The organism is Devosia sp., from assembly GCF_036406155.1.
Lineage (GTDB): Bacteria > Pseudomonadota > Alphaproteobacteria > Rhizobiales > Devosiaceae > Devosia_A.
Window position 1 is genome coordinate 1 of sequence record NZ_DASWVV010000074.1, and the last position, 56,023, is coordinate 56,023.

Consider the following 56,023-nt stretch of genomic DNA (forward strand, 5'->3'; position numbering starts at 1 on the left):
CTAGAGCGGTTCGGCTCTTTTTTGAATCGCAGGGGATTCCGGTTTTGGGGTGTTTGTGATTCAAGATGCTGACTGGTGAGGAGGCCAGCATCTGATGAGACCTCTTTCCAATGATCTTCGGGAGCGGGTTGTAGCGGCGGTTGCGGGCGGGGAGAGCTGCCGGGCGGTGGCAGCGCGGTTTGGGGTTGCGGTGTCCTCGGTGGTGAAGTGGCACCAGCGCTGGCGGGCGACGGGATCGGTGGCGCCGGCGAAGATGGGCGGCTACCGCAAGCGGATCCTGTTGCCGCACCGGGCCTTCATCATCGAGCGGATCGAGCAGGTTCCGCACCTGACGCTGTTCAAGCTGAGGGACGAACTGGCGGCGCGGGGGGTGCGGGTGTCGCACGACACGGTCTGGCAGTTCCTGCGGGCCGAGGGGCTGCGCTTCAAAAAAAACGCTGTTCGCCCTTGAGCAGGCGCGGGCGGATATCGCCCGCAGGCGAGAGCGCTGGAAGAGCTGGCAGGGACGGCTCGACCCGTCCCGCCTGGTGTTCATCGACGAGACCTGGATCAAGACCAACATGGCGCCGCTGCGCGGCTGGGGCCGGAAGGGCCGGCGACTGCGCGGCTACGCCCCGCACGGCCACTGGCGCACCATGACCTTCGTCGCCGCGCTGCGCCAGGACGGCATCAGCGCCCCCTGCGTCTTCGACGGCCCCATCAACGGCCGCGCCTTCCGCGCCTGGCTCGACCAGCAGTTGCTCGACACCCTCAGGCCCGGCGACATCGTCGTCATGGACAATCTGGGCAGCCACAAGGCTGCCGACATCCGCACCGCCATCCAAGCCCGCGGCGCAAGGCTCTGGTACCTGCCGCCCTACTCCCCTGACCTCAACCCCATCGAGCAGGCCTTCGCCAAGATCAAGCACTGCATGCGCATGGCCCAGCGCCGAACCGTCCCCGATACATGGCGCCACATCGGCGCCCTCGTCCAATCCATCGAGCCAGAAGAATGCGCAAACTACTTCGCAAATGCAGGATATGCTTCAAACTAAGCCAGAACCGCTCTAGGGCACGATCGGATCACACTCCACCGGAGGACACCCTCCCCCTTGTGGGGAGGGTTGGGGAGGGGGTCACACCCGGGTGCCCGCTGCCGGCCCTGGGGCACGATCGCGCCAAGTGCACCGGGGCGCACCCTCCCCCTTGTGGGGAGGGTCGGGGAGGGGGTCACACCCGCCTCCGCGCGGGAGAAAGAGTCCCGACTGCAGGACACGGCCCCAGCCACCGAACCTCATCCTCGTCGGCCCGCTGCACCACCCCCTCCCCGACCCTCCCCGCGCTTCGCGGGGGAGGGTGAAGGGTGCGTTGCGGCTGGCTCTGGTGACGGGTGCCCGCTGCCGGCCCTGGGGCACGATCGCGTCACACCCACCGGGGCGCACCCTCCCCCTTGCGGGGAGGGTCGGGGAGGGGGTCACTCCCCGCCTCCGCGCGGGAGAAGAGTTCCGACTGCAGGACACGGCCCCGACCACCAAACGTCATCCTCGTCGGCCCGCTGCGCCACCCCCTCCCCGACCCTCCCCGCGCTTCGCGGGGGAGGGTGAAGGGTGCGTTGCTGCCGGGTCCGGCGGATGACGGGTGCCCGCTGCCGGCCCTGGGGCACGATCGCGTCACACCCACCGGGGCGCACCCTCCCCCTTGTGGGGAGGGTCGGGGAGGGGGTCACTCCCGGGTGCCCGCTGCCGGCCCTGGGGCACGATCGCGCCACACCCACCGGAGGACACCCTCCCCCTTGTGGGGAGGGTTGGGGAGGGGGTCACACGGCCTCCGCGCGGGAACACTGCGGGCGCCGATGGACCCCCGGAAACTCCCGCTCCGGCTCAGAAGCGCAGTGCCTTGGCCTGCTTCACCCCTTCGAGGCCGGCGATCTGCTGGAGCTGTTCGTCGGTCAGGGTGCCGTCGATGGAGAGCAGCGCGATGGCATCGCCGCCCACCTCGGCACGGCCCAGGTTGAAGTTGGCGATGTTGATGTCGAGCTTGCCGAGCAGCGTGCCCAGCCGGCCGATATGGCCGGGCTTGTCCTCGTTGGTCACGTACAGCATGGACGGCGTCAGTTCGGCATCCATGTTGATGCCCTTGACCTGGATGACGCGCGGCTTGCCGTTGGCGAAGACGGTGCCGGCGACGCCGCGCTCCTGCCGCTCGGTGACCACGGTGAGGCGGATATAGTTCTCATAGGCACCCTGCTGGTCGCGCGTGGTGGTTTCGACCTGGATGCCGCGATCCTTGGCGATCTGCGGGGCCGAGACCATGTTGATCTCGTGCAGCGTCGGCTTGAGCACGCCGTAGAGCGCCGCCGCCGTCATCGGCCTTGTGTTGAGCGAGGCGACGTCGCCCTCGTATTCGATGCGCACGCCGCGGATCGCGGTCTCGGTCAATTGCCCGGCAAACGAGCCGAGCGCCTCGGCCAGCTGCACCCACGGGGTCAGCCGCGGCGCCTCCTCGGCGGTGATCGAGGGGAAGTTGAGCGCGTTGGAGATCTCGCCGTGCATCAGATAGGCCGAAATCTGCTCGGCCACCTGCAGCGCCACGTTCTCCTGCGCCTCGGTGGTCGAGGCGCCCAAATGCGGGGTGCAGATGACGTTGGGCAGCTCGAACAGCGGGTTGTTCTGGGCCGGCTCCTCGAGGAAGACGTCGAGCGCGGCGCCGGCGACCTTGCCCGATTCGAGCGCCGCGTAGAGCGCCTTCTCGTCGATCAGTCCGCCGCGGGCGCAATTGATGATGCGCACGCCGTCCTTCATCTTGGCGAACGCGTCCGCCGACAGGATGTTGCGCGTCTGCTCGGTCAACGGGGTGTGCAGCGTGATGAAGTCGGCACGCCGGAGCAGTTCGTCGAGGTCGACCTTCTCGACGCCGATCTCCATGGCGCGGTCGGGCGCGAGGAACGGGTCGAAGGCGATGACCTTCATCTTCAGCCCCTGCGCCCGATCAGCGACGATCGAGCCGATATTGCCCGCCCCGATGATGCCGAGCGTCTTGTTGGTGACCTCGACGCCCATGAAGCGGTTCTTCTCCCATTTGGAGGCGCGGGTCGAGGCATCGGCTTCGGGGATCTGGCGCGCCAGCGACAGCATCAGCGAAATGGCGTGTTCGGCGGTGGTGATGGAGTTGCCGAAGGGCGTGTTCATGACGATGATGCCCTGCTTGGTCGCCGCCGGGATGTCGACATTGTCGACCCCGATGCCGGCCCGGCCGATCACCTTCAACTTCTTGGCAGCACTCAGGATTTTCTCGGTGACCTTGGTCGCCGAGCGGATGGCGAGGCCGTCGTATTCGCCGATGACTTCGTAGAGCTTGTCCTTGTCCTTGCCCAGATCGGGCAGGTAGTCGACCTCGACGCCGTAATCCTTGAAGATCTGGACGGCGGTCTTCGACAGCTTGTCGGAAACGAGAACCTTGGGCATGGGTGCCTCCTGATTGCTTGCCGGAACAGTCGCCGGCGGAAACTTATGAACCCCCACCCCGGCACCCCGGCCCCCTCAAGGGGTGGAGTCGAACCCGGGCTCCCGGGCCCCGGTTCGTTCGCTTCCCTCCCCCTTGCGGGGAGAAACCGAGGGTGGGGGTCGTGAAGTCGGAACTACGCAGCCGCCTTGAGCGCGGCTTTCTCGGCGGCGAAGGCCCAGTCGAGCCACGGCGTCAGCTTTTCGAGGTCGGACGCCTCGATGGTCGAGCCGGCCCAGATCCTGAGGCCCGGGGGGGCGTCCTTGTAGGCGCCGATGTCGTAGGCGGCGCCGGCCTTGTCGAGGCGGGCGACGATGGCCTTGGCGAAGGCCGCCTGCGCCTCGGCGCCGAGCGCCGTGACCGCCGGGTCGACGATCGACAGGCACACCGAGGTGTTGGAGCGGCTCGCCGGCGCCTGGGCGAGGAAATCGACCCAGGGGGTACGCGCCACCCACGCATCCAGCACCTTGAAGTTCGCGTCGGCGCGGGCCTGCAACGCCTTGCGGCCGCCGAGCGAGCGGGCCCATTCCATGGCGTCGATGGCGTCCTCGATGACCAGCATCGAGGGGGTGTTGATGGTGGCCGCCTCGAACACCTCGCGCAGCAGCTTGCCGCCCTTGGTGAGCCGGAAGATCTTGGGCAGCGGGCGGTCGGGCTTGAACGTCTCGAGCCGCTCGACGGCGCGCGGGCTGAGGATGAGGATGCCGTGCGCCGCCTCCCCGCCCAGCGCCTTCTGCCAGGAGAAGGTGACGACGTCGAGCTTCGAAAAGTCGAGGTTCTGGGCGAAGGCCGCCGAAGTGGCGTCGCAGATGGTCAGCCCCTGCCGGTCGGCCGGGATCCAGTCGCCGTCGGGGACGCGCACGCCCGAGGTGGTGCCGTTCCAGGTGAACACCACGTCGCGGCCGAAATCGACCTGGGCCAGGTCGGGCAGCTCACCGTAGGGGGCGCGGATGACGCGCACGTCCTCGAGCTTGAGCTGCTTGGTGACGTCGGTGACCCAGCCTTCGCCGAACGATTCCCAGGCCAGCATGTCGACGCCGCGGGCGCCGAGCAGGCCCCACAGCGCCATCTCGACGGCGCCGGTATCGGAGGCGGGGACGATGCCGATCAGGTAGTCGGCGGGGACCTCGAGCAGTTCGCGGGTGAGGTCGATGGCGCGCTGGATGCGGGCCTTGCCCGGCTTGGACCGGTGCGAGCGGCCGAGCAGCGCATTGGCCAGTACGTCCACCGTCCAGCCAGGACGCTTGGCGCAGGGGCCCGATGAAAAATTGGGATTGGCCGGTTTCACCGCCGGCGCGGTCAGGGCTTCTGTCATGTGCGACCCTCCCAGGTCGAAAGTCTTGCGTTAGGGCAAGATGTCCTGAGGCCGCTCATATGCCTCGCGGCGGGGCCGAGTCAATGGGGCGGAACGGCGAATTTTCCGGGTCGCCCCGCCGCGCTGTTTGCGCCGGCGCAAGGAAGGCGTGCCGCCTCTGTGGTCAGCATCGAGCATGTCGATCCCTGTCCTGAATCTGGCGGCCCGTCCGCTCACCATCCTGTTCGCCACCGAAACCGGCCATGCCGCGGACCTTGCCGAGGCCGCCGCGACGCTGGCGCTGTCCATGGGCGCCGCGGTGCGGCTCAGGGACCTCGCCACCTACAACACCGCCAAGCTCGCAGGCGAACGCGACATCCTCGCCATCACCAGCACGCATGGCGAGGGCGACCCGCCCGAATCGGCGATCGACTTCTTCGACTTCCTCGACGAATCCGAGCTCGACCTGCACGAGGTGCGCTTCGCCGTCATGGCGCTCGGCGATTCCGGCTACGACGAGTTCTGCGGCGCCGGCAAGCGCCTCGACCGGCGGCTGGCGGCTATGGGCGCCGCCCGCCTCGCGCCGCGGCGTGACGTCGACGTGGGCGAGATGAAGCCGGCACGCGAATGGCTCGCCACCATCGTGCGCCGCTTCGTCGAGGACCAGGGCAGCCCGCGCGGCCTCGCCGCCGGGATCGAAGCAGGTGGGCTCGCCCACGCCGCGGGCGAGCCGTAGGTCTTCCCGCCTATCCCATCTCGGGATTGTCGCGCCACACGCCGCCCGCCTCGTCCCACAGGATGCGGCCGGTATGCACCAGCACCTCGAGGACGGCGGAGGCGAGCGCGTTGCGCCGGTTCGGCGGCAGCCCTTCGCTCAGGCCGAGGTCGCGGGCGATGTCGTCGATGGCGAGGCCGTCCGGGGCGCGCGACAGCAGCATGACGACAGCGTCCTCGATCTTCTTGAGACCGAGTTGCGCCTGCTCGCGGGCGTCGAGGCCGGCCATCACGCCCGCTCCCGCTTGCGCCGGGCGAGGCGGGCCTCGGCAGCCGCGACCCGCTGCTTCACGGCAATGAAGCTGTCCGGGCTCACCGAAATCGAATCGATGCCGCACTCGACCAGGAACTCGGCGAATTCGGGGTGGTCGCTCGGCGCCTGCCCGCACAGCCCGATCTTGGCGCCGGCCTTGCCCGCCTCGGCGATCACCCGCGCGATCATCCAGCGCACCGCCTCGTCCTGCTCGTCGAACAATTCGGCCAGCTCGCCCGAATCGCGATCGACCCCCAGCGTCAGCTGCGTCAGGTCGTTCGAGCCGATGGAAAAGCCGTCGAAGCGGTCGGCGAACTGCTTCGCGAGAATGACGTTGGAGGGGATCTCGCACATGACATAGACCTCGAGCCCGTCCTTGCCGCGCTTGAGGCCGCTCCCTTCCATCTCCCGCAGCACCCGGTCCGCCTCCCCCACCGAGCGGCAGAAGGGGATCATGACGACGACGTTGCGGAAGCCCATGTCCTCGCGCAGCCGCCGGATCGCCCGGCATTCGAGGGCAAAGCCGTCGCGGTACTGCGCCGAATAGTAGCGCGAGGCACCGCGAAAGCCGAGCATCGGGTTCTCCTCCCTCGGCTCGAATTCGCGCCCCCCGACCAGGCCGGCATATTCGTTGGTCTTGAAGTCGCTCATCCTGACGATGACCGGCCGCGGATAGAGGGCAGCGGCGATGCGGGCGAGGCCACGCGACAGCCGGTCGACGAAATATTCGGCCTTGTCCTCGTAACCGGCTGTCAGGGCGGCGATTTCATCCTTGGCCGCCTCGTCCCGCAGCCGGTCGAAATGCAGCAGCGCCAGCGGGTGCACGCGGATGGAATTGGTGACCACGAATTCCATGCGCGCCAGCCCCACTCCGTCGGCCGGCAGGCGCCACCAGCGGAAAGCGGCCCCGGGGTTGGCGAGATTGAGCATGACCGCGGTGCGGGTCTGCGGCAGCCCGGCGACGTCGACGGTCCGGACGCTGAACTCGGCCCGTCCCTCGTAGACGAAGCCCTCGTCGCCCTCGGCGCAGGAAACGGTGACCTCCTCGCCGCTGTGCAGCACCTCGGTGGCGTTGCCGGTGCCGACGACGGCGGGCAGGCCCAGCTCGCGGCTGACGATTGCGGCGTGCGACGTGCGGCCGCCGTGGTCGGTGACGATGGCGGCGGCGCGCTTCATCACCGGCACCCAGTCGGGATCGGTGGTGGCGGTGACGAGGATCGAGCCGTCGATGAACTGGTCGATGTCCCGGGCGCTTTCGATCAGGCAGACATGGCCGCTCACCACCTGGTCGCCGATCGACAGGCCGCGCGCCGCCACCGGGCCCTTGGCGCCGATGCTGTAGGCCTTGAACACGCCGGCCTCGCGGCGCGCCTGCACGGTCTCGGGGCGGGCCTGCAGGATGAAGATCTCGCCGGTTTCCCCGTCCCGCCCCCATTCCATGTCCATCGGCCGGCCATAGTGCTCCTCGATGATTACGGCCCAGCGCGCCAGGGCGAGGATCTCGTCGTCGCCCAGCACGTAGGCGGCCCGCTCGGCCTTCGAGGTCGGCACGTTGCGGGTCGGGCTGTCGCCGGCCCCGTAGATCAGCTTCTGCGCCTTGTTGCCGAGCTTCTTCTCGACGATCGGGACCAGCGTCCTGTCCGTGAGCAGGGGCTTGAACACCTGGTACTCGTCGGGATCGACGGTGCCCTGCACGACGTTCTCGCCCAGCCCCCAGGCGGCGTTGATGAGCACCACCCGGTCGAAGCCGGTATCGGTGTCGAGCGAGAACATGACGCCCGAGCCGCCCTGGTCGGCGCGCACCATCTGCTGCACGCCGATGGAGAGCGCAACCTGCATGTGGTCGAAGCCCTTGGCCTGGCGGTAGCTGATGGCGCGGTCGGTGAACAGCGACGCGTAGCAGCGCCGGCAGGCCCTGAGCAGGGCCTCCTCGCCCGTAATGTTGAGGAAGGTCTCCTGCTGGCCGGCAAAGCTCGCGTCCGGCAGGTCCTCAGCGGTCGCGCTCGAACGCACGGCGACGGCGACCTCGTTCTTGCCGGTGCGTTTGCACAGCTTGCGATAGGCCTCGACGATGGCGGTCGCGACGTCGGCCGGCCAATCGCCCTTGAGCAGCAGGGCGCGGATGGCCTGCCCGGTTTCGGCGAGGCTGGCCTTGCCGGCGTCCCACTCGGCGAGGAGCGCGCCGACACGCTGGCGCAAATCGTTGGCGTCGAGATACTGCCAATAGGCGGCGGCGGTCGTGGCAAAGCCCGGCGGCACCTTGATGCCCTTGCCGGCCAGGGCCCGCACCATCTCGCCCAGCGAGGCGTTCTTGCCCCCGACCAGCGCAACGTCGGCGCGCCCGATGTCCTCGAACCATGCAATGGGCGACCGCTGCTTCGCCATTCCCGCACTCCCGCTCTGAGGCCGGGGGTGCGCCGGCGCGCTCCCCCGAGGCTTGCAGCGTGGGCGCCTTCGCCCGCCCGCGTCTTGATTTCAGTCAATTGTCGGCGCCGCCCGGGGCCGCCCCATGATCCAGATCAACCTGCAGCCGCGCCGGATTGCGTACGGGTGTCACACACCCGGGCCGATCGAGAGGACGCGATGAAAAGATATTCCCGCAGGGCGCTGGTGGGCGATATTGGCGGCACCAACATGCGCTTCGCCATCGCCGACATCGACGAATTGACGATCAGCGATTTCGCGCTGCTGGCGAGCGCCGATTTCGACGACCCGCGGCAGGCGATCGAGCGCTACCTCAAGAGCGTCCCCGAGCGGCCGGACATGGTGGGACTCGCCATCGCCGGCCCCGTCGCCGACGGCGCCGCCACCATGACCAACCGCCCCTGGCGGTTCGAGCGCGACCAAATCCGCATGATCACGCAGGCCACACACGTGCACTTCGTCAACGATTTTGGAGCCTTGGCACTGGCCCTGCCCCGCCTCACCGCGCACGATCTGCACCGCATCGGCGGCGGCACCGCGGTCGGCGGCGCACCGATGGCGGTCCTGGGCCCCGGCACCGGGCTGGGCGTCGCGGCGCTGCTCAACGCCCCGACGGGCCAGGTGGCCGTCGCCACCGAGGGCGGTCACGTCACCTTCGGGGCGACCGAAGCCGCCGAACTCGCCCTGCTGCGCCAGGTGGTGGCCGATCCCGGCTATCTCGGCGCCGAGGAACTGCTCTCCGGCCGCGGCCTCGTGGCCCTCTACCGCGCGCTTTCGGGCCGTGGCGAGGACGCGCTGCGCGCCCCCGACGTCGTGGCGCGGGTCCGCACCCACAAGGATCCCGCGGCGAACCGGACGCTCGAACAGTTCGTGACCTGGCTCGGGCGCTTCGCCGCCGACGTCGCCCTCGCCTTCGGCGCCCGCGGCGGCGTCTATATCGGCGGCGGCATCGCCCCCAACATCGTCGATGCCATGTCGACGGGCGCTTTCCGCGCCGCATTCGACTATAAGGGGTCGCATGCGGCCTACGTCGCCTCGATTCCCGTGCACGTCATCAAGACCGGCGCGGATGCGGGGTTGCGCGGCGCCGCCATCGCCCTTTCACAACGGATCGAGGCCTGAAGCGGCCTCGCCCGACCGCCACGACCGGAGCCAGACATGCAGATCAGCGACCACGTCCGCCACATCCTCGCCCAGTATGACGGGGAGCGTCCCGGCGTGAAGGCCAACCTCGCGCGGCTGCTGCTGCACGGGCGTACCGGCGGTTCCGGCAAGCTGGTCATCCTGCCCGTCGACCAGGGCTTCGAGCACGGCCCGGCGCGCAGCTTCGCCCCCAACCCGGCGGGCTACGATCCGCATTACGTCTTCGAACTGGCGGTGGAGGCCGGGCTGAGCGCCCTCGCCGCGCCGCTCGGCCTGCTCGCCGCGGGCGCCGACCGGTTCGCCGGCGCGGTGCCGCTGATCCTCAAGGCCAACAGCGCCAACAGCCTCGCCGGCCATGCCGACCAGGCCATCACCGGTACGGTGGGCGATGCACTCGAACTCGGCTGCTCGGCCATCGGCTTCACCATCTATCCGGGCGCCGACAGCCAGTACGAGATGTTCGAGGAGGTGCGCGAGGCCGCCGCCGAGGCGCGCGCCTGCGGCCTCGCCGTCGTCGTCTGGGCCTACCCGCGCGGCGGCAAGCTGAGCAAGGACGGCGAGACGGCGCTCGACGTCGTCGCCTACTCCGCCCACATGGCGGCCCTGCTGGGAGCCCATATCATCAAGGTGAAGCTGCCCTCGGCGCATATCGAGCAGCCCGAGGCCAAGTCCGCCTATGCCGGCATGGGCATCGACTTCTCGGTGCTCTCCAACCGCGTCGCCCATGTCGTCAAGGCGGCCTTCGACGGCCGCCGCATCGTGGTGTTTTCCGGCGGCCCGGCCAAGGACAGCCAGGCGCTGTACGACGAAGTGCGCGCCATCCGGGCGGGCGGGGGGCACGGCTCCATCGTGGGCCGCAACAGCTTCCAGCGCCCGCGCGAGGACGCACTGGCCATGCTCGACACGGTCATCCGCCTCTATCTCGGCGAGACAGCCGGAGCCTGAGGCATGTCGACGCCGCCGATCCTCACCATCTCGCTCAACCCGGCGCTCGACATCACCACCTCGACCGAGGCGCTGCGGCCGGCGCGCAAGCTGAGGTGCACGCCGCCGCATTACGACGCCGGGGGCGGCGGCACCAACGTCGCGCGCGCCATCAAGATCCTGGGCGGCGAGAGCCGGGCTTTCGTCGTCCTCGGCGGCGCCACCGGCGCACAGTACCGCGCCATCCTCGAGGGCTATGGCCTTGACTGCGAGGTCTGGGAGGCGCGGGGCGAGACGCGCTTCTCGCTCACCGTGATGGAGCAGTCCTCGGGCCAGCACTACCGCTTCGTGCTGCCCGGGCCGCCCCGCGAAGACCTCGAGATCGACCTGCTGCTGGCGGCGCTGGAGCGCAAGATCGGCGACGGCTACCGCTTCGTCGTCGCCACCGGCAGCCTGCCGCCGGGCATGCCGACCGACATCTACGCGCGCCTGGCGCGGATCGCGCGCGACAGCGGCGCCCGCTTCGTGCTCGACACCTCCGGGCCGGCGCTCACCGCCGCCCTGGCCGAAAAGCCGTACATCGTCCGGTTCAACCATCTCGAGGCGCAGGAACTGGTGGGCGGCGACGACCCAAGGGCGGCGGCCGTCACGCTCGCCAACGACGTGATCGGGCGGGGCGCCGCCGAGGTCGCCATCGCCACCCTGGTCGAACAGGGCGCCTATGTCGCCACTGCCGGGGGGAGCTTCTACGTCCGCCCGCCCGCCGTCACGGTGCGCAGCGCCGTCGGCGCCGGCGACAGCTTCGTCGGCGCCATGGTGCTGCGCCTCGCCCAGGGCTGGCGGCTCGAGGACGCCTGCCGCTATGGTGCCGCCGCCGCAGCCTCGGCCGTCACCACCGAGGCCACCGAATTGTGCACGCGCGCCGACACCGAGCGCTACTTCGCGCAGATCGCCCCGGAGCGGGCCGCCTGAGCCGCACGGGAACCGCTACAGGCGGACGCCGCTTGCCGGGTCGAACAGCTTGGCCTTGTCCATGTTGACCTGGAAGCGGTAGGGCCGGCCGGCTGCGACCGCCTCGTCCGGCCGCACCCGGCCGATCGCCTCGCTGCCGCCGAGGGTGAAGACCAGCAGCGTATCGGGGCCGGTGGGTTCGACGACGTCGATGCTGCGCGCGAACTCGAAGACGCTGGCGCCGGGCGCGTGGGCGCCGGGATGGGTGATGATCTCGGGCCTGAGGCCGAGCACCACCTCCTCGCCCGGCCGGTCCGCCACCTTGGCAGCGAGGGCGGCGGGCAGCGGGAAGGAGATGCTGCCCTCGGCGTCGGCGACCTCGACGCGGGCGCCGCCCTCCCCGGCGATGCGGCCACGCACGATGTTCATCGAGGGCGAGCCCATGAAGCCGGCGACGAACAGGTCCATCGGGTCTTCGTAGATCTCCGCCGGCGGGCCGAACTGCCGGATGTGGCCGTTGTCCATGACGGCGATGCGGGACGCCAGCGTCATCGCCTCGACCTGGTCGTGGGTGACGTAGATGGTGGTCTTGCCCAGCCGTTGGTGCAGCTTCTTCATCTCGGTGCGCATCTCGATCCGGAGCTTGGCATCGAGGTTGGAGAGCGGCTCGTCGAACAGGAACACGTCGGGGTCGCGCACCAGCGCCCGCCCCATGGCGACGCGCTGGCGCTGCCCGCCGGAGAGCTGCCCGGGCTTGCGCTCGAGCAGGCCCTCGATATGCAGCTGCTGGGAGACGTCGGCCACCGCCCGCGCCTGCTCGGCGCGGGGGATGTTGCGCGTCTCCATGCCGAAGGTGATGTTGCCGTGCACGGTCTTGGTCGGATAGAGCGCGTAGGACTGGAACACCATGGCGATGTCGCGGTCCTTGGGGGGGACGTCGTTGACGCGCTGCGCGCCGATATGGATGTCGCCCCCGCTCAGCGTCTCCAGCCCCGCGATGAGGTTGAGCAGCGTGGACTTGCCGCAACCGGAGGGGCCGACCAGCACCACGAATTCGCCCGAGGCGATGACGAGGTCGATGCCCTTGATGACGTCGTTGCTGCCGAACCGCTTCCACACCTTGTCGAGCCGCACTTCCACCATCGCTTCACCCCTTCACGGCGCCGGCGGCGAGCCCGCGCACGAAATAGTTGCCGGCCAGCACGTAGACGAGCAGCGTCGGCAGGCCGGCGATGATGGCGGCAGCCATGTCGACATTGTATTCCTTCACGCCCGTGCTCGAGGCGACGATGTTGTTGAGCGCCACCGTCGCCGGGTTGCTGTCGCCGACCGTGAAGGCGATGCCGAACAGGAAGTCATTCCAGATCTGGGTGAACTGCCAGATCACGGTGACGACGATGGTGGGCACCGCCATGGGCAGCATGAGCTTGAAGAAGATGGCGAAGAACCCGGCGCCGTCGATCTTGGCCGCCTGCACGATGCCGTCCGAGACCGAGACGAAGAAATTGCGGAAGAACAGCGTGGTGAAGGCCAGCCCGTACACGGTATGCACCAGGATCAGCCCGTAGGTGCTGCCGGCCAACCCGAAATAGCCGAGCGTCCTCGCCATCGGCAGCAATACCACCTGGAACGGGATGAAGGCGCCGAACAGCATCAGCGCGAAGATGGTGTCGGCGCCGCGGAAGCGCCATTTGGTAAGGGCGTAGCCGTTGACGGCGCCGAGGAAGGTGGAGATGACCACCGCCGGCACCACCATCGCCACCGAATTCCACATATAGGGCGCAAGCCCATTGCAGCGCACCCCGACGCAGGCCGAGTTCCAGGCCTTGGCCCAGGCGTCGAAGGTCACCTCGCGCGGCAGGGCGATGAATGAGCCGGTGCGGATCTCGGCCAGCGACTTGAGCGAGGTGGAGATCATCACCACCAGCGGCATGAGATAGACGAGGCAGAACAGGCCCAGCACCGTGAACAGCAGGGCGCGCAGGACCGCCTGGCGCGCGCCCTTGCGGCGGACGATGCCTTCCCCGTTCATTTCCGCCCTCCCCTGAGCTCGGAATAGAGGTAGGGCACGATGATGGCCATGATCGTCACCAGCATCATCACCGCGCTGGCCGCGGCGACGCCCAGTTCGCTGCGCTGGAAGGCGAAGGAATACATGAAGGTTGCCGGCAGGTCGGTGGCGTAGCCCGGCCCGCCATTGGTCAGAGCCACCACGAGGTCGTAGCTCTTGATGGCGATGTGGGCGAGGACGATGATCGAACTGAGGAACACCGGGCGGATGATCGGCAGGATGATCGTCGCATAGGTGCGAACCGGCCCGGCCCCGTCGATGGCGGCGGCGCGGATGATCTCGTCGTCGACGGACCTGAGCCCGGCAAGGAACAGGGCCATGACGTAGCCCGACGACTGCCACACGCCGGCGATGACCACGGTGTAGATGGCCATGTGCGGGTCGATCAGCCAGTCGAAGCTGAACCCGGGAAAGCCCAGCTCCTGGACGAATTTCTCGATGCCGAGCGTGGGGTTGAGGATCCACTTCCACGCCGTGCCGGTGACGATGAAGGAGAGCGCCATCGGGTAGAGGTAGATGGTGCGGATCACCCCTTCGATACGGATGCGCTGGTCGAGCAGGATGGCCAGGAGGATGCCGATCGCCATGCAGCCGGCGATGAACAGCCCGCTGAAGACGAACAGGTTCTGCAGCGCCACGTACCAGCGCGGCGTGCTCCACAGGCGCTCGTATTGCAGCAGCCCGGCGAGGTTGTAACTGGGCAGCACGCCCGACCGGGTGAAAGAGATGTAGACGGTCCAGACGATGAAGCCGTAGACGAAGATGAGGCTCGCGGCGAACAGCGGCGAAACCACGATCTGCGGCAGCCAGCGCTCGAGAAAGCGGTCGATGCCGAGGGTGCGGGCCGATTTCGCTCTGGCAGGCGGCGGCATGGCCTGGCTGTCTCCGTGACGCTGCGGCGGTCGACGCCGCCCGGCGCGACGACCGGGGCAGGCACCGCCCGCCCCGGCTTCCGCCAGGTCTACTGTGCCCTGGCCCGCTCGATGCCCGCGGCCAGCGCCTTGACGGCGTCGGCGGAGGACATGTCGGTGTTGTAGAACTGGGTCACCAGATCGAGGAATTCCCCGCGATAGCTGCGCGGAATGGCCATCTCCTGGCTGAGGCTCGGCACCAGCGTGTTGTTGCCGATGGAGGCAAGCAGATCCTCATGCGACTTGACGGCGCAGGAATCGAACTTGTCGAGCGCCACGTCCGTGCGTGCCGGGATCGACCCCTTGGCGAGGTTGAACGTCTCCTGGAAGCTCGGCGACATGACGAGGCTCGCCAGCACCTTCTGGCCCTTGACCTTGTCTTCGCCGCTGACCTTGAAGAACACGAAGCTGTCGGAGTTGAGGATATAGCCGCCCTGGTCGGGAGCGGGCGCGCACCAATAGTCGGTGCCCGGCACCTTGCCGGCCGCCGCGAACTCGCCCTTGGCCCAGTCGCCCATGATCTGGAACGCCGCCTCGCCGTTCATGACCATGCGGGTCGCGAGATCCCAGGAGCGGCCGGCGAAGCCCTCGTCCACATAGCCGCGCATCTTGCGCATCTGGTCGAAGACCTTGACCATGGTGTCGCTGGTGAGCGCCGCCGGATCGAGCTGCACGATGGCCTTCTGGTAGAACTCGGCACCGCCGACCCCGAGTGCGACCACGTCCCACAGGGTCAGGTCCTGCCACGGATCGCTGCCATTGGCCAAGGGCGTGATCCCCGCCTCCTTGAGCTTGTCGGCGATTGCGTTGAACTCGTCCCAGGTGGTCGGCATGGTGGTGACGCCGACCTTGGCCAGCACGGCCGGGTTGGCCCAGATCCAGTCGACGCGATGGATGTTGACCGGGGCGGCGACGTATTTGTTCTCGTATTTCATGATGGCGGCGAGTACGGGCGGCAGCACCGCATCCCAGTTCTCCGCCTTGGCGACATCGTCGACATCGGCGAGCGCCCCCTGCTCCGCCCATTCCTGGATGCCCGGTCCCTTGAGCTGGACGGCCGAAGGCGGATTGCCGGCAACGACGCGGGCGCGCAGCGCGGTCATCGCCGCATCGCCGCCGCCCCCGGCGATGGGAGAGTCGATCCAGGTGCCGCCCTGCGCCTCGAAGGCGGCCTTCAGCTCGCCGACCGCCCTGGCTTCACCGCCGGACGTCCACCAGTGCAGTACTTCGACGCTTCCGTCGGCAAGGGCGGCAGTGGGCAGCGCCAGGGCCGAAACGGGAGGTCGCCCCGCCCTCAGCGCTCCTCGTCGCCGTAGTCCTCGTCGGCGATGAGGATGTCGTATACCGCGGCCGCGCCGCCGACGAGCGGCCGGCGCGCCCCGCCCATGACGTCGTCTTCGCCCGCCTCCCAGGCGATGGCAGCGTTGATCTCGTCCAGCGTGGCGCCGGTGGCGAGAATGGCGCTGATCTTCCAGTCGGCGACGTCGCCGCACAGATGGCGCACGTCTTCGTAGCTCGGGCCGGGGCCTCCAAGTCCGTGGGGATCGCTGCTCATCTCATGCTCCTTGCCGGTTGGGCCGTGGGTAAACGCTGCCGATTGCGTGCCGTTGCAGCGGCGATCATTCCACCGCCCGCCCGCTGCGCCGCTTGATCGGGATCAATGGCGCGCCGGGCGCCGTTTCTAGAGTCGGCGCAAATGCGCGACCGACCCGTCCAGCCCAGCAACGCCGCACTCGCCGCGAGGCTGCGCGAACTCGCCGACCTGCTGACGCAGCAGGGCGCCGACGGTTTCCGCGTCGCCGCCTGGCGCCGGGGCGCCGAGATCGTCGACGGGCTCGACCGCCCGGTTGCCGAAATTCTCGCGCAACAGGGCCGCGACGGCCTCGTCATCCTGCCCGGCATCGGCTACGGCATCGCCGCGGCGCTGGCCGAAATGGTGACGACCGGGCACTGGGCCCAGCTCGACCGGCTACGCGGCACGGGCGAGCCGGGACGCCTGTTCCGCACCATCCCCGGCATCGGCCCTGAACTCGCCCGGCGCCTGTGCGAGGGGCTGCCCATCGAGTCCCTCGAAGCGCTGGAGATCGCCGCCAGCGACGGCAGCCTCGACCGGGTCGCCGGCATCGGCCCGCGTCGGGCGCAGATGATCCGCGCCGTGCTGGCCGAGCGGCTGGGCCGGCCGCGGCTGCGACAGCGGCGAGACGGCCAGGAGCACCCATCGGTCGGGCTGCTGCTCGACGTCGACCGCGAGTATCGGCAGAAGGCCGCGGCCGGTGCGCTGCGGACCATCGCACCGCGTCGCTTCAACCCCGCGGGCAGGGCTTGGCTGCCGATCCTGCACACGGGCCGCGGCCCGTGGCAGTTCACGGCGCTGTTCTCCAACACCGCGCTGGCGCACGAACTGCAGCGCACCGGCGACTGGGTGGTGATCTACTATCATTGCGACGGCCTGCCCGAGGGGCAGTGCACCGTGGTCACCGAGACGCGCGGTGCCCTCGCCGGCAGGCGCGTCGTGCGCGGCCGCGAGGCCGAGGGCGACACCCTGGCGCAGAGTGCGTGACGGCGATGGCGCTGACCGCGATGCTGCTGGCGGGCGACGTGATGACGGGACGGGGCATCGACCAAATCCTGCCCCACCCGTCCGACCCGGTGCTGTATGAAGGCTATCTCACCTCGGCGGCGGACTATGTGCGCATTGCCGAGCGGGCCAACGGCCCGATCCCGCGCGGGGCGGGCTTCGACTATGTCTGGGGCGACGCGCTGGACCTGCTGGCCGGCCCCGCGCCGGTGCTCGTCAATCTCGAGACGGCGGTGACGCGCTCCGACCTGCACTGGCCCAAGGGCATCAACTACCGCATGCATCCGGACAATCTGCCGGTGCTGGCGGCGGCGGGGATCGACTGCTGCACGCTCGCCAACAACCACGTGCTGGACTGGGGCGAGCGCGGGCTGCTCGAGACCCTCGACGTGCTGGCAGCGGCCGGGATCGCAACGGCCGGCGCCGGGCGCGACGCCACCGAGGCGGCGGCGCCGGCGGTGCTGGAACTGGCGGGGGGCGGGCGCCTGCTGGTGCATGCCGCCAGCCGCCCCAGCAGCGGCGTGCCGGCCGAATGGGCTGCAGGCGAGGAGCGGCCCGGCGTCGCCTTCCTGCCCGACGGGCGGCCGGCGGAAACGGCGCGCCTCGCGGCGCGCATCGCCGCCGGCAAGCGGCCCGGCGACATCGTCGTCTGCTCGCTCCACTGGGGGCCGAACTGGGGCTACGGCATCGACCCGACCGACCGCCGCCTCGCCCATCAGCTGATCGAGGCCGGCGCCGACGTGGTCTGCGGCCATTCCTCGCACCACCCCAAGGCGGCCGAAGTGCATCGCGGCAAACTCGTCGTCTACGGCTGCGGCGACTTTCTCAACGACTACGAGGGCATCGGCACGGAGCGCGGCCTGCGCAGCGATTTGTCCCTGCTCTGGATGCCGGTGGTCGACAGCGCCGACGGCAGCCTCGCCGGCCTCGAAATGGTGCCCTTCCGCATCCGCAATTTCCGCCTCGCTGCTGCGGACAGCACGGAGGCGGCAGCGCTGCACCAGGTCATGGATCGTGAGTGCCGGCGCTTCGGCCGAGGCGTCGCGCTCACGGACGGGCGCCTGCGCCTCGAACTCGCGTAGGCGCCGCCGTCAGTGGCGGGCGAATATTTCCGTGGCGCCGTCGCGGCGGATGAGCAGCACGTCGTAGCTCTCGGCCCCGGCGCCCTCCATCCCGGGCGAACCCAGCGGCATCCCCGGCGCCGACAGCCCCACCGCGTCGGGGCGCTCGGCCAGGAGGCGGACGACGTCGCCGGCCGGCACGTGGCCCTCGACGACATAGCCTTCGACCAGCGCGGTGTGGCAGGATTCGAGACCCGGTCCGATGCCGGCCGCGGCCTTGAGCGCACCCATGTGCTCGGGCGCGACGTCCGTTGCCGCGACCGTGAAGCCGTGCTGGCGCATATGCGCGATCCAGCCTTCGCAGCAGCCGCAGCCGGCATCCTTGAACACCTCAAGCGTGGCGGCGGCGGCGCCGGCCCCGGTGACGGGCAGCAGCAGCGCGGCAGCCGAAAGCAGCAAAGTCCTGCGTCGCATCAATCGCTCCTTCTCGTGCCAGCCCCCTCTAGCACACCGGCGGCGCCGGTGCTCATCACCTCGGCGTGCGTCTCGTTGCGACCGCTGCTTCCGTGGCATATGGGGTGGACTCGGCCCCTGCGCAGTGTATAGGCGGTGGAACACCTGCTCCCCGCCTCCGGCGCCCCCAGAGCGAGAATGCCAGACCATGTCGACGCCGGTCATCGAAACCACGGACACCAATCTGCACCTGATGTCCGGCAAGGTGCCGCTGCACATCCTCAAGGACATCAACCTGCGGGTCGAGGCCGGCGAGGTGGTGGCCACCGTCGGGCCGTCCGGCAGTGGCAAGACCTCGCTGCTGATGGTGCTGAGCGGCCTCGAGCGGGCAACGAGCGGCAAGGTGGTGGTGGCGGGCCAGGACATCACCGGGCTCGATGAGGACCAGCTCGCCATCTTCCGGCGCCGCAACCTCGGCATCCTGTTCCAGAACTTCCACCTGATCCCGTCCCTGACGGCGCTCGAGAACGTCACGCTGGCGCTCGAGATCGCCGAAACCGGCCAGCCCTTCAAACAGATGCAGGCCGCCGCCGCCGCCGCGCTCGAGGAAGTTGGACTGGCCGACCGGCTGACCCACCTGCCCAGCGCGCTGTCGGGCGGCGAGCAGCAGCGGGTCGGGCTGGCGCGCGCCATGGTGACGCGGCCGCGGCTGCTGCTGGCCGACGAGCCGACCGGCAACCTCGACCAGGACACCGGGGCGCGCGTCATCGCGCTGATGTTCGACCTGGCGCGCAAACAGCACACGGCCGTGATGCTGATCACCCATGACCGCGCCCTGGCCGCACGGGCCGACCGCAGGCTCCTGATGAACCACGGCCAACTGTCGGAGGAAGCCGGGGTCGCGCAGCCGTGAGGCGGCTCCTCGACTGGATGCGCGTGGGGCTCGTCGACCTGCGCGGGGATCTGCGCCGCTTCGGCGTGCTCATCGCCTGCCTCGCGCTCGGCACCGGCGTCATCGCCGCGGTCGGCTCGGTGGGCGACAGCCTGCGGATCGCCGTGGTGCGCGATGCGACGACGCTGCTGGGCGGCGATCTCGAAGCCTCGCGGCCCGATCGCGACGCCACCGCCGAGGAACTGGCCTTCTTCGAAATGCTGGGGGAGGTGACCAGCGTCGTCGACAGCAACGCCCGCGCCGCGGCCGGCGACAACAGTGCCTTCGCCGACCTGCTCGCCGTCGCCGGCAACTACCCGCTGCTCGGCAACGTGGTGAGCCCGCAGCTGACGCCGGGCGACAAGCCCGCCGTACTGCTGGGGGAACGCGACGGCCGCTACGGCGCCATCGTCGACGTCGTGCTGCTCGACCGGCTCGGCATCGCGCTGGGCGACAAGTTCACCATTGGCGGCCTCGAACTCGAGGCCCGCGGCATCCTCAACACGCTGCCCGACGGCGCCGTGCGCGGCTTTCATCTCGGGCTGACCACGGTGGTATCGACCGACGCGCTGGCGCGCATGGACAATCTGCGCCCGCCCCTGCCCGGCATGCTGACCAAGCACCGCTACAAGATCGTGCTGCGGGACATGAGCTACGCCGAGGCGGCCGCCGCCATCGCGGCGCAGTTCAACGACAAGGACTGGAGCACGCGCTCCCCGCGCGAAGCGGCGGGCAGCCTCGCCCGCTATTACGACCTGTTCGCGCGGTTTCTCCTGATCGTCGGGCTGTCGTCGCTGCTGGTCGGCGGCGTCGGCGTCTCCAACGGCGTCACCGCCTATATCGGTGACCGCCAGCGCTCCATCGCCACCATGCGCAGCCTCGGGGCGACCGGCCGGCGCATCCTGGTGCACTTCATGACCCAGGTCGGCGTGCTGACGGCGATCGGGGTGGGCCTCGGCGTGCTGCTCGGCGGCGTCTCGTCGCTGCTCATGCTGCCGCTTCTCGGCCGGGCGCTGGGCGTCGACCTGCCGGCGCTGATCGAGCCCATGCCGCTGCTGGCCGCGGCGGGCTTCGGCGTGCTGGCCGGCTTCGCCTATTCCTACCTGCCGCTGGTGCGGGCGCAGAAGGTGAGCCCGGCCATGCTGTTCCGCGCGCTCGGCGCCGTGCTGCCGCCGCCGGCCCGCCGGGACATGCTGCGCCCCGGCGTCGTCGCGCCCATCGCCCTCGCCGTCGCCGGCATCTTCGTGCTTGCCGTGCTCATCACCGGCGACCCGTGGCTGGTGGGCGGCTACGCCGTCGGCGTCGTCTTCGCCTTCCTGCTGCTGCGGGGCTCGGCGTGGCTGCTGCAGGGCGCGCTGCGGCGGCTGCCGCCGGCCGCGCCCAGCCGGCTGCGCCACGCGCTGCACAACATGTACCGGCCGGGCTCGACCGCGCCGGTGGTGATCATGTCGCTCGGCCTCGGGCTCGCCATGCTGCTGGTCATCGCCCTGCTCAACGCCAACCTGCATAGCCAGTTGCTGGGCGCCGTGAGCCGCGACGCCCCCACTTTCGTCGCCACCGACCTGTTCGACGACGAGGTCGCGACCCTCGAAGGGATGGCCCGCAGCGACCCGTTCCTCGCCCGCTTCGAATCCAGCCCGATGCTGCGCGGCAAGATCACCCGCCTCGCCGGGGTCGACCCGGACACCCTCACCGGCATCAGCGAGGAGGCCGAGTTCCTGCTCGGCGACGAGGTGCCGATCACCTGGGTACGCGACCTGCCGGCGGGATCGACCGTGGTGGACGGGACGTGGTGGCCGCCCGACTACGACGGCCCGCCGCTGGTATCGCTGCGCATCAGCATGAAGGCCGACCTCGGGCTCGCCGTCGGCGACAAGCTGAGCTTCGAGCTCTACGGCGAGACGATCGAGGCGACGATCGCCAATTTCCGCGACTACGAGTATCAGCAGGGGATCAACTTCATCGTCACCCTGTCGCCCGGGGTCGTCGAGGCCTTCCCCTCGACCTTCCTCGGCACCATCAAGGCGGCGGAGGGCCACGAGAAGGACCTCGAGCGCGAGTTGGTCCGCGCCTTCCCCGAGGTGACCTTCATTCCCATCGGCGATGCCCTCAACCAGGCGGTCAGCATCCTCGGTCAGCTCGGCACGGCGGTGAACATCGTGGGCGGGCTGGCCGTGGTCAACGGCCTGCTCGTGCTGGCCGGAACCATGGCGGCGGGGCGCAAGCAGCGCGAGGCCGACGCCACCGTGCACAAGGTGCTGGGGGCCACCCGCGCCGACGTCGTCTGGGCGTTCGCGCTCGAATACTGCCTGCTTGGGGCGTTCGCGGCGGCGATCGCCACCATCGTCGGTGTCGCCGGCGCCTGGGCCATCACCGAGAGCGCCATCGACATCGGCTTTTCCGCCGACCCGGTGCTGATCGCCGAGGTCATCGTCGGGGCAGTGCTGCTGACCGTCGCCGCCGGCGCGGCGACCACGTGGAAGGCGCTGTCGGCGCGGCCGGCGCGGTTCCTGCGCGAAGCCTGAGGCGCCGGCGGAGCCGCGTCAGCGCGGCTTGACCGGCGTCCCGTCGGCGAGCCGGTCAGACGGGTGCACGACCACCTCGGCGCCGGCGGCGACGCCAGCGACGACTTCCGCCAGTTCCGCCGTCCGCGCGCCGATGACGAGCGGCCGCAGCACCGCCCGGCCGGCCTCGACGACGAAGGCGCTCCACTGGTTGTCAGCCCGGAACAGGGCCGCCGTCGGGATCAGCACGGCCTGCTCCACGCGCTGCGCCTCGATGCTGACGAAGACGCGGTAGAGGTGGCCGAGCCGCGGCCGCGCCGCGGGCGGAGCGAGCAGGTCGAGGTGCACCGGGACGCGCTGCTCTTCGACGCCGAGCGCCGATACGCGGGTGAAGCCGGTGGGGTCGATGCGGCGCACCCTGGCGGCCAGCGGCTCCGGCCCGCCCCAGCCGGTGATGATGGCGGGCGCCCCCGGCGCGATGCGCACGGCGTCGGCCGACAACAGGTCGACCACGATTTCGAGATCGTCCGGCTCGCCGATCTGCAGCAGCGGGGCGCCGGCCATGATGCTGCGGGCGCTCTCGTTGTCGATGCCGAGCACGGCGCCGGCGACCGGCGCCAGCACCCGGCGCGCCTCGCCATCCGCCGCCGCGGCCGGGTCGATGAGGCGCGCCTGCGCCTGCTCGAGCTGGTGCGTGCGCATCTCCAGCGCCGCCTGCCCGCTGACGATGAGCGCCTCGCGCCGGGACAGCTCGAGGCGGGCCTGCTGCGCCGCCTGCAGCGTGGCGATGCCGCGCTCGAGCAGCCGCTCGCCGCGTTCGACCTCGGTCCGCCAGTAGTCCCGCTCGGACAGCGCGATATCCAGCTCGGACTTGGCCGACATCACACCGGCCTCGGCTGCCCGCACCGCCGCTTCGGCCTCGGCCCGCGAGCGCGGATCGAGCAGGCCGCTCTCCTGCGGCAGGATCGTCGCGACCACCGCGCCCTGCGCCACCCTGTCGCCGACCCTGACCGGCAGGCGCAGCAATTCGCCACCCACGGGGGCAAAGACCTGGTAGACATCGCGGACCCGGGCGAGACCCTCCTCGTCGACGGTGATGCGCAAGTCCCCGGTTTCGACCCGGGCAATGTCGACGCCGAGGGGCTGGGGCGAGAACGCCCACCACAGGCCACCGGCGACGGCGGCCACGAACCCGGCGGCAGCGACGATGCGGCCCCATTTCATCGTGCTCAGTCCCTCGTCTTGAGAACGGCGATCATGTCGAGGCCGGCGATGCGGCGCTGGACAAAATAGGCGGAAAACGTCGCAGCGGCGAGCACGGCCACGCCGGCCATGGCGTAGGTCGAGCGGTTGATCACCAGCGGTATGCGGAACAGCTCGCTCTCGAAGCCGCCATTGACCACCAGCCACGACAGGCCGTAGCCGACGACCCAGCCGAGCGGGATGGACAACACGATGAGAAGCGCCAGCTCGCTGAGCAGGATCATCGAGACCTCCGCGATGGTGAAGCCCAGCACGCGCAGGCTGGCGAGTTCGCGGGCGCGCTCGGAGAGCTGGATGCGCATGGCGTTGTAGACGACGCCGAAGACGATGAGGCTCGCCATCAGGACGAGCACCAGGCGCGACGCCCCGATATTCTCCCCGATATAGTCACGGAACTTCTGCACGGCCCGCTGCTCGAGCGTCACGCCGGTGATGACCGGCGTCGCCTTGATCGCAGCGAACAGCGCCGGCCACTGCGCATCGTCGACCATGAGGCTGACCATGTCGGCGAGCGACGCCTCGCCCAGCAGCCGGTTGAGGGCGCCGATCTCCATGTAGGCGCCGAGGCCGATGAACTGTTGCACCACCTCGGACACGGTCTCGGTGAGCACGCGCCCGCTGCCGTCCATCAGTTCGATGCTGACCGCGTCCCCCGGCCGGACCCCGAGCAGCCCGGCCATCGTCTCGGTCAGCAGCAGCCCGTGCTCGGGCAGCACCACGGCGTCCAGCCGGGCGTCCAGCACCCGGCTGAGATCGGTATGGGCGGGCTTGCCGACCAGCGCCGCGCGCTTGCTGCGCAGCCCGTGGCGGAACACCACCGGGACGGCCCGCGCCGGCTCGGCCGCCAGCACCCCCGGCAGCCGCCTGGTGGCCTCGAGCCCGCCGGGGCCGACCGCGCGCGCCAGCACCAGGCTCGCATCCTGCCGCTCCGCCCGGAAATAGGTGGCATCGATCAGGAAATCGACGGAGTCCTCGGCGAACATGCCGCCGACGAGGAGCGCGGTGGCGAGCACGATGCCGAGCGCCGTCAGTGCGGCCCGCAGCGGCCGGCGCACGAGGTTGCGGATGGCCATGGTCAGCGCCTTGGGCAGGCGGCCGACACGGGCATAGCGGTCGAACAGCGAGCGCGTATAGACCGGGGGCACCGGCGGCGACATGGCCACCGCCGGCGGCAGCCGTACCGTGGACAGCACCGCCTGCACGCAACCCAGGGCGGCCGCCAGCAGGGCCGCGAGCCCGGAAATGGCGAATACGTCCGGCCGCTCGTCGAACAACAGGAACGGGAACTTGTAGAACTCGGCGTAGACCCCGGCCAGCAGGCGGCCGAGCCAGGCCCCGAGGCCCCAGCCGATGACCACGCCCACCGCGGCGATCAGCAGGGCCAGTTTGACATAGTGCCAGGCGATGGTGGCCGAGCCGTAGCCGATGGCCTTGAACAGGCCGATCTGCTCGCGCTCGAGCGTGACGAGCCGCCCCAGCGTCATGTTGACGAGGAAGGCCGCGACGCCGAGGAAGATCGGGGGCAGCACGAAGTTCATCGCCTCGAGCTGGCTGAGTTCGGAGGCGAGGAAGGCGTGCGAAGTCTGCTGGTCGCGCCCGTAGGCGCCGGCGCCGCCATAGGGGCGCAGCAACTCGTCGAGGGCGGCGATGACCGCGCGCGCCTCGGCGCCGCGCGCCAGTTGCACGCTCAGCGCGTTGAAATCGCCCTGCATGGCGAAACTCGCCGCCGCCGCCGTGTACGGCATCCAGATGACGCCGAAGCGGCGATCGTCGGGCAGGAACTCGCCCGGCGCCACCGAGTAGACGAACTCGGGCGAGAGCGCGATGCCGGTGACGAGCAACTCGCGCCTGTCACCGTCCATGATCGCCGACAGGGTGGCGCCCGGGCGAAGGCGCTGCGCCGCCGCAAAGGTGCCGGACACCACCACCTCCCCGGCCCGGCCCGGCTCCGGCAGGCGCCCCTCGAGCAGGTGCAGGGCGTTGAGCCGGGGCTCGCCCAGGTCGGGAATGGAGAGCACGAGGCCGTTGGCCGGCTCGGCCATGCCTTCGATGTCGAGGATGATGCGCTTCTGGATGCGGCCCTCGGCGACGGCAACGCCCGCAAGGCCGGCGACCCGGTCGACGACGGGGCCGGGAATGCGCGTCGCCGTGGCGAACACATCGGCGAAGCGGTAGCGCTCGTAATAGGCCTGCTGCGTCTCGCTCAGCGAGCGCAGCGTGCCGATGCCGATGAGCAGCGTGATCACCCCGGCGGCGGCAACCAGCGCGATGGCCAGGCCCTGCGCCCACAGCCGGCCGAGATCGCGGAACAGCTTGCGGTCGAGGGCGCTCACCACGACACCTCGGACGGCTTGAGTCGCGTCGGGTTGACGATCTCGTCGACGATGCGGCCATCGGCCATCAGCAGCACGCGATGCGCGATCTTCTGGATGATGGCGTTGTGGGTGATGATGACCGTGGTGGTGCCGAGCTCGGTGTTGACATGCGTCAGCGCCTCGAGCACGGCGACGCCGGTCTTGCTGTCGAGCGCACCGGTCGGTTCGTCGCACAGCAGCACGCTCGGGCGCTTGGCGATGGCCCGGGCGATGGCGACGCGTTGCTGCTCGCCACCCGAGAGCTGCGCCGGGAAGTGCTCGGCGCGGTCGGCGAGGCCGACGCGGGCCAGCGCCTCCTCGGGCCGCATCGGGTGGGATGCGATCTCGGTGACCAGCGACACGTTCTCGCGCGCCGTGAGGCTGGGCACGAGGTTGTAGAACTGGAACACGAAGCCGACATGGTCGCGCCGATAGCGGGTGAGCCCGGCGTCGCTCAGCGCCGTCAGTTCGTGCTCCTCGAACCAGGCCTGGCCCGAACTCGCGCGGTCGAGGCCGCCCAGGATGTTGAGCAGCGTCGACTTGCCGGAGCCCGAGGGACCGAGGATGGCGGTGAATTCCCCCGCCGGCAGGATGAGGTCGGTCCCCCGCAGCGCCTGCACCGCGGTATCGCCGCTGCCATAGGTCTTGGTCAGCTGCACGGTGCGAAACGCGGTGGCGCCCATGGTCGCGGCAGCTATTCCAGCGACTTCAGGTAGACGACGATGGCCTCGGCCTGGTCGGGGTCGAATTCGAACTCGGGCATCTCGGGATGGGCGGTGACGATGCCCTCGACCAGCGCCTCGCTGAGGAACGCGACGTCGTAGCGCAGATGCAGGTCGCGGAAGCGGGGGGCGATGTCGAGCGGGCTCTCGCCCGTCGGCCCGATGGCGTGGCAATCGGCGCAATAGGTGGTGACCAGTTGCCGGCCCTGCGCCACCGCCGGATCCTCCGCGGGCGAGCAGCCGAACAGGGCAGCGACCGCGACGAGGCCGCCAATAGCGGCCCATTGCTCCACGCTCATCGCAGTCCTCCCTTCGTGGCCGACCCGGCCCATCTCAGCCGATTCTATCCGCACAATGCCGGCGGCGCGAGAGCGCGCCTTGACCGGCATCAACCCCGCTCCGGCGACCTGGGCGCGGCGCCGCCGTCGGATTCGCCGGGCACGGGGAACCGGCACCCCCGCTCGCGCTTTGATAAGCGAAAGGACGGTTCATCATGCGCAGCCTGCCCCGGATGTCCCATTGGCCCCTGATCGCGGCAGCGGGCGTTGCCGCCCTCCTGCTGATCCCCGGCGACGAGACCCGGCAGCCCGCCGCGAGCCTTGCGCTGGGAAGCGACGGCGGCGCGCCGGAGGCGACGGGCTCCCTGCCCGATGCGCTGACCGTTGCCGCCCCGACTCTGCCGGCATCAGCGCCGCAGCCGATGCCCCCGCCGCTCGCGCCGGAGCGCAGCGGCACGGTGGCGGTCGCGTCGATCGCGCCGGCTGCCCCCGTCCCCGCCGCGCCCGCACCGGAAGCAACGGTCGAGGCCCCCGCCCGCACGCTCTGGGTGGGGCGCAGCGCCGTCAACGTCCGGGCCGGCCCGTCGGCCTCGACGGCCAAGCTATTCGTGCTGAAGCCGGGCCAGAAGGTCAGCGCCTCAGAGACCTCCGGCGGCTGGACCCTGGTTGTCGCCGACAACGGCGACAGCGGCTGGGTGTCCTCGCGCTATCTTTCGGAAACGGCGACGCCCGAGCGCCTGACCCCGCCCAAGGCGAAGCGAAAACTGGTCGAGGCGGAGCAGCCGCGGCAGGTGCGACAACTGCAGTTCGCCCGCATCGGGAGCCCCCTCATGCTGCGGGCGGGCCCGTCGCGCCTCGCGCCCCTGCTGTTCACGCTCCGGCGCGGCGAGCGCATCGCCGTGCTCGAGACGCGCGGGCGCTGGGTCCGCGTGATGCTCGAGGACGGCTTGTCGGCCTGGGCCGACGCCCGCGACCTGTAGGCCGCGCGGCGCCCGGCCGAAAGGTCAGTCCTTGGCGCGCTCGACGTAGGAGCCATCCTCGGTCATCACCACGATGCGGGTGCCCACGCCGATATGCGGCGGCACCATGGTCTTGATGCCGTTGTTGAGGATGGCGGGCTTGAACGAGGACGAGGCGGTCTGCCCCTTCACCACGGGCTCGGTCTCGACCACCTCCAGCGTCACGCGCTGCGGCAGTTCGATGGCCAGTGCCGTACCCTCGAAGGTCTTGAGAAAGACCAGCATGCCGTCGTTGAGATAGGCCTTCTGGTCGCCGATGACGTCGGCCGGGACGGCGATCTGCTCGTAGCTTTCCGGGTTCATGAAATGGAAGCCCTCGGCGTCCTCGTAGAGGTACTGGTACTCGCGCTCGTCGACGTCGGCCTTTTCCACCATCTCGGTCGTGCGCCACCGCTCCGACACCTTCACGCCATCGGTGATGCGGCGCATGTCGACCTGGGTGACCGAGGCACCCTTGCCCGGGTGGATGTTCTCGGAGGTAAGGATGACATAGAGCTTGCCGTCCTGCTCGACGACGTTGCCCTTGCGCAGCGACGAGGCGATGACCTTTACCATTACTTCTTCCTTGTTCCAGCGGTGGCGGCGGCCTAGATGAATGGCCATTCGGCCCGGCCGCGCGCATCTGTCTCGTGTTTCGCTGCCGCCGATAGCGCAAATCCGCCAAAACCGCCAGTCCCGAGCACGAAAGACGCCGCTCTTGCCCTCCTCGCCCCCTTCACCGCCGGTCTCCCCGTGGTGGACACCGGCGGTGCATGCCGACCGCCGGCCCGTGTTGCTGGCCCGCAACCGGATCGAGGCGGCGGCCAGAAGCTACTTTGCCGAGCATGACTTCGTGATCGTCGATCCCCCGGGCCTGCAGCGCTCGCCGGGCAACGAAACCCATTTGCACGCCTTTTCGACCCTCGCTACCGGCAACGACGGCACGCAGTTTCCGCTGTATCTGCATACCTCGCCCGAGTTCACCATGAAGAAGCTGCTGGCGGCCGGCGAGCGGCGCATCGCCAGCATCGGGCACGTGTGGCGCAACCGCGAGCGGGGCCCCCTGCACCACCCCGAGTTCACCATGCTCGAGTGGTACCGTGCCGGGGAGCCCTACGAGGCGGTGATGAGCGACTGCATCGCCATGCTCCGCCTCGCGGCCCGGGCAGCGGGGTCGCCGACGCTGCGCTGGCGCGGGCGCGCCTGCGATCCGCACGCCGAAGCGGAACGGCTGAGCGTTGCCGACGCGTTCGCGCGCCATGCGGGCATCGACCTGCTCGCCACCCTGGATGCGAGCGGCGCCACCGATGGCGAGGCGCTGGCGGGGCAGATGCGTGACGCCGGGCTGACGGTCCCCGACGATCGCGGCTGGAGCTACCTGTTCAGCCGCATCCTGGTCGAAAAGATCGAGCCGAACCTGGGGCTGGGCCGGCCCACCCTGCTCGATCTCTATCCCGCCTCCGAGGCGGCGCTGGCGCGCCGGTCGCCCACCGATGCCCGCGTGGCGGAGCGCTTCGAGCTCTACGCCTGCGGCGTCGAACTCGCGAACGGCTTCGGCGAACTGACCGACGCCGAGGAGCAGCGCCGCCGCTTCGCCGCCGAGATGGACGAAAAGCAGCGCCTCTACGGCGAGCGCTATCCGCTCGACGAGGACTTCCTCGCCGCCCTCGCCGGCATGCCCGCGGCGAGCGGGGTGGCGCTCGGCTTCGACCGGCTGGTGATGCTGGCGACGGGCGCCAGCCGCATCGACCAGGTGCTGTGGGCGCCGGTGGCCGAGGCGCTGGCATGAGCCGGCCGCTGCGCACGCCGCAGGATCTGATCGAGGCCGGCCTCGCCGCGCCGGAGCGGCGCGCCGAACTCGAGGCGGTGGCAGAACGCTACACCCTCGCCATCCCTCCCGCCATGGCCGAGCTGATCGATCCCGATGACCCCAACGACCCGATCGCGCGGCAGTTCGTGCCCAGCGGCGCCGAGCTCGAGACCACACTCGAGGAACGCGCGGACCCCATCGGCGACCTCAGCCACTCGCCGGTCGAGGGCATCGTCCACCGCTATCCCGACCGCGTGCTGCTCAAGGCCGTGCATGTCTGCCCGGTCTATTGCCGCTTCTGCTTCCGCCGCGAGATGATCGGGCCGCAGGGGCTGGGGACGCTGTCGCCGGAGGCGCTGGCTCGGGCCCTCGGCTATATCGCCGAGCACGAGGAGATCTGGGAGGTGATCCTCACCGGCGGCGACCCGCTGGTGCTCTCCGCGCGGCGGCTCGCCGAGTTGATCGCCCCGCTCGGCGCCATCGGCCACGTCCAGGTGGTGCGCATCCATTCGCGCGTGCCGGTGGTCGAGCCCGAGCGCATCGACGCCGAGCTGATCTCGGCGCTCAAGGCGAGCGGCCGCAGCACCTATGTCGCCGTGCACGCCAACCACCCGCGCGAACTGACGGCGGCGGCGCGTGCTGCCTGTGCGCGGCTGGCCGATTCCGGCATCGTGCTGCTCGGCCAGTCGGTGCTGCTCAAGGGAGTGAACGACGACCCCGACACGCTGGCGCAACTGCTGCGGGCCATGGTCGAGACGCGGATCAAGCCCTACTACCTGCACCACCCCGACCTCGCCCCGGGCACCAGCCACTTCCGTCTCTCCATCGAGGAGGGCCGTAAGCTGGTGGCGGGGCTGCGCGGCCGCATTTCCGGGCTGTGCCAGCCCACCTACATCCTCGATATCCCCGGCGGGCACGGCAAGGCCTCGATCGGGCCGAGCGCGCTGGTGCCGCGCGGCGACGGCTGCTTCACCGTCACCGACTTCAACGGGCAGGAGCACGTCTACCCGCCCGCGGGCACGGAGTCGGCCTGAGCCCGCGGCGCTGCTCAGTGCACGGTACGCGGCAGCGGCATCACCCGTTCGAGCTGGCCCAGCTGCAGGGGCTTGACCAGCACCGGCACGTGCGGATGGGTGTCGCGCAGCAGCTCGGCGGCGTGGGCGGTGACGAACACGAACGGGATGCCGCGCTCCTCGAGCGCCTCGGCGATCGGCAGCGCATCGGCGCCGCCGCCCAGATCGAAGTCGAGCAGCGCGAAATCCACCTGCTCGCTCTCGGCCATGGCGATGCCGGAATCGAGCGTGCGCGACGAGGCGACGACGGTGCAGCCGAGGTGCCGCACCATCTCCTCCATCATCATCTCGACGATCCCTTCGTCTTCGACGATGAGTACGCGCAACGGGTCGGGTTTCATCACTGCCTCCGCCTTCCGGTGCCACCGGAACGCACCCGGCCCGAGGCCGGTTCCGCGGCAGGCGGTCAGTCCAGCGTGCGCAGGAACTGCGTGGCCGCCTCGAAGCGCCGGCGCAGGCGCGCGACGCGCTCCCCGCGCCCGGCCCGGGGGGCGACGGAGCGGACCCGCAGCGACGCGGTCTCGGCATAGCCCAGGGCCTTGGCCGCGATGCGGAAGGCACCGAGGCTGGTGGCGCTGGCCGGGGCCGCGGGGATGGTGACCTCGGCGTCGAGCACGTCGGCGATGACCGCCGGCCAGGTGGCGCTGCGCGCGCCGCCGCCGACCAGGCTCACCCGCCCGCCACGCTGTCCGCCCATGGCGTCGAGATTGGCGGCGATGGCGAAGGCGACGCCCTCGAGTACGGCGTAGTACAGGCTCCCCGCCCCGTCCGCGGCCGAGATGCCGGTGAACCCGCCGCGCAGGTCGAGATCGACGAAGGGGGAACGTTCGCCGCTCAGATAGGGCAGGAACACGACGTCGGCGGGTTGCGCATCGGCGGCCGCCGCCAGGCGCTCGGCGGCGGGCAGGTCGATGCCCAGCGCGTCGCGCGCCCATTGTGCCGCCGCCCCGGCCGAGATGATCGGCGCGATCTCGATGACGCCGTCGATCAGCGGGTGCGGCAGCCGGTAGAACGGGCGCGGCGCCGGGTCGCTTCCGGCCGCGACGCGGGCCACCCAGCCACTGGTGCCCAGATAGAGGCTGACGTCGTCGGCCTGCTCGGCGCCGCTGCCGATGGTGGTCGCGGCGCCGTCGCCGCAGCCGTTGATCACCGGGATCCCCGGCTGCAGATCGAGCGCCGCGGCGGCGGCGTGGGCGAGCGGGCCGACGATGGCGGTGGCCGGCAGGATCGCCGGCAACCGGTCCCGCGCGACGCCGAACAGATCCAGCAGCGGCTCGGACCACTGGCGCGAGCGCACGTCCATGAGCCCGGTGGTCGCTGCGCAACTGGCGTCGGTCACGGCCCGCCCCGTCAGTCCGTGGAGCAGGAAATCCTTGGACCCGGGCAGGAACCAGCGGGCCGCCTCGAAATGCTTTGGTGCGTTGTCGCGCAGCCAGGCAAGCTTGAAGGCCGTCATCAGCGGCTCGGGGGCGTTGCCGGTGATGCCGGCCGCATCGATGCCCTCGAGCCCGGCCCGCATGCGGTCGAGATAGGGCGCTCCGCACGGATCGGTATAGAGCAGCGCCTCGCCCAGCGGCGCGCCGTCGGCGGCGATCGGGATCAGGTTTTCCATCGTGCCGCTGAGCGCAACCGCGTGGCAGTTGAGGGGAGGCAGGTCGTGCATGGCCGCGACCGCCGCCTGCCACCAGCTTTCCGGCGAGGCGCGATGTTCCGTGGCCCCGGCATACTCCGCCTGCGCCGTCGCGGCGATGCTGCCGTCCGGGGCGAAGGCCGTCGCCTTGAGCGCCGAGCTGCCGCAATCGAGGACAAGGATGGTCATGCGGCCCTCCGCCCAAAGCGGCGCAGGAGCACCGCGACGATGATGATGACGCCGGTCAGGATGCGCTGGATGAAGGGCTCCACCCCGACGATGGTCATGCCGTTGACCATCACCCCGGTAATGGCGACGCCGAGCAGCGTGCCGGCGACCGTCGGGGCGCCCGTGGGCGAGGCGGTGGTGCCGATGAACACCGCCGCATAGGCGGGCAGCAGCAGCGGCTCGCCCATGGTGTGCTGGACGCTGCCCAGGCGCGCCGCGAGCAGCAGCCCGGCAAGGGCGGAAAGTCCGCCGGCGGCGGCGAAGGTGACGACCACGTCGCGCCGCACCGGCAGGCCGGCGAGGCGCGCCGCCTGCGCATTGCCGCCGATCGCCCGCAGGTGACGCCCGAACTCGGTCTGCGCCAGGACGAAGCCCGCCGCCCCCAGTACGCCGGCGATCCACAGCGCGAGCACGGGGATGCCGAACAGGTCGCCGCGGCCCAGCGCCTTGAAGCCGTCAGGCACCTGGCGGAACAGGCTTTCGCCGCCCGACAGGCCGAAGGCGAGGCCCGACAGCACGGTGCCGAGCGCCAGCGTCGCCACGAAGGAGGGGATGCCGTAGCGCGCCACCAGCACGCCGTTGAGCGCCCCCGCGGCGATACCGGCGGCCAGCGCCGCGAGGACCGCGAGCCAGACGTCGTAACCCTGCGCGAACAGCACGAAGCAGATGACGGCGGCGAGCGACGCCGCAAAGCCGACGGAAAGATCGAACTCGCCGATGGTCATCACCAGCGTCGCGGCGGTGGCGACGATGGCGAGCGTCGCCATCTGCTGCACCAGGTTGAACAAATTGGCCGGGCTGGCAAAGGCCTGCGGCGCGGCGAGCGAGAAACCGACACAGAGCAGGACAAAGGCGATGAGCGTGCCGAAGCGGCTGAGGGTCGAGGGGGTCAAGCGGCTTGCGGCTCCCTGGCCTGGGCGGCGGCGGACAACAGCTCTGGCGTCGCCTCGGCGCGGGTGAAGATACGCACGATGGCGCCGTGGCGGAACACCGCGATGCGGTCCCCCAACTGCAGCGCCTCGTCGCGGTCGGAAGTGGAGACAAGCACGGCGTTGCCGTCGCCGGCGATGGCCCCGATGATCTGCCGGATCGTGGCCCTGGCCAGGACGTCGATGCCCTCCGTCGGCTCGTCGAGCAGCATGACGCGCGAGTGCCGGTTGGCCCAGCGCGAAAAGATCAGCTTCTGCTGGTTGCCGCCCGACAGCGTGCGCGCCAGCTGGCGCGGCGAACCGAAGGCCATGGCGACGCGCTCGGCGGCGACGAGGAAGGCGGCGCGCTCGGCCCGCGGATCGGGCAACGGCAGGCCGGGAAGGCGGCGGTAGTTCTCGAGCAGCGGCAGCGTCTTGTTGAAGACGAGGTCGAAATCGGCGAACAGCCCGCTGCGGTGTCGGTCCGCCGGCACGTAGGAGATGCCGGCGCGCACGGCGTCGCGCGGACCTCGCGGCGCGTAGGCCATGCCCTCGAGGCGCATGGCGCCCGAATGCACCTTCTCCTCGCCCCAAACGGCATTGAGCAGGTGCGAGCGGCCCGAACCGGCAAGCCCGTAGAGCGCCACCACCTCGCCGGCGCGGACCTCGAACGAGACGGGCTGGCGCAGCGCCGCCGTAGTCAGCCCTTCCAGCGCCAGCACCACGGGGGCCACCGCCGGCGCGGCGGCGTCGCGGGGGATGCCGGCCGCACTGCCGCCCATCGAGCGGATGAGGGCCGCCGGCGTCAGGTCCGCCCCCGCGTGCTCGGCCACCACCACCCCGTCGGCCAGGACGACCGCGCGGGAGCAGAAGGCGGCGATCTCGTCGAGCCGGTGGCTGACCAAGAGGATCGAGGTGCCGCGCTCGCGCGTGCGGCCCAGCACCTCGTAGAACGCCTCGGCGTCCTCGGCCGGGAGCGCCGCCGTGGGCTCGTCGAGGATGAGCAGGCGACCCTTGTCGGCGACCGCCTTGAGCAGGCGCACGAATTGCCGCTGCGTCGGCGACAGCAACGCGACGGGGACGTCGAGCGGCAGGTCGGGAGCGATTCCGGCCGCGATCGGGGCAATCGCGCGCCGCATGGCTCGGCGGTCGATCATCCCCAGCTGGCGCGGGTAGTGCCGGCCGAGGAAGCAGTTCTCGACGGCGTCGAAGCCAGGGACCAGCGGCGCGTCCTGATGGATGACGCGGATGCCCGCGGCATAGGCGTCATGGGGCGAATGGAAGCGGACGGGCCGGCCGTCGATGCGGATGTCGCCGTCGTCGGGCGGCTGCACCCCGGCGACGATCTTGATCAGCGTCGACTTGCCGGCGCCGTTGTGCCCGACAAGGCCCAAAACTTCGCCCCCGCGGAGTGACAGGTTCACATCCGCGAGGGCGTTGGTGGCGCCGAAGCGCTTGGCGATGCCACGGAGTGCGAGCAAGGCTTAGCAGGTAACCCCGAGGCTCTCGCGGGTGATCAGCTCGACCGGCGCGTAGAGTTCGGCCTGCGTCGGCGAGGCCCCGGCGAAGATGTTGCTGAGCTCCTCGGCGGCGATGTTCGCCATCTCGGCGAAGCCCTGCCGGACGGTGCCGACATAGGCGCTGCACGCCCGGATCAGTTCGATCGCCTCGGGATTGCCGTCGATGCCGGCAATGACGATGCCCTTGCGCCCAGCGGCCTCGATGGCGAGGTTGGCGCCGATGCCGGGCTCGTCCCACGCCGCCCACACCGCGTCGATGGCCCCCTCGCCCGGATTGGCGAGCAGGATGGCGTCCATGGCGGCGCGGCTGTCGTCGATCTGGCCGGGCACCTGCACGTAGTGATTGGCCACTTCCTTGACGTTCGGATTGGCCTTGAGCGCGTCGTCGAGCGCAATCTCGCGCTGGCGCACCCCGGGATGGGCGGAATGGAAGAAGCGCACGATGTTGCCGGCATCGCCGATCTGCGCGAACAGGAACTTGGTCATCGTCTCGCCGAGCACGTAGTTGTCGGAGGTGACGTTGAGCACCGTGGCGTCGTTCTTCGCCCCGTCGATGGTGACCACCGGAATGCCGGCGGCCTTGGCCTTGTCGACCTGGTCCTGGATCTGCGCCGGATCCACCGAAACCAGCACGATGGCCGCGACACCCGCGGTCGTTGCATCCTCGATGCGACTGGCGAACGCGCCCATGTCGCCGGCGGTGTCGACGACATCGACCGCCCAGCCCTTTTCCGCCGCTTTTGCCTTGAAGGCGTCGACCATCTCGGCGGTCGCCGTGGCCGACAGGTAGGGGGTGATCAGCGACACCTTCTCGCCGGCGGCCAGGGCGGCGCCGGAGGCAGTCGCGAGCATCGTCGCCACGGTCAGCGACAGCAGGTACTTGTTCATGACAACTCATCCTCCAGGAGGCCCCGAAGCTAACCCGGCGGGCCTGCTTGATCCAAGCGCAATCTGGTGCGCGGCGGCCCGGCGGGACAGCCGTCGCGGGCGCCGCATTGACAGGACCACAACTGCGTGGGCGTGTGAAGGGCCCGGCAGCCGACGCGGCCGAAGACGGAGGTTCGCATGCGCAATCTGGTGATCGTCATGGCGGGCGACGAATCGCTGCACGAACGCTATGCCGCCGGCCGGGATTTCGAGCTGTGGGTCTGCTACTACGGCGAGGACGCGGCCGTGGCCGAGCGCTACCGGCAGGGTTCTGACCGCTTCTTTGCCGGCAAGGGATACAAGTGGACGCTGGTAGGCGAAGTCGGTCGCCTCGCCCGCGAGCAGGGCCTCCCCCCGATGTCGGACTACGGCTACGTCTTCCTGCCCGATGACGACATCGATTTTCCCGGGGGCGCCGCCGCCCTCTCCGAGGCTTTCGCGCTGGCGCGGCAGATCGGGGCGGACAGCTTCCAGCCGTCGATTGCGAACGAGTACGTCTCCTGGCAGGTGACCCGCCAGATCGCGGGAGCCAGCTGCCACGCCACCAACATCGTCGAGATCATGGCGCCGGCCTATTCGGGCGAAGTGTTCGAGAAGGCGGTGTTGCCGATCCTGCACGTGCACCCCCATCTCGAGGCCGGCTGGGGGCTGGAGCCGCTGATCGCCCGGCTGGCCGAGGCGCTGCTGCACCGCCCGCCCCGCACCTTCGTGCTCGACGCGACGCCGGCGATCCACACGCGCCCGGTCTCGACGGGCAGTCGGCTGCACCGGCTCGGACGGGCCGAGAAATTCGCCCTGCCCGTCGCAGTCGCCACCAAGATGGTGGCGCTGGCGCGCTTCGACAGCCCCGAGGCGGCTGTGGCCTATCGTTTTCCCGCCCAGGACACCCTGCTCGACAGGCAGGCGATGCGGGACCGCGTGGCCGAGCTTGGCGTGCTGCGCCGGTTCCTCGACGTGTTGCGTTCGCGGAGCTACAAGGCCGCTCCCGCAAGGCTGCTGCTGCACCTGCTGGCGCGGCTCGTCGCCCCGTGACCGATGACATCGCCGCGGCTGCCGGGCTTGCCGTTGCCGCCGGGGACCGCCGATGCTAGCGTTCTGCTCTCTCGCAAGGCGAGCGAAGTGATGAACAGACGGACGATCCTCGTCACCGGCTCCGAGGGGCTGATCGGCACCGCCCTGACCCGGCGACTGAGAGCCGCGGGGTTCGCCGTACTCGGCCTCGACATCCGCGCCCGGGACAAGGAGCGCCGGATCGACATCGTCGATGCAGCGCGGCTGGCCCCACTGCTCGACGGGGTCGATGGCATCGTGCACCTGGCGGCGGTCTCCCGCGTGGTGGAGGGCGAGCTGGACCCCGAACGCTGCCGCGCCGTCAATGTCGACGCCACCAGGGCACTTCTCGATGCGGCGCTGGCAGCGCGACGCCGCCCCTGGTTCATCCATGCCAGCAGCCGCGAGGTCTACGGCCAGCAGGACGATCTGCCGGTGCACGAGGGTGCCCCGTTTCGCCCGATGAACACCTATGCCCGCAGCAAGGTCGAGGCGGAGCGGCTGTGCGGCGAGGCGCGAGGGGCAGGGCTGAAGACCGCCATCGTCCGCTTCTCGAGTGTCTACGGCAGCACCGCCGACCACGCCACCCGCGTGGTGCCGGCCTTCCTCCGTGCGGCGGTGACCGGCGGCACGCTTAGGGTTGACGGCAACCGCTGCACCTTCGACCTGACGCATGTCGAGGATGCCGCCGACGGCGTCGCCCGGCTCGTCGACCTGCTGGAGGCAGGTGATCCCGCCCCGCCCCCGATCCACTTCGTCAGCGGCGTCGGTATTACGCTCGCCGATCTGGCAGAACAGGCGATTGCACTCGGCGGCCACCGGGCGCGGATGGTGACGGCGCCGCCCCGTGCCTTCGACATCAGCAGGTTTGTCGGGGACCCGGGCCGCGCGCGCAGCGTCCTGGGCTGGACGGTCACCACCGACCTCGGCACCGGCCTGGCCCGTCTTGCGGCGGACTTTGCCGCCGAGGTCGCCTAGGCCCGCCCCGGACCGCCAGCGGAGATCGAGCTTGGACGCGCTTGCGGATGCCGACCTCATCGTGGTGGGTGCCGGCTTCTACGGCGCCACCGTCGCCGAGCGCGCCGCCAGCGAGCGCGGCCTGCGGGTGCTGGTACTGGACCGCCGGCAGCATGTCGGCGGCAATGCCCATTCCGAGCCCGACCGGGAGACCGGCATCGAGGTGCACCGCTACGGCCCGCATCTGTTCCATACGCCCAACGAGGAGGTGTGGACCTATCTGTCCCGATTCACCGACTTCACCCCCTACCAGCACCGGGGCTGGAGCGTCCATGCCGGGCAGATCTACCCCCTGCCCATCAACCTCGCCACCATCTGCCAGTTCTTCGGCCGGCGCTTCACCCCCGACGAGGCACGGCAGCTGATCGCCGCCCAGGCCGGCGCGGCCGAGGGCGAGTCGGCCAACCTCGAGGACAAGGCCATCTCCCTCGTCGGGCGACCGCTCTACGAGGCGTTCATCCGCGGCTACACCCTGAAGCAGTGGCAGACCGACCCGCGCGACCTGCCGGCCGCCGTCATCACGCGCCTGCCGGTGCGCTACAGCTTCGACTCGCGCTATTTCTCGGACCGCTTCCAGGGCATGCCGCAGGACGGCTACGCTGCATTGTTCCGCCGCATGCTGTCGAGCCCGCTGATCCGCGTGGTGCTCGGGGTCGACTGGCGTGACTGGCGAGCCCGCGCCCCGGCCGCCACGCCGGTCGTCTATAGCGGCCCCATCGACCGCTATTTCGACTACGCCGAAGGCGCCCTGGGCTGGCGCACCACCCGCTTCGAGTACGAGGTGCTGGCGACCGGCGATTTCCAGGGGGCGGCGATCGTCAATTACGCCGATCTCGACGTGCCGTTTACGCGCATCACCGAATACCGCCACCTTCACCCCGAGCGCGCCTATCCCGCCGACCGCACCGTGATCGCCCGCGAGTTCCCGCGTTTCGCCGCCGGCGACGACGAGCCGTTCTATCCGATCGAGACCCCCTCCGACCGGAACCGCCTCGCCCGCTACCAGGCCCGGGCTGCCGCGGCGCCGGGCGTAATGTTCGGCGGCCGCCTTGGCAGCTATCGCTACCTCGACATGCACCAGGCCATCGCCATGGCGCTGCGGGACTGGAAGACGCTGGCGCGCACAGCCTTCCCGCCGGGCTGAAGGAAAGGGGCGCGCGAGGCGCCCAGGCCCCGGCCCCCGCGTGTAGGGCATGCAATGGACGGCAGAAATTCAAGCTGTTACTTATGATTACTACATTCCGGACGGGGCTCGCTGGTCGTGACCGAGAAGTTCAGGAAGGTATTTGGCGGCGGCAAGCCCGTCATCGCCATGGTGCATCTGGGCGCCCTGCCCGGCGCCCCGCTGCACGACGCCGAGCGCGGCCTCGAGGGCCTGGTCGATGATGCCCGCCAGGATCTGACGGCGCTGCAGGCGGCGGGGGTCGACGCGGTGATGTTCGGCAACGAGAACGACCGCCCGTACGAGTTCACCGCCGACACCGCCTCCACCGCCACGATGGCCTATGTCATCGGCCGGCTGCGGGCACTCATCGCGGTGCCCTTCGGCGTCAACGTGCTGTGGGATCCGATGAGCACCATGGCGCTGGCGGCGGCGACCGGGGCGGCCTTCGTGCGCGAAATCTTCACCGGGCACTACGCTTCCGACATGGGGCCGTGGACCCCCGATGCGGGGCGCGCCGTGCGCTATCGCAACCGGCTGGGGCGAAGCGACCTCGCCCTGCTCTACAATGTCAGCGCCGAGTTCGCCTGGTCGCTCGATCGTCGCAGCCTGCCCGACCGGGCCCGCAGCGCCGTGTTTTCCTCCATCCCCGATGCCGTCCTCGTCTCCGGCGCCATCACCGGCGAGCCGGCGGAACTGAGCGACCTGCTGGCGGTCAAGAACGTGCTGCCGGACACCCCGGTCCTCGCCAATACCGGGGTGCGGCACGAGACGGTGGGCGACGTGCTGCACGTCGCCGACGGCTGCATCGTCGGGTCCGCCCTCAAGGTCGACGGCCACACCTGGAATCCGGTGGACCCGGCGCGGGCGGCCGAATTCATGCGCCTCGCCCGCGCCGCGCGGGGAGGCTGACGATGCGGGAGAGGCTGCGCCGGCTGCTCAGCGAGCTCATGCGCGTCCCCGGCCTCTCCGGCCACGAGGGCCGCGTGCGCCGCCATCTGCGGCAGGCGCTGGACGGCCTCGGCATCGCTTCACGTACCGACCGGCTCGGCAATCTGATCGCCACCCTCGCCGGCGACCCGGCGGCGCCCACGGTCATGCTGTTCACCCACATGGACCAACTGGGCTTCGTCGTGCGCAAGATCGAGGCCGACGGCCGCGTCCGCGTCGAGCGGCTTGGCGGCGTGCCCGAGAAAGCCCTCCCCAGCCAGCAGGTGCTGTTCTCGATCGGTGACGGCAGGGACGTGCCGGGCATCATCGCCAACAAGAGCCACCATGCCACGACGCCCGAGGAGAAATACCGGGTCGTGCCCTACTCCGAACTCCATGTCGACGCCGGCTTTGCGAGCGCCGCCGAAGTGCTGGCGGCAGGCATCGACGTGGGCACGCCGGTGGTCTATGCGCCGGCCGTCGTCGAGCTCGCCAACGGCCGCATCGCCGGCACCGCCATCGATGACCGTGCCGGCTGCGCCGTGCTCGTCGAAGTGGCGCAGGCGTTGCGCGCGGTCGAGCCGAAGCCGACGGTACATCTCGTGTTCTCGGTGCAGGAGGAGTTCAATCTGCGCGGCGCCGTGACCGCCGCCCGGGCGCTCGCGCCCGACATCGCCATCCAGCTCGACCTGATCCTCGCCACCGACACGCCGGACATGGCGGCGCGCGGCGACGTCCGGCTGGGGGGTGGGCCGGCGATGAGCCTCTATTCCTTCCACGGCCGCGGCACCCTCAACGGCACCATTCCGCATCCGGCGCTGGTTCGGTTGTTCGAGCAGGCCGCCGCGGCCGAGGCACTGCCGCTGCAGCGGAGCGCTCATGTGGGGGCGCTGACCGACTCTGCCTATGTGCAGCTCGTCGGCGCGGGCGTGGCGGCGATCGACGTCGGCTTTCCCATGCGCTACTCGCACTCCTCGCTGGAGCTGTGCGACCTCGCCGACCTCGAAGGGCTGGCGCGGCTGCTGGTCGCGGCCATCGCCGGCATCGGCCCCGGCTTCAGCCTCGAGCGCGACGATTTCGAGCAATGAGCGCCTATCTCGGCATCGATATCGGTACCTTCGAATCCAAGGGCGTGCTCGTCGATGGCAGCGGCCGTATCCTCGCTAGCGCCGCGCGGCCGCACAAGCTGATCGTGCCGCAGTCCGGCTGGGCGGAGCACCGCCCGCGCGAGGACTGGTGGGGAGATTTCTGCTTCCTCGCCAACAGGCTGATCGCCGATAGCGGCCTCGCGCCGGCCGAGATAGAGGCTGTGGCGCCCAGCGCCATCGGCCCCTGCATGCTGCCGGTCGATGCCGACGGCGCGCCGCTGATGAACGGCATCCTCTACGGCGTCGACACGCGGGCGCATCGGGAGATCGCGGAACTGACGGCACGGATCGGCGCCGACGTGCTGCTCGCGCGCTGCGGCAATGCGCTCACCAGCCAGTCGGTCGGCCCCAAGATCCTGTGGCTCAAGCGCAACCGTCCGGACCTGTACGCGCGCACGGCGATGATCCACACCGCCACGTCGTATCTCGTGGACCAACTCACCGGCGCCCGCGTCATCGACCACTATACGGCAGCCAATACCAGCCCGCTTTACCTCGCCGAGCGGCAGGAGTGGAGTACGGAACTCGCCGACGACATCATCGCCGTCGAGCGGCTGCCCCGCCTCGCCTGGAGCGGCGAGATCGCCGGCCACGTCACCCGGGAGGCGGCGGCGGCGACGGGGCTCGCCGAAGGCACGCCGGTCACCACCGGCACCATAGACGCGGCCGCCGAGGCGCTCAGCGTCGGCGTGCTCGCGGCTGGCGACATGCTGCTGATGTACGGCTCGACCATCTTCATCATCGAGATCACCGACGAGCGCGTGCGTGACGGCCGGCTGTGGTACGCGCCCTGGCTGTTTGCCGGCCAGCACGCGGCCATGGCGGGGCTCGCCACCAGCGGCACCCTCACCCATTGGTTCCGCGAGCAGTTCGCGCGCGACCTCGATCCCCAAACGGCGGTGGCGCGTCTGGCAGACGAGGCGGCGGCCTCCCCGCCCGGGGCGAAAGGGCTGGTTGTGCTGCCCTATTTCTCAGGCGAACGCACCCCGATCCACGACCCGCACGCCCGCGGCATGATCTTCGGGCTCGACCTCACGCACACGCGCGCCGACGCCTACCGGGCGCTGCTCGAGGGCATCGCCTGCGGCACCCGGCACGTGCTCGAGACATGCGGCGAGGTTGGCGCCGGGCCGCGTGCCATTTTCGCAGCCGGCGGCGGGACCAGGAACCGGGTGTGGACCCAGGCCACCTCGGACGTATCGGGGCACGTCCAGATCGTGCGCCAGACGACCGTCGGCGCCGCCTACGGCGACGCCTTCCTCGCCGCGCTCGCGGTGGGCGACGTGCGCCGCGTCGACATAAGGGCATGGAACCCGGTGGCGCGAGAGATCAGGCCCGACCCCGCCCTGCGGCCGCTGTACGATGAGCGCTACTTCACCTTCCGCCAGCTCTACGAGCGCAACCGCGACCTGATGCGGCTGGGCCGCAAGGCATGAAAGCACGAACACTTGAAATGTGTACCATTGAGTGGTACAGAGGGGCGTTATCGGCGCAATGATCGTTGGTTTTCGCGACGAGTGGCTTCGCAGATTCTTCCAGCTTGATGTCAGCTCACGCAACGTTCCCGCGGACATCGAGGCTCGCCTGTTCCGCAAGCTGCAGATGATAGATGACGCGACAACCGACAGTGACTTGCGCGCCCCTCCGAGCAATCACTTCGAGAAGCTCAAGGGAGATCTCGATGGGCTGCACAGCATCCGGGTGAACCGGCAATGGCGGCTGGTATTTCGGTGGAACGGCGGCCGCGGCGAAGCCGAGAATGTCTACCTCGACAACCACAGCTACAGGTGAACGCCATGCACATGACGCAGCGTCGGCCGGTGACAGTCGGCGAAATGCTGGTCGAAGAGTTCATGCGGCCCATGGGGTTGACGCAGGCTGCGCTGGCCGAAGCCATGGGCGTGCCGCGCAAGCACGTCAATGAGTTGTGCAACAACCGCCGGACGGTGACCGCGCCGACCGCGCTCATCCTTGCACGCGTCTTCGGCAACAGCGCCGATTTCTGGCTCGACACGCAGCGCCGCAACGACCTGTGGGAGGCCATGAACGATCCGCGAGAGCGGCAGCGGATCGAGCGGGCACGACCCCTGGCGACGGCGGCCTGAGGCCTATTTCACCGCGCCGGCCGTCAGCCCCTTGATGATGTAGCGCTCGAGCATGATGCCGACGAGCACCAGCGGCATGATGGCGGCCGTGGAGAGCGCTGCCATCGACCACCAGTTGATGCCTTGCGAACCGGTCTGGCTCGCGACCATCACCGGCAGCGTCTTGGCGTTCGAACTGGTGAGCAGCGCCGCGAAGAAATACTCGTTCCAGCACAGGATCAGGCTGAGGATGAAGGCCGCCACCATGCCGGGCAGCGCCATCGGCAGGATGATGCGGAAGAACGTGCCCCACGAGGACAGGCCGTCGACCTGCGCCGCCTCGTCGAGCTCGGTGGGAATGGTGTCGAACTGGTCCTTCATGATCCAGATGACGATGGGCAGGACGCTGAGCGTATAGAGCAGGATGAGCCCGATGGTGCTGTCGAGCAGCGCCAGCTCGCGATAGAGCACGAGGAAGGGCAGCGCTAGCACCACCGGCGGCAGGATGAGCTGGCTGAGGAAGAAGAAGGCGATGTCGTTGTTGCGCAGCCACAGGAACTTGTAGCGAAAACGGCTGAGGCCATAGGCCGCGAGCGCCCCGATCAGCACGGCGAGGACGGAGGCGCCGACGGCGGTCACTACCGAGTTCATGAACCGCTGCACGAACTCGTCGCGCACCGTCGAAACGTTGCCGATCGTATCGGGCGAGAGCCCGAGCGAGCGCCAGCCCAGCCAGTTGGGCTGGAAATCGACCCACGGGATGAGGTGGCCGAGCTGCACGTCCTTGGCGACCTTCATGGAGGTGGTGATGGTCCAGTACACGGGGAACAGCGACACGAAGGCCCAGAACACCAGCGCCGCATAGATCAGCACCTGCTTGACCAGATGCCGGCTCCAGCGCGCGGCAACGCCCGCCTCCTCCGTCATCTCGAGCGGCTGCGTGGCGGTGGACATCAGGTCATCCTCTGCATGCGGCGCGAGACGAAGCCAAGCAGCAGCGTGATGAAGACCACGATCAACACCAGGTAGAACATGGCCAGCATGGTCCCGTAGCCGACATTGGAGCGGTCGCGGTACTCGCGGTAGATGAAACTCGACACCGTGTCGGTGGCCCCGCCCGGCCCGCCGGACGTGACGTTGATGACGATGTCGGCGAGCTTCAGCTTGAAGATGATCCTGAGCACGATCGCGGTGATCGACACCGGCAGCATCAGCGGAAAAGTGATCTTCCAGAACGATTGCCACGCGGTGGCGCCGTCGACCCGTGCCGCCTCCTGCACCTCCCGGGGCAGCGCCTGCAGCCCGGCCAGCAGCAGGATCATGACGAAGGGGATGGAGACCCACGCGTCCATCGCTTCGATCGACAGCTTGGCGATGAGCGGGTCGGTGAAGAAGGCCGGGCTGTCCCAGCCGAGCCAGCGGGCCAGCCGCGCCGCCGGGCCGAAGCGGTACTCCATCATCGACTTGCCGATCATCCAGCTCACCGCGACCGGCGACAGCATGAACGGGATGAGGAAGACCACGCGCCAGAACTTGCGCGCCCTGATCTCGGCGTTGAGCAGGAGAGCGAGGCCGAAGGCAATGGCGTACTCCACCAGCACCAGGGCGACGTAGAACACCATGTTGCCCAGCGCATTCCAGTAGAACGGGTCGCGGAACAGCTGCACCAGATTGTCGAAGCCGTTGAACTTCTGGCCGGCGAAGGAGGACAGGTTCCAGTCGGTGAAGGCGATGGAGAAGCCGAACAGGGTCGGAAAGATCGCCATGGCGACGGTGAACAGCACGGCCGGGAGGATGAACAGCGCCCGCCGGCCCGCCTCGCCCCGGATGAGCACGAGGCCGTAGCCGAGCGCGACCGCCCACAGCAGGTAGGCGAACAGCGTCGGGCGCCAGTTGTCCAAGCCGAGGTGGAGTATTCCGGCAGCGTCGAGGGCCTGCAGCGCGATGACGGCGCCGAGCCCGATGGTGGCCAGCCAGATCAGCGCCGTGCCGGCCCGGCGGCGGGCAGCATCCTTGGGGTCGTCCCCCGGTTCGATGAAGTCGTGCCCGGGCAGCGGTCCTGCCTCCGCCATCGGTATCTCCCTGCCCCCAGACGGGTCCGGCTGGCAACTGTCGGGCTGCCAGCCGGCCTTTGTCAACGTTGCGCAGCGCCGGGGCGCCTACAGCCCGAGCGACGCCTTGTAGAGGGCGACCTGGCCGTCGCGGCCGATCTGGTCGGTGATCTTCTCCCAGGCGGCGGCAATGGCATCCGCTGTCTCCTGCGCCGACGCGTATTGCCCGGCAAAGCCCTTGGCCAGTTCGTCCTCGGCCACCGAATAGTACTGGAAGATGCCGGGGATGCGCGGCTCGATCGCCGCGTTCGGGTGGTTGTAGCTGTCGGCGTTGGAGCCCAGATAGTCCTCGATGAAGGCCCGGTCGTAACCGGCAGCTTCCCACTCGTCATAGTTGAAGTGCGAGTTGCGGTAGGGCTGGAATCCCGACGGATAGGCCGCCATCCACAGCGAGATATCGCGGCCGCCCAGATGCGCCGCCGCGCTCCACGCCGCCTTGCGCTTCTTCTCGTCGCCCGAGACCCGGTTGGTCACGTACACGCCCCAGCCGAGATAGGCCATGTTGGGCGCGAAGTTGGGGCTCGCCGGCGTCTCCCATTCACCCTTCGCGGCGTTGTACACCCGGTCGGAACCGGGGTTGATGGAGAAGCCGACCACATCGCCGACCACCGACGTGTCGGAGGTGCGGGCGTTGGAGCCGACATCCCCCCACCAGGTGAGGGCCGCCCCGGTGCCGCCCAGGAATTGCGAGAAGGCCGTGGCGTTGGGGTCGGCATTCAGCTGGTCCGGCGGATAGGCGCCGGCCGCCTGGAGATCCATGATGTCCTGGATAGCCTGCACCCAGGCCGGGTTGTTGACGCGCGGCTTCATGGTGTCGGGATCGAACAGCCATGCCTTGTCGTCGGGGTGCTTGGCATAGGCGGCGGCGCGGTCCTCGAGGAAATAGAAGCCGAAGCCGCCCCACTGCATCTTCAGCGGGTCGAGGAAGCCGTAGGCGTCGGCGCCGGTGAGCGGGTCCTTCTGGCCCTTCAGCTTCTTGCTGAACTCGTTCACCTGCTGCCAGGTCGTGGGCGGCTCGCTCATGCCGGTCGCCGCCGAAATCGCCGCGTCGGTGAAATAATCCTTGCGGTAGGCGAAGGTGTGGCAGTCGCCATCGATAGTGATGCGGTAGGTCTTGCCGTCCCAGGTGCCGACCGGCGCCTTCAGGTAGTTGACGTAGTCATCCATGTCGATCTGGGTCTTGACCCAGTCCGGCATCTCGTCGAGCAGGCCCTTGCCGGCGGTATCGCCCTCGAAGGGCGCGCCCATCTCGATGATGTCGAAGTCCACCGTGCCGGTGGCGATCGCCTGCTGCAGGCGCGGGTTGTAGTCGGCCTGGGCGAGGTCGATCCAGTTGATCTTGGCGCCGGTATAGGCCTCCCACGGCTTGAGGAAGCCGCGGAACAGGAAGTTGTGCAGGTTCTGGTTGTTGAGCCCCATGAAGGTGAGCTCGACCCCGGCAAACTCGCCCTGGGCCACGGAAGCCTTGGTCGCCTCGAGGCACATCTCGCCGACCTTCTGCCAGTCGGCATCGGTGGGCGAGCCCGCTCCGACCCCCGGGATCTTGAGGATCTCGGCGCGCAGATCGCCCTGCGCGAAGGCGCGTCCGGCCAGCGAGCCGCCAAGGGCCGTGCCCGCGGCCAGCGCCGCGGCGCCCCTCAGGAAGCTGCGGCGCCGGGTCATCAACACCAGCCGGTTGTAATGTTCGACTTTCATTGCATGTCCTCCTTCCAACGTGCGGCCGTGCGCGTAGTTGAATGAGGACGAAGACCCATGGACATGCGCCACAGAACTCAAGACGCGCTTCCCGATCGGGTCTACACCCTCCCACCTCCCTCCAGGTGGTCGTTCGCCACGTGCCTAAGACCGGGATGGTAGGAAGCAAGGCTCCGTCAAGTCAACAAAATCCGTTGCAACCAAGTAAGTTAGCCGGAGTTCATGTGCATTCCGCGACGCGAGTCGAGATTTTTACCCACAGGTGAATGAACCCACGCCGGTTTTACTCGGGCGCAATCACGCCCTTCTTGAAAACGAAGCAACCATAGAAGCGGCGCTCCCCGGTCTGGATCACGCAGTAGGCGCGCTTGGCCCGTTCATAGAAGGCGAAGCGCTCGATGGAGCCCATCGGCCAGGAACGACCCTCGGCCCGGTCGACTTCAGCCTGCACCTCGGCTTGCACCGGCGGCACCTCGTCCGGCTTGCCCACGATCTCCATCCGCAGGGCCGGCGTGTCGACGAAGCTGTCGAGCGGCATGACCGACAGGACCGCCCTGGCGACGCGCGCGGCGCTCACCCCGTCCATGCGCAGCAGCTTGCCGGTGACGGTCTGCCGAGCCACCGAGTCGGCCGGGAAATTGGCATCGCAGACGACCACGTCGTCCCCGTGCCCCATCGCCCTCAACGCCCGCAGCACGTCGGCGCTGAGCAGCGGGTCGATCCCCTTGAGCATGTCTTCCTCCTCTTGATGCGCATTGCCATGGCGCCCGGGGAAGTTGTTCATAGAGCCGCAGGCGGCGCAAGTTGCCGGGGCCGCGACGGAGGGAAACGCCAGATGCGCTACGAAATGATGCTGCCCTACCAGATCCGCGAGGCAATCGAGAAGAACTGGCCGGTGGTGTTGCCGCTCGGCGTCCTCGAATATCACGGCGAACATCTCGCGGTCGGCATGGACACGCTCGCCGTGGTCCGCCTGCTCGCCATCCTCGAGGACGAGATGGACCTTGTCGTGCTGCCGCCCTTCTATTACGGCGCCGCGAGCTATGCCGTGGCCCCGCCAGAGGGCAACGGCTCGCTGCACGTCGATGCCGGTGCGCTCCAGCCCTTTGCCCAGGCGATGTTCACGGGCCTGCTGCGCATCGGCTTTCGCAACGTGCATGTCTTCATCCACCACCAGACCGAGAACTTCGCCGCCGGCATGCCGACCGACCTCGCCTTCCGCTTTGCGGCCCGCCAGGCGATCTTCGCCTTCCTCGAGAAGGAGCGCGGCGAGGGCTGGTGGGGCAACGAGGCCATGGCCGACTACTATGCGCAGCAGGCGGGAGGCAGCGACCCGTTCAACTGGATCAAGGCGCATCCGTTGATGACGGCGGACATCATCGGCAAGTTCCCCTTCGACCACGCGGCGCAGGGAGAAACCTCGCTGATGCTGGCCTTGTGTCCCGAGGGGGTCGAAATGGGCCGGCTGACCGACGAGCATTGGTACACGCGCAGCGCCCGCGACGCCTCGGCCGAACTCGGCGGCCGCGGGCGCGAGCTGATTTTGATGCATATGCGCGAGGTGCTGCGGCCGGCGTCCGGCTGAGGCGTCCTTGCGCGCGCCGCGCGCTTACGGCTATCTCTAGAGGAAAATGCCGCGAACCGGCAGGCGGGGAGACACATGGCGCAGGTCGCGATCCGTGGGGTACGCAAGTCGTTCGGCACGGTCGACGTCATCCGCGGCGTCGACGTCGACATCATGGACGGCGAGTTCGTGGTCCTGGTCGGCCCGTCGGGGTGCGGGAAATCCACGCTGCTGCGGATGATCGCCGGGCTGGAGACGGTGTCGGGCGGCCAGATCGCCATCGGCAACCGGGTGGTCAACCATCTGCCGCCCAAGGACCGGGACATCGCCATGGTGTTCCAGAGCTACGCGCTCTATCCGCACATGAAGGTGGCCGACAACATGGCCTTTGCGCTCAAGCTCAAGCGGGCCGACCCGAAGCAGGTGGAAGAGCGGGTGCGGACCGCCGCCGAGATCCTCGGCCTTACCCCATACCTCGATCGCTATCCGCGCCAGCTCTCCGGCGGGCAGCGCCAGCGCGTCGCCATGGGCCGCGCCATCGTCCGCGATCCGCAGGTGTTCCTGTTCGACGAACCGCTCAGCAACCTCGACGCCAAGCTGCGCGTGCAGATGCGCACGGAAATCAAGGAACTGCACCAGCGGCTCAAGACCACCACCGTGTTCGTCACCCACGACCAGGTCGAGGCCATGACCATGGCCGACCGCATCGTCGTCATGCAGGACGGCGCGGTCGAGCAGGTCGGCGCCCCGCTCGATCTCTACGACCGGCCGCAGAACCTGTTCGTCGCGACTTTCATCGGCTCGCCGGCGATGAACCTGATCCACGGCACGGCCAGGCGCTCGGCGAGCGCCGTCGCCGTGGAAGCCTTCGGCAGCCTGCTGCCGCTCCCCGGGCCGCACGCCGTCGATGACGGCCAGCAGGTGGTCTACGGCATCCGGCCGGAGCACCTGGATCTGGCCGACGACGGCTTTCCGGCAACCGTCGCAGTGGTCGAGCCCACCGGCGCCGAGACGCAGGTGGTGATGCGCTTCGGCGACAAGGAGGTCGTCGCCGTCTTCCACGACCGGCACGCGTTCACGCCCGGCCAGACCGTGCACCTTCGGCCGCGGCGCGAGCAGGCGCATCTGTTCGACCGCGCCAGCGGCAAGCGCCTCTGAGCGCCGCTCCCGACGGGTTCTATTCGATGCGGTAGCGCACCGTGCCGCGCAGCTCGTGGATCCAGTTGTTGCCGATCTCGTAGTAGCTGTCCGTGGCCGGGTCGGTCGGCGCGTTGTTGATCTGATGCAGGTACAGCGCGCGATAGCCGATGTCGGCGACCCAGTCGCCCATGTCGTAGCCGAGGCCGGCCATCAGCGCCGCCGCCCCGGTGACATTGCCCCCGGTCGGCACGGCAAGGGGTGCCGTCGTCGGCGAGTTGACCTCGGCATGGTTCCAGGCCGCGCCGACGCCGGCGCCGACATAGCCGAAGGCGCCGCCCGCGCCGCTATAGCCGAAGCCGTCCACGCCGCCGAAGCCGAAATCGTAGTAGAGGTTGGCCAGGGCGACGGTGGAGCGCAGCATCAGCGTGTACTCGCCGTCGTCGGGATCGCCGCCGTCCTTGGTGATGTGCAGTCCCGTGGTTTCCAGCGAGTCGATGGTGGCGTCGAAGCGCAGCCCGGTGCCGGTCTCATAGCCGAAGCCGGCGCCCCAGCTGTAGCCGTAGCCGAGCTGGTCGACGCCGATCGCTTCCGGCAGCGCGGGATGCACGACCTCCGGCGCCCAGTGGATGTTCAGCGCCGCGCTGCCGCGCAGGTAGAACGAGCCGCCCAGGCCGTAATCGACCTCGGGGGCGTCGAAATAGTCTTCGGGAATGTCGGCCGCCGCGCCGGGGCCGGCGATCAGTGCGGCGGTGGTGGCCAGCGCCACCCAGGCAAAGCGTTTACGCATGTAAGGAAGTCCTTGGGTTCTCAGCGACAGCAGTCGAATGGCGGCATCCTGCGCCAATATTCTTAAACCGCGCTTAACCCTAAGACTTAACCTTAACAGGAGGTTAAAGAACCTACAGACGGCGACGGCAATGTTCGCCGGCCGGCTATGCCACTTGCCTGATGGTGTTGGTGATCTCCTTGACCACGGCCGCGACCAGTTGCTCGTCGTCGCATTCGGCCATGACCCGGATCACCGGCTCGGTGCCGGATTCGCGGATCACCAGCCTGCCCTCCTCGCCGAGCCGAGCCCGGCTCTCGGCGATCACCTGCACCACCGCCTTGTCGTCGAGCGGCTTGCCGTGCTTGAAGCGTACGCTCTGCAGCAGTTGCGGCACCTTGGCGAAGCGGTTGCAGATCTCGGAGACGGGGCGCCGCTGCTGCTGCAGCACGGCGAGCAACTGCAGCGCCGCCACCAGTCCGTCGCCGGTGGTGGTGAAATCGGACAGGATGATGTGCCCGCTCTGCTCGCCCCCGACATTGTAGCCCTTGGCACGCATGGCTTCGAGCACGTAGCGGTCGCCCACCTGGGTGCGTTCGAGCGTAAGCCCGAGCGATCCCAGGTAGCGTTCGAGCCCGAGATTGGACATGACCGTCGCCACCAGGCCGCCGCCCTGCAGCTGGCCGCGCTCGTGCCAGGACTGCGCGATCACCGCCATGAACTGGTCGCCGTCCACCAGTTCGCCGCGCTCGTCGACGATGAGCACGCGGTCGGCATCGCCGTCGAGCGCGATGCCGATGTCGGCCCGCAGCTCCTTCACCTTGGCGATCAGGGACTCGGGCGCCGTCGAGCCCACCTTGTCGTTGATGTTGAAGCCGTCCGGCTCGACGCCGATGGCGAAGACCTCAGCCCCCAGCTCCCACAAAGCAAGGGGCGCCACCTTGTAGGCGGCGCCGTTGGCGCAGTCGATCACCACCCTGAGCCCGGACAGGTCGATGTTCTTGGGCAGGGTGCGCTTGGCATACTCGATGTAGCGCGTGCGCGCTTCCTCGTCGCGATAGGCCCGGCCGATCTCGCGCCCCTGCGACAGATGCTTGCCGAGATCGGAGTCCATGAGGTCCTCGATCTGCGCCTCCACCTCGTCCGACAGCTTGTAGCCGTCGGGCCGGAACAGCTTGATGCCGTTGTCCTCGAAGGGGTTGTGGGAGGCCGAGATCATCACCCCGAGATCGGCGCGCAGCGAATGGGTGAGCATGGCCACGGCCGGAGTGGGCATCGGGCCGAGCAGGTAGACATCCATGCCGACGGCGGTGAATCCGGCTGTGAGCGCGCTCTCGATCATGTAGCCCGAGCGGCGGGTGTCCTTGCCGATCACCACGCGGTTGCGATGGTCGCCGTTGACGAATTTGAGGCCGGCGGCCATGCCCACCCGCATGGCCAGTTCGGGGGTGAGCTTGTCGCCGTTGGCGAGCCCGCGGATGCCGTCGGTGCCGAAATACGTCCTGGCCATGTCGTCGAATCCCTCTGGTCCGCCCCGCCGGCGAAATATAGCCGCACCGCCCGGCGCCGCAAAACCCCCGATGCGACTGCGTCGTTAACCAGCGATCGCGGCGGGATGTGGGCGCTTACCGCCCGGCCCGGCTCGCCGCCGACGCCGCCTGTCGCCGCGCCTGCGCTTCAGGCGGCCACAGCGCCTTGGGCTCGTAGTAACCGGTAAAGGCCGGCACCCCGGGCGGCAGCGCAACCCAAGGCAGCTTGCTGCGCGTATAGATATGGACGTCGGGCTGCACCAGCGCCGGCCGGTCGAGCGTCCCGGCGCGCACGAAACGCAGATAGGGGCGCCTGCCGTAGTCGCTCCACAGCGCCGTGCGGCAGCGCGGGCAGCGGTAGATGTCATGCGGCCTGCCGCTGTCGGTGGGCACGCCGACGGGCTCGGGCTCGCCCGAAAGCACGCGGATGCGGTCGGTCTCGATCAGCGCATTGACGGCGAAGGCGCTGCCGGTCTGGCGCTGGCAGTCGAGGCAATGGCAGCAATGCACGAACATCGGCGGCGCCGTCAGTTCGTAGCGCATGTCGCCGCAGGCGCAGCCGCCGGTCAGTCCCAGTCCCATGCGCTCCCCCCCGCTTGCCCGAACCGGGATAGCACCGCCCCGGCGAAAAGCAAGCGGGCCGCCCTGGGGCGGCCCGCTCGACTGTCTCAGCTGCCGGGCTGCGGCTCCGGCGCACCGCCCGGGGCGGCGCCGGGATCGGGGCGCTTGCGGCCCGCCTTGCCGGCGGTGGGCACGCCCGTCGACTTGGGCGCCGCGTCGGCCTCGCTCTCGCGCATCGGCATCTGGCCATTGAGCAAGCCGCGGATTTCGTCGCCGGTCAGCGTCTCGTATTCGATCAGCGCCTTGGCGATGGCGTGCAGGTCGTCGATGTTGTCCCGGATCACCTGCTGCGCCGTCTGGTAGCCTTCCTCGACGAAGCGCTTGATCTCGGCGTCGACGAGTTGCTGCGTCTCGTCCGACATGTGCGTGTTGCGCTGCATCATCGAGCGGCCGAGGAACACCTCGTCCTGGGCATCGCCATAGAGCAGCGGGCCGAGCCTGTCGGACATGCCCCATTCGGTCGCCATGGCGCGGGCGAGCCCGGTCGCCATCTTGATGTCGGCGGAGGCGCCGGAAGTCACCTTCTCGTAGCCGAAGATCTCCTCCTCGGCGACGCGGCCGCCCATGGCGACGGCGAGATCGGCATAGGCCTTGCGCCGGGTGAGCGAGACCTGGTCCCGCTCCGGCAGGCGCATCACCATGCCCAGCGCGCGGCCGCGCGGGATGATGGTGGCCTTGTGGATCGGGTCGGAGGCGTCCATCTTGATGGCGAGCAGCGCGTGCCCGGCCTCGTGGTAGGCGGTGAGCTTCTTGTCTTCCTCGGTCAGGCTGAGGGTGCGGCGCTCGGCGCCCATCATCAGCTTGTCCTTGGCGTCCTCGAACTCGGCCATGGTGACGAAGCGCTTGTTGCGGCGTGCCGCCAGCAGCGCTCCCTCGTTGACGAGGTTCATGAGGTCGGCGCCGGAGAAGCCGGGCGTGCCGCGGGCCAGCACCTTGAGGTCGACGTCGGGCGCCAGCGGCACCTTGCGCACGTGCACCTTGAGGATGCGCTCGCGGCCGATGACGTCGGGGTTCGGCACCACCACCTGGCGGTCGAAGCGGCCGGGACGGAGCAACGCCGGGTCGAGCACGTCGGGACGGTTGGTCGCCGCGATGAGGATGATGCCCTCATTGGCCTCGAAGCCGTCCATCTCGACCAGCAACTGGTTCAGCGTCTGCTCGCGCTCGTCGTTGCCGCCGCCGAGCCCGGCGCCGCGGTGGCGGCCGACGGCGTCGATCTCGTCGATGAAGATGATGCACGGGGCATTCTTCTTGGCCTGCTCGAACATGTCGCGCACGCGGCTGGCGCCGACGCCGACGAACATCTCGACGAAGTCGGAGCCCGAGATGGTGAAGAACGGCACGTTGGCCTCGCCGGCCACGGAGCGGGCCAGCAGCGTCTTGCCGGTGCCGGGCGGGCCGACCAGCAGCACGCCGCGCGGAATGCGCCCGCCCAGCCGCTGGAACTTGCCCGGATCGCGCAGGAATTCGACGATCTCCTCGAGGTCCTGCTTGGCCTCATCGACGCCGGCGACGTCCTCGAAGGTGACCTTGCCCTGCGTCTCGGTCAGCAGCTTGGCGCGCGACTTGCCGAAGCCCATGGCGCCGCCGCGGCCGCCACCCTGCATCTGCCGGATGAAGAAGAACCACACGCCGATGATGACGATGAACGGCAGCCAGGAGGTGAGCAGCGCGCCCCAGATGGAGGTGCCCTCGGGCACGCGGGCGGTGATCTGCACCTTGCGGGCCTCGAGGCGGGAGACGATGTCGGCGCCCTGCGGCAGCACCGTCTCGAAGCGCGTGCCATCCTGCAGCGTTCCGGACACGACGTTTTCGGTGATGGTGACGCTGGTCACCCGGCCGGCGTCGACGTCGCTCACGAACTGGCTGTAGCTCTTGTCGGTCACCGAGATGGATCGGGTCGACGACTGGAAGACCTGGAACAGCCCCATCAGCATGAAGAGGATGACCAGCCAGATGGCGAAGTTCCGAAAATTGACGTTCATCAATCCTGTCCTGGGAGGCCTGGGCATCGGGCGGCCCGGCACTTGCAGCGAAATGTAAGCCCCGCACTGAGGCCTTACAAGGGCAAGACCTGCGTCGGATTGGCTGAAAAGTCCACCGCGCTTGCGCGCTTCCGGTTAATGCGCCGTCACGGCTGCAGCGGTTCCCGGCGGCGGCGACGCGCGGCGGCAGCGGCCCGACCTGGCTCGTTTTCGATGCTGATGGTGCCGCCCTCGCAGCGAACGAGGCATCCGTGCAGGCTCGACCGCCGGAACTCGGGTTCGCGGCGCAGCCGGTCGGCGAGCGCCTCCACCGCCGCCAGCGCGTGCGGCTTGCGGCGGCCGCCGACATGCGCGAGCAGCCGGCCCACGACCCGCACGGCCACGGCGCGCGGCAGGCCGACCAGCAGGTCGCGCTCGAACGAAACCTGCCGGGCGCCGGGAGGTACGGCGATGCCGGCAAGCGCCGCCGCGGCCGTTTGCTCCAACGCCTGGTCGGCGTCGCGCATGCGCGCCGCGAACAGTCCGATCCGCCCGGCATCAAGGCCGAGGGCCGCCAGCGGCGGCAGCATGCGGCGCCAGCGCACGCGCTCGTAGTCGAGGTCGCTGTTGGACGGGTCGGTGACCGGCGTGAGGCCCGCAGCGGCCACGACCGCATGCAGGGCGGCCGGGTCGACGCCGAGCAGCGGGCGCACGACGGTGATCCCGTCGACCTCGGAAAACAGCTCCATGCCGCGCAGCCCCTCGATGCCGCTGCCATGGGCGAGGCGCATCAACACCGTTTCGGCCTGGTCGTCGCGGTGATGGGCGGTGACCAGCGCGGCCGCACCGTCGGCGCGCATCGCGGTCGCGAACAGGCGGTAGCGCGCGGCGCGGGCCGCCTGCTGGATGCCGGTTGCCGGCTTTGCGCCTTCCCAGGCGAGGCCCCGGGCCTCGAAGCCCAGGCGCCGTGCCTCACGCAGCACGAAGGCGACTTCCGCAGCCGCTTCCGGCCGGAGCCCATGATCGACGCTGTAGACGAGGAAGCGGTCCTGGCCGCCATGCGCCTGCACGAACGCGTGCGCGAGGAGCAGCAGGGCGAGGCTGTCCGGTCCGCCCGAAACCGCGAGGGCCACCCGCTCGAACCCGAGCAAGGGCGCGAGCAGCGCGTCAGCGTCGAGCGGCGCGCCGGGGCTCACACCCGGCATTGCGCCTTGCTCTTTTCCTCCCTGAGCCGCTGCACGAATTCGGCGGTGAGGTTGGGATAGCGCTTCTCGAGCGTGAAGAAGGTCCGGCACGCGACCTCCTGCTCGCCGGCCCCGCTGAGCGCGATGCCGAGCTTCAGCATCAGGTCCGGCGCCCGCGGCGAGCCCTCGTATTTCTGGTAGCCTTCGGCCAGCACCAGCGCGGCATCGTCGTAGGCGCCCCGCTGCAGCAGCGCCTCGCCCAGCCAGTTGGTGGCATCGGGCGCCTGCGGATCGTCGGGATAGAGCGCGACGAACTGGCTGAACTGGTCCTCGGCGAAGGCATAGTCGCCGCGCATGATGGCGTCGTAGCCGGCGGCGTACTGCGCCTCGGCATCGCCGTTCGAAACCTGGGCGCCGCCGTCGAGCGAGAGATCCAGCGGCCGGCTGCCGCCCAGGGCCGGGTCCGCGGGCAGCGTGCCCAGCGCATTGGCGCCGGCCGCGTTGGTGCCGACCAGCGGATCGGCGGAATTGCCCAAATCGTCCATGGGCTCCCCTGCCCCCGCCTCGGGCACTGCCGCTGGCGCAAGCGGGGCAG

General features: G+C 69.6%; 52 protein-coding genes (1 of these 52 cut by a window edge). 22 read left to right on the top strand and 30 right to left on the bottom strand.

Annotation, left to right across the window (positions count from 1 at the left end):
- The first annotated feature begins 91 nt into the window (after nt 1–91).
- Nucleotides 92–1,034, top strand: a protein-coding gene (locus VGD93_RS04625; RefSeq protein WP_395009800.1) for an IS630 family transposase whose coding sequence is annotated in 2 segments (ribosomal slippage) — nt 92–429 and nt 428–1,034 — 945 coding nt in all. Because the reading frame shifts where the segments join, the coding sequence is not laid out codon by codon here.
- 825 nt (nt 1,035–1,859) lie between these two features.
- Here VGD93_RS04625 and serA read toward each other — a convergent pair.
- Nucleotides 1,860–3,443, bottom strand: a complete 1,584-nt coding sequence (gene serA / locus VGD93_RS04630) for a phosphoglycerate dehydrogenase (RefSeq protein ID WP_395009649.1) — start codon at nt 3,441–3,443, stop codon at nt 1,860–1,862.
- Between the two features lie 173 nt (nt 3,444–3,616).
- Nucleotides 3,617–4,795 carry a phosphoserine transaminase gene (locus VGD93_RS04635; protein WP_395009651.1) on the bottom strand — a complete coding sequence of 393 codons (1,179 nt, stop codon included), beginning with the start codon at nt 4,793–4,795 and terminating at the stop codon, nt 3,617–3,619.
- Nucleotides 4,796–4,970: 175 nt separating this feature from the next.
- On the opposite strand from VGD93_RS04635, the gene VGD93_RS04640 reads away from it, so the two are divergent.
- A complete protein-coding gene (locus VGD93_RS04640) occupies nt 4,971–5,510 on the top strand; it encodes a flavodoxin domain-containing protein (protein WP_395009653.1) in 540 nt (179 codons plus the stop codon).
- Between the two features lie 10 nt (nt 5,511–5,520).
- Here the strand turns inward: VGD93_RS04640 and VGD93_RS04645 are convergent, their stop codons facing one another.
- Together VGD93_RS04645 and ppsA are read right to left on the bottom strand one after the other, a co-directional pair.
- Nucleotides 5,521–5,778 carry a hypothetical protein gene (locus VGD93_RS04645; RefSeq protein ID WP_395009655.1) on the bottom strand — a complete coding sequence of 86 codons (258 nt, stop codon included), beginning with the start codon at nt 5,776–5,778 and terminating at the stop codon, nt 5,521–5,523.
- A complete protein-coding gene (gene ppsA / locus VGD93_RS04650; RefSeq protein WP_395009657.1) occupies nt 5,778–8,186 on the bottom strand; it encodes a phosphoenolpyruvate synthase in 2,409 nt (802 codons plus the stop codon). The genes VGD93_RS04645 and ppsA overlap by 1 nt, the downstream gene beginning before the upstream one ends.
- A gap of 198 nt (nt 8,187–8,384) precedes the next feature.
- On the opposite strand from ppsA, the gene glk reads away from it, so the two are divergent.
- From glk to VGD93_RS04665, 3 genes are read left to right on the top strand one after another with little or no spacing between them, the layout of a single operon-like run.
- A complete protein-coding gene (gene glk / locus VGD93_RS04655) occupies nt 8,385–9,347 on the top strand; it encodes a glucokinase (RefSeq protein ID WP_395009659.1) in 963 nt (320 codons plus the stop codon).
- Between the two features lie 36 nt (nt 9,348–9,383).
- On the top strand, nt 9,384–10,313 hold the full coding sequence (locus tag VGD93_RS04660; protein WP_395009661.1) for a class I fructose-bisphosphate aldolase: 930 nt from the start codon (nt 9,384–9,386) through the stop codon (nt 10,311–10,313).
- A gap of 3 nt (nt 10,314–10,316) precedes the next feature.
- Nucleotides 10,317–11,264 (top strand): 1-phosphofructokinase family hexose kinase, encoded by a 948-nt coding sequence (locus VGD93_RS04665; RefSeq protein ID WP_395009663.1) that lies wholly within the window; start codon nt 10,317–10,319, stop codon nt 11,262–11,264.
- A gap of 15 nt (nt 11,265–11,279) precedes the next feature.
- On the opposite strand, the gene VGD93_RS04670 is transcribed toward VGD93_RS04665, so the two are convergent.
- The 5 genes from VGD93_RS04670 to VGD93_RS04690 form a co-directional block, all read right to left on the bottom strand.
- Entirely contained in the window at nt 11,280–12,386 is a 1,107-nt protein-coding gene (locus VGD93_RS04670; RefSeq protein ID WP_395009665.1) for an ABC transporter ATP-binding protein, read from the bottom strand.
- A gap of 4 nt (nt 12,387–12,390) precedes the next feature.
- Entirely contained in the window at nt 12,391–13,275 is an 885-nt protein-coding gene (locus VGD93_RS04675; RefSeq protein ID WP_395009667.1) for a carbohydrate ABC transporter permease, read from the bottom strand.
- A complete protein-coding gene (locus VGD93_RS04680; protein WP_395009669.1) occupies nt 13,272–14,186 on the bottom strand; it encodes a carbohydrate ABC transporter permease in 915 nt (304 codons plus the stop codon). The genes VGD93_RS04675 and VGD93_RS04680 overlap by 4 nt, the downstream gene beginning before the upstream one ends.
- An 89-nt stretch (nt 14,187–14,275) precedes the next feature.
- On the bottom strand, nt 14,276–15,523 hold the full coding sequence (locus VGD93_RS04685) for an ABC transporter substrate-binding protein (RefSeq protein WP_395009802.1): 1,248 nt from the start codon (nt 15,521–15,523) through the stop codon (nt 14,276–14,278).
- Nucleotides 15,520–15,780 carry a hypothetical protein gene (locus tag VGD93_RS04690; protein WP_395009671.1) on the bottom strand — a complete coding sequence of 87 codons (261 nt, stop codon included), beginning with the start codon at nt 15,778–15,780 and terminating at the stop codon, nt 15,520–15,522. Before VGD93_RS04690 ends, VGD93_RS04685 begins: the two co-directional genes overlap by 4 nt.
- Before the next feature lie 141 nt (nt 15,781–15,921).
- Between VGD93_RS04690 and VGD93_RS04695 the strand changes: the two genes are divergently transcribed.
- Together VGD93_RS04695 and VGD93_RS04700 are read left to right on the top strand one after the other, a co-directional pair.
- Complete coding sequence (locus VGD93_RS04695; protein ID WP_395009673.1) at nt 15,922–16,785, top strand: helix-hairpin-helix domain-containing protein; 864 nt, start codon at nt 15,922–15,924, stop codon at nt 16,783–16,785.
- Between the two features lie 5 nt (nt 16,786–16,790).
- Nucleotides 16,791–17,885: a CapA family protein gene (locus tag VGD93_RS04700; RefSeq protein WP_395009675.1), complete on the top strand. Its 1,095-nt coding sequence runs from the start codon at nt 16,791–16,793 to the stop codon at nt 17,883–17,885.
- A gap of 9 nt (nt 17,886–17,894) precedes the next feature.
- Here VGD93_RS04700 and VGD93_RS04705 read toward each other — a convergent pair whose 3' ends face one another.
- Complete coding sequence (locus tag VGD93_RS04705) at nt 17,895–18,338, bottom strand: DUF411 domain-containing protein (RefSeq protein ID WP_395009676.1); 444 nt, start codon at nt 18,336–18,338, stop codon at nt 17,895–17,897.
- Nucleotides 18,339–18,525: 187 nt separating this feature from the next.
- On the opposite strand from VGD93_RS04705, the gene VGD93_RS04710 reads away from it, so the two are divergent.
- Together VGD93_RS04710 and VGD93_RS04715 are read left to right on the top strand one after the other, a co-directional pair.
- Nucleotides 18,526–19,230: an ABC transporter ATP-binding protein gene (locus tag VGD93_RS04710; protein ID WP_395009677.1), complete on the top strand. Its 705-nt coding sequence runs from the start codon at nt 18,526–18,528 to the stop codon at nt 19,228–19,230.
- Nucleotides 19,227–21,773 carry an ABC transporter permease gene (locus tag VGD93_RS04715; protein WP_395009679.1) on the top strand — a complete coding sequence of 849 codons (2,547 nt, stop codon included), beginning with the start codon at nt 19,227–19,229 and terminating at the stop codon, nt 21,771–21,773. The genes VGD93_RS04710 and VGD93_RS04715 overlap by 4 nt, the downstream gene beginning before the upstream one ends.
- An 18-nt stretch (nt 21,774–21,791) precedes the next feature.
- On the opposite strand, the gene VGD93_RS04720 is transcribed toward VGD93_RS04715, so the two are convergent.
- Genes VGD93_RS04720 through VGD93_RS04735 form a run of 4 tightly spaced genes read right to left on the bottom strand, consistent with a single transcriptional unit; the run spans nt 21,792 to nt 26,390 of the window.
- A complete protein-coding gene (locus VGD93_RS04720) occupies nt 21,792–22,976 on the bottom strand; it encodes an efflux RND transporter periplasmic adaptor subunit (protein WP_395009681.1) in 1,185 nt (394 codons plus the stop codon).
- Nucleotides 22,977–22,981: 5 nt separating this feature from the next.
- Nucleotides 22,982–25,348 (bottom strand): ABC transporter permease, encoded by a 2,367-nt coding sequence (locus VGD93_RS04725; RefSeq protein ID WP_395009683.1) that lies wholly within the window; start codon nt 25,346–25,348, stop codon nt 22,982–22,984.
- Nucleotides 25,345–26,052 carry an ABC transporter ATP-binding protein gene (locus VGD93_RS04730; protein ID WP_395009685.1) on the bottom strand — a complete coding sequence of 236 codons (708 nt, stop codon included), beginning with the start codon at nt 26,050–26,052 and terminating at the stop codon, nt 25,345–25,347. Before VGD93_RS04730 ends, VGD93_RS04725 begins: the two co-directional genes overlap by 4 nt.
- A gap of 11 nt (nt 26,053–26,063) precedes the next feature.
- Nucleotides 26,064–26,390, bottom strand: a complete 327-nt coding sequence (locus VGD93_RS04735) for a c-type cytochrome (protein ID WP_395009687.1) — start codon at nt 26,388–26,390, stop codon at nt 26,064–26,066.
- A gap of 194 nt (nt 26,391–26,584) precedes the next feature.
- Between VGD93_RS04735 and VGD93_RS04740 the strand changes: the two genes are divergently transcribed.
- Nucleotides 26,585–27,349, top strand: a complete 765-nt coding sequence (locus tag VGD93_RS04740; RefSeq protein ID WP_395009689.1) for an SH3 domain-containing protein — start codon at nt 26,585–26,587, stop codon at nt 27,347–27,349.
- Between the two features lie 24 nt (nt 27,350–27,373).
- On the opposite strand, the gene efp is transcribed toward VGD93_RS04740, so the two are convergent.
- Entirely contained in the window at nt 27,374–27,943 is a 570-nt protein-coding gene (gene efp, locus VGD93_RS04745) for an elongation factor P (RefSeq protein WP_395009691.1), read from the bottom strand.
- A 142-nt stretch (nt 27,944–28,085) separates the two neighbouring features.
- Between efp and epmA the strand changes: the two genes are divergently transcribed.
- Complete coding sequence (gene epmA, locus VGD93_RS04750) at nt 28,086–29,156, top strand: EF-P lysine aminoacylase EpmA (RefSeq protein ID WP_395009693.1); 1,071 nt, start codon at nt 28,086–28,088, stop codon at nt 29,154–29,156.
- Nucleotides 29,153–30,211 (top strand): lysine-2,3-aminomutase-like protein, encoded by a 1,059-nt coding sequence (locus tag VGD93_RS04755; RefSeq protein ID WP_395009695.1) that lies wholly within the window; start codon nt 29,153–29,155, stop codon nt 30,209–30,211. Before epmA ends, VGD93_RS04755 begins: the two co-directional genes overlap by 4 nt.
- A 14-nt stretch (nt 30,212–30,225) precedes the next feature.
- On the opposite strand, the gene VGD93_RS04760 is transcribed toward VGD93_RS04755, so the two are convergent.
- From VGD93_RS04760 to VGD93_RS04780, 5 genes are all read right to left on the bottom strand, one after another.
- Nucleotides 30,226–30,591: a response regulator gene (locus tag VGD93_RS04760; protein WP_395009697.1), complete on the bottom strand. Its 366-nt coding sequence runs from the start codon at nt 30,589–30,591 to the stop codon at nt 30,226–30,228.
- Between the two features lie 65 nt (nt 30,592–30,656).
- Entirely contained in the window at nt 30,657–32,069 is a 1,413-nt protein-coding gene (locus VGD93_RS04765) for a xylulokinase (RefSeq protein WP_395009699.1), read from the bottom strand.
- Nucleotides 32,066–33,001 (bottom strand): ABC transporter permease, encoded by a 936-nt coding sequence (locus VGD93_RS04770; RefSeq protein WP_395009701.1) that lies wholly within the window; start codon nt 32,999–33,001, stop codon nt 32,066–32,068. Before VGD93_RS04770 ends, VGD93_RS04765 begins: the two co-directional genes overlap by 4 nt.
- On the bottom strand, nt 32,998–34,497 hold the full coding sequence (locus VGD93_RS04775) for a sugar ABC transporter ATP-binding protein (protein ID WP_395009703.1): 1,500 nt from the start codon (nt 34,495–34,497) through the stop codon (nt 32,998–33,000). Before VGD93_RS04775 ends, VGD93_RS04770 begins: the two co-directional genes overlap by 4 nt.
- A 3-nt stretch (nt 34,498–34,500) precedes the next feature.
- On the bottom strand, nt 34,501–35,424 hold the full coding sequence (locus VGD93_RS04780; RefSeq protein ID WP_395009705.1) for a substrate-binding domain-containing protein: 924 nt from the start codon (nt 35,422–35,424) through the stop codon (nt 34,501–34,503).
- A gap of 177 nt (nt 35,425–35,601) precedes the next feature.
- Here VGD93_RS04780 and VGD93_RS04785 point away from each other — a divergent pair, with 177 nt between their 5' ends.
- The 8 genes from VGD93_RS04785 to VGD93_RS04820 all read left to right on the top strand — a co-directional run bounded on the left by VGD93_RS04785 (nt 35,602) and on the right by VGD93_RS04820 (nt 42,875).
- The gene (locus VGD93_RS04785; protein ID WP_395009707.1) at nt 35,602–36,495 is read left to right on the top strand and encodes a hypothetical protein; all 894 of its coding nucleotides are present in this window, start codon (nt 35,602–35,604) and stop codon (nt 36,493–36,495) included.
- Between the two features lie 90 nt (nt 36,496–36,585).
- Nucleotides 36,586–37,491 carry an NAD-dependent epimerase/dehydratase family protein gene (locus VGD93_RS04790; protein ID WP_395009709.1) on the top strand — a complete coding sequence of 302 codons (906 nt, stop codon included), beginning with the start codon at nt 36,586–36,588 and terminating at the stop codon, nt 37,489–37,491.
- 31 nt (nt 37,492–37,522) lie between these two features.
- Nucleotides 37,523–38,674, top strand: a complete 1,152-nt coding sequence (gene glf, locus VGD93_RS04795; protein WP_395009711.1) for a UDP-galactopyranose mutase — start codon at nt 37,523–37,525, stop codon at nt 38,672–38,674.
- A gap of 117 nt (nt 38,675–38,791) precedes the next feature.
- On the top strand, nt 38,792–39,604 hold the full coding sequence (locus VGD93_RS04800) for a BtpA/SgcQ family protein (RefSeq protein ID WP_395009713.1): 813 nt from the start codon (nt 38,792–38,794) through the stop codon (nt 39,602–39,604).
- A 2-nt stretch (nt 39,605–39,606) separates the two neighbouring features.
- The gene (locus tag VGD93_RS04805; protein ID WP_395009715.1) at nt 39,607–40,710 is read left to right on the top strand and encodes a M42 family metallopeptidase; all 1,104 of its coding nucleotides are present in this window, start codon (nt 39,607–39,609) and stop codon (nt 40,708–40,710) included.
- Nucleotides 40,707–42,206, top strand: coding sequence for an FGGY-family carbohydrate kinase (locus VGD93_RS04810; RefSeq protein ID WP_395009717.1), 1,500 nt, complete (start codon nt 40,707–40,709; stop codon nt 42,204–42,206). Before VGD93_RS04805 ends, VGD93_RS04810 begins: the two co-directional genes overlap by 4 nt.
- A 58-nt stretch (nt 42,207–42,264) precedes the next feature.
- Nucleotides 42,265–42,561, top strand: coding sequence for a type II toxin-antitoxin system RelE/ParE family toxin (locus VGD93_RS04815; RefSeq protein WP_395009719.1), 297 nt, complete (start codon nt 42,265–42,267; stop codon nt 42,559–42,561).
- A gap of 5 nt (nt 42,562–42,566) precedes the next feature.
- Nucleotides 42,567–42,875 carry a HigA family addiction module antitoxin gene (locus VGD93_RS04820; RefSeq protein ID WP_395009721.1) on the top strand — a complete coding sequence of 103 codons (309 nt, stop codon included), beginning with the start codon at nt 42,567–42,569 and terminating at the stop codon, nt 42,873–42,875.
- A 3-nt stretch (nt 42,876–42,878) separates the two neighbouring features.
- Here VGD93_RS04820 and VGD93_RS04825 read toward each other — a convergent pair whose 3' ends face one another.
- The 4 genes from VGD93_RS04825 to VGD93_RS04840 form a co-directional block, all read right to left on the bottom strand.
- Complete coding sequence (locus tag VGD93_RS04825; RefSeq protein WP_395009804.1) at nt 42,879–43,781, bottom strand: carbohydrate ABC transporter permease; 903 nt, start codon at nt 43,779–43,781, stop codon at nt 42,879–42,881.
- Between the two features lie 26 nt (nt 43,782–43,807).
- The gene (locus tag VGD93_RS04830; protein WP_395009723.1) at nt 43,808–44,926 is read right to left on the bottom strand and encodes a carbohydrate ABC transporter permease; all 1,119 of its coding nucleotides are present in this window, start codon (nt 44,924–44,926) and stop codon (nt 43,808–43,810) included.
- 87 nt (nt 44,927–45,013) lie between these two features.
- Entirely contained in the window at nt 45,014–46,660 is a 1,647-nt protein-coding gene (locus tag VGD93_RS04835) for an extracellular solute-binding protein (protein ID WP_395009725.1), read from the bottom strand.
- Between the two features lie 283 nt (nt 46,661–46,943).
- Nucleotides 46,944–47,393, bottom strand: coding sequence for an RbsD/FucU family protein (locus VGD93_RS04840; protein WP_395009727.1), 450 nt, complete (start codon nt 47,391–47,393; stop codon nt 46,944–46,946).
- A gap of 102 nt (nt 47,394–47,495) precedes the next feature.
- Here VGD93_RS04840 and VGD93_RS04845 point away from each other — a divergent pair, with 102 nt between their 5' ends.
- Together VGD93_RS04845 and VGD93_RS04850 are read left to right on the top strand one after the other, a co-directional pair.
- Nucleotides 47,496–48,245 (top strand): creatininase family protein, encoded by a 750-nt coding sequence (locus VGD93_RS04845; RefSeq protein ID WP_395009729.1) that lies wholly within the window; start codon nt 47,496–47,498, stop codon nt 48,243–48,245.
- 75 nt (nt 48,246–48,320) lie between these two features.
- Nucleotides 48,321–49,382: an ABC transporter ATP-binding protein gene (locus VGD93_RS04850; RefSeq protein WP_395009731.1), complete on the top strand. Its 1,062-nt coding sequence runs from the start codon at nt 48,321–48,323 to the stop codon at nt 49,380–49,382.
- Nucleotides 49,383–49,401: 19 nt separating this feature from the next.
- Here VGD93_RS04850 and VGD93_RS04855 read toward each other — a convergent pair whose 3' ends face one another.
- The 6 genes from VGD93_RS04855 to ybgF form a co-directional block, all read right to left on the bottom strand.
- A complete protein-coding gene (locus VGD93_RS04855; RefSeq protein ID WP_395009733.1) occupies nt 49,402–50,151 on the bottom strand; it encodes a hypothetical protein in 750 nt (249 codons plus the stop codon).
- A gap of 145 nt (nt 50,152–50,296) precedes the next feature.
- The gene (gene glmM / locus VGD93_RS04860) at nt 50,297–51,640 is read right to left on the bottom strand and encodes a phosphoglucosamine mutase (RefSeq protein ID WP_395009735.1); all 1,344 of its coding nucleotides are present in this window, start codon (nt 51,638–51,640) and stop codon (nt 50,297–50,299) included.
- A gap of 115 nt (nt 51,641–51,755) precedes the next feature.
- Nucleotides 51,756–52,241: a GFA family protein gene (locus VGD93_RS04865; RefSeq protein WP_395009737.1), complete on the bottom strand. Its 486-nt coding sequence runs from the start codon at nt 52,239–52,241 to the stop codon at nt 51,756–51,758.
- A gap of 86 nt (nt 52,242–52,327) precedes the next feature.
- Nucleotides 52,328–54,265: an ATP-dependent zinc metalloprotease FtsH gene (gene ftsH / locus VGD93_RS04870; protein ID WP_395009739.1), complete on the bottom strand. Its 1,938-nt coding sequence runs from the start codon at nt 54,263–54,265 to the stop codon at nt 52,328–52,330.
- Nucleotides 54,266–54,411: 146 nt separating this feature from the next.
- Complete coding sequence (gene tilS / locus VGD93_RS04875; RefSeq protein WP_395009741.1) at nt 54,412–55,449, bottom strand: tRNA lysidine(34) synthetase TilS; 1,038 nt, start codon at nt 55,447–55,449, stop codon at nt 54,412–54,414.
- Nucleotides 55,437–56,023 carry the 3' portion of a tol-pal system protein YbgF gene (gene ybgF, locus VGD93_RS04880; RefSeq protein ID WP_395009743.1) on the bottom strand. Its footprint extends 469 nt past the window's final position, so 587 of the gene's 1,056 nt are visible here — the last part of the coding sequence; its start codon lies off the right edge, out of view — the gene reads right to left on this strand; it ends in the stop codon at nt 55,437–55,439. Before ybgF ends, tilS begins: the two co-directional genes overlap by 13 nt.

Bases quoted from the DNA above. Each gene is read 5' to 3' on its own strand.
- serA (WP_395009649.1), bottom strand. From the start codon at position 3,443: ATGCCCAAGGTTCTCGTTTCCGACAAGCTGTCGAAGACCGCCGTCCAG.
- VGD93_RS04635 (WP_395009651.1), bottom strand. From the start codon at position 4,795: ATGACAGAAGCCCTGACCGCGCCGGCGGTGAAACCGGCCAATCCCAAT.
- VGD93_RS04640 (WP_395009653.1), top strand. From the start codon at position 4,971: ATGTCGATCCCTGTCCTGAATCTGGCGGCCCGTCCGCTCACCATCCTG.
- VGD93_RS04645 (WP_395009655.1), bottom strand. From the start codon at position 5,778: ATGGCCGGCCTCGACGCCCGCGAGCAGGCGCAACTCGGTCTCAAGAAG.
- ppsA (WP_395009657.1), bottom strand. From the start codon at position 8,186: ATGGCGAAGCAGCGGTCGCCCATTGCATGGTTCGAGGACATCGGGCGC.
- glk (WP_395009659.1), top strand. From the start codon at position 8,385: ATGAAAAGATATTCCCGCAGGGCGCTGGTGGGCGATATTGGCGGCACC.
- VGD93_RS04660 (WP_395009661.1), top strand. From the start codon at position 9,384: ATGCAGATCAGCGACCACGTCCGCCACATCCTCGCCCAGTATGACGGG.
- VGD93_RS04665 (WP_395009663.1), top strand. From the start codon at position 10,317: ATGTCGACGCCGCCGATCCTCACCATCTCGCTCAACCCGGCGCTCGAC.
- VGD93_RS04670 (WP_395009665.1), bottom strand. From the start codon at position 12,386: ATGGTGGAAGTGCGGCTCGACAAGGTGTGGAAGCGGTTCGGCAGCAAC.
- VGD93_RS04675 (WP_395009667.1), bottom strand. From the start codon at position 13,275: ATGAACGGGGAAGGCATCGTCCGCCGCAAGGGCGCGCGCCAGGCGGTC.
- VGD93_RS04680 (WP_395009669.1), bottom strand. From the start codon at position 14,186: ATGCCGCCGCCTGCCAGAGCGAAATCGGCCCGCACCCTCGGCATCGAC.
- VGD93_RS04690 (WP_395009671.1), bottom strand. From the start codon at position 15,780: ATGAGCAGCGATCCCCACGGACTTGGAGGCCCCGGCCCGAGCTACGAA.
- VGD93_RS04695 (WP_395009673.1), top strand. From the start codon at position 15,922: ATGCGCGACCGACCCGTCCAGCCCAGCAACGCCGCACTCGCCGCGAGG.
- VGD93_RS04700 (WP_395009675.1), top strand. From the start codon at position 16,791: ATGGCGCTGACCGCGATGCTGCTGGCGGGCGACGTGATGACGGGACGG.
- VGD93_RS04705 (WP_395009676.1), bottom strand. From the start codon at position 18,338: ATGCGACGCAGGACTTTGCTGCTTTCGGCTGCCGCGCTGCTGCTGCCC.
- VGD93_RS04710 (WP_395009677.1), top strand. From the start codon at position 18,526: ATGTCGACGCCGGTCATCGAAACCACGGACACCAATCTGCACCTGATG.
- VGD93_RS04720 (WP_395009681.1), bottom strand. From the start codon at position 22,976: ATGAAATGGGGCCGCATCGTCGCTGCCGCCGGGTTCGTGGCCGCCGTC.
- VGD93_RS04730 (WP_395009685.1), bottom strand. From the start codon at position 26,052: ATGGGCGCCACCGCGTTTCGCACCGTGCAGCTGACCAAGACCTATGGC.
- VGD93_RS04735 (WP_395009687.1), bottom strand. From the start codon at position 26,390: ATGAGCGTGGAGCAATGGGCCGCTATTGGCGGCCTCGTCGCGGTCGCT.
- VGD93_RS04740 (WP_395009689.1), top strand. From the start codon at position 26,585: ATGCGCAGCCTGCCCCGGATGTCCCATTGGCCCCTGATCGCGGCAGCG.
- efp (WP_395009691.1), bottom strand. From the start codon at position 27,943: ATGGTAAAGGTCATCGCCTCGTCGCTGCGCAAGGGCAACGTCGTCGAG.
- VGD93_RS04755 (WP_395009695.1), top strand. From the start codon at position 29,153: ATGAGCCGGCCGCTGCGCACGCCGCAGGATCTGATCGAGGCCGGCCTC.
- VGD93_RS04760 (WP_395009697.1), bottom strand. From the start codon at position 30,591: ATGAAACCCGACCCGTTGCGCGTACTCATCGTCGAAGACGAAGGGATC.
- VGD93_RS04765 (WP_395009699.1), bottom strand. From the start codon at position 32,069: ATGACCATCCTTGTCCTCGATTGCGGCAGCTCGGCGCTCAAGGCGACG.
- VGD93_RS04780 (WP_395009705.1), bottom strand. From the start codon at position 35,424: ATGAACAAGTACCTGCTGTCGCTGACCGTGGCGACGATGCTCGCGACT.
- VGD93_RS04785 (WP_395009707.1), top strand. From the start codon at position 35,602: ATGCGCAATCTGGTGATCGTCATGGCGGGCGACGAATCGCTGCACGAA.
- VGD93_RS04790 (WP_395009709.1), top strand. From the start codon at position 36,586: ATGAACAGACGGACGATCCTCGTCACCGGCTCCGAGGGGCTGATCGGC.
- VGD93_RS04805 (WP_395009715.1), top strand. From the start codon at position 39,607: ATGCGGGAGAGGCTGCGCCGGCTGCTCAGCGAGCTCATGCGCGTCCCC.
- VGD93_RS04810 (WP_395009717.1), top strand. From the start codon at position 40,707: ATGAGCGCCTATCTCGGCATCGATATCGGTACCTTCGAATCCAAGGGC.
- VGD93_RS04815 (WP_395009719.1), top strand. From the start codon at position 42,265: ATGATCGTTGGTTTTCGCGACGAGTGGCTTCGCAGATTCTTCCAGCTT.
- VGD93_RS04820 (WP_395009721.1), top strand. From the start codon at position 42,567: ATGCACATGACGCAGCGTCGGCCGGTGACAGTCGGCGAAATGCTGGTC.
- VGD93_RS04825 (WP_395009804.1), bottom strand. From the start codon at position 43,781: ATGACGGAGGAGGCGGGCGTTGCCGCGCGCTGGAGCCGGCATCTGGTC.
- VGD93_RS04830 (WP_395009723.1), bottom strand. From the start codon at position 44,926: ATGGCGGAGGCAGGACCGCTGCCCGGGCACGACTTCATCGAACCGGGG.
- VGD93_RS04835 (WP_395009725.1), bottom strand. From the start codon at position 46,660: ATGAAAGTCGAACATTACAACCGGCTGGTGTTGATGACCCGGCGCCGC.
- VGD93_RS04840 (WP_395009727.1), bottom strand. From the start codon at position 47,393: ATGCTCAAGGGGATCGACCCGCTGCTCAGCGCCGACGTGCTGCGGGCG.
- VGD93_RS04845 (WP_395009729.1), top strand. From the start codon at position 47,496: ATGCGCTACGAAATGATGCTGCCCTACCAGATCCGCGAGGCAATCGAG.
- VGD93_RS04850 (WP_395009731.1), top strand. From the start codon at position 48,321: ATGGCGCAGGTCGCGATCCGTGGGGTACGCAAGTCGTTCGGCACGGTC.
- VGD93_RS04855 (WP_395009733.1), bottom strand. From the start codon at position 50,151: ATGCGTAAACGCTTTGCCTGGGTGGCGCTGGCCACCACCGCCGCACTG.
- glmM (WP_395009735.1), bottom strand. From the start codon at position 51,640: ATGGCCAGGACGTATTTCGGCACCGACGGCATCCGCGGGCTCGCCAAC.
- VGD93_RS04865 (WP_395009737.1), bottom strand. From the start codon at position 52,241: ATGGGACTGGGACTGACCGGCGGCTGCGCCTGCGGCGACATGCGCTAC.
- ftsH (WP_395009739.1), bottom strand. From the start codon at position 54,265: ATGAACGTCAATTTTCGGAACTTCGCCATCTGGCTGGTCATCCTCTTC.
- tilS (WP_395009741.1), bottom strand. From the start codon at position 55,449: ATGCCGGGTGTGAGCCCCGGCGCGCCGCTCGACGCTGACGCGCTGCTC.